This is a genomic window from Stenotrophomonas sp. GW821-FHT02D01 (genome assembly GCF_059421765.1).
Map to the genome: position 1 here is coordinate 245987 of NZ_JBWKVP010000006.1, position 57326 is coordinate 303312.

General features: G+C 67.1%; 48 protein-coding genes and 1 pseudogene (1 of these 49 cut by a window edge). 20 read left to right on the plus strand and 29 right to left on the minus strand.

Annotated elements, in window-relative coordinates; all coding sequences use genetic code 11:
• Positions 1-242: 242 nt before the first annotated feature.
• From AC07UW_RS14325 to pgaD, 5 genes are all read left to right on the plus strand, one after another.
• Positions 243-1448, plus strand: a complete 1206-nt coding sequence (locus AC07UW_RS14325; RefSeq protein ID WP_223495754.1) for a CynX/NimT family MFS transporter — start codon at positions 243-245, stop codon at positions 1446-1448.
• A gap of 373 nt (positions 1449-1821) precedes the next feature.
• Entirely contained in the window at positions 1822-3861 is a 2040-nt protein-coding gene (gene pgaA / locus AC07UW_RS14330) for a poly-beta-1,6 N-acetyl-D-glucosamine export porin PgaA (RefSeq protein ID WP_495212280.1), read from the plus strand.
• A gap of 1 nt (position 3862) precedes the next feature.
• On the plus strand, positions 3863-5770 hold the full coding sequence (gene pgaB, locus AC07UW_RS14335; protein ID WP_428705095.1) for a poly-beta-1,6-N-acetyl-D-glucosamine N-deacetylase PgaB: 1908 nt from the start codon (positions 3863-3865) through the stop codon (positions 5768-5770).
• Positions 5771-5777: 7 nt separating this feature from the next.
• Positions 5778-7025, plus strand: coding sequence for a poly-beta-1,6-N-acetyl-D-glucosamine synthase (pgaC, locus tag AC07UW_RS14340; RefSeq protein WP_189914630.1), 1248 nt, complete (start codon positions 5778-5780; stop codon positions 7023-7025).
• A complete protein-coding gene (gene pgaD, locus AC07UW_RS14345; RefSeq protein ID WP_223495760.1) occupies positions 7022-7513 on the plus strand; it encodes a poly-beta-1,6-N-acetyl-D-glucosamine biosynthesis protein PgaD in 492 nt (163 codons plus the stop codon). The genes pgaC and pgaD overlap by 4 nt, the downstream gene beginning before the upstream one ends.
• A 647-nt stretch (positions 7514-8160) precedes the next feature.
• On the opposite strand, the pseudogene AC07UW_RS14350 reads toward pgaD, so the two are convergent.
• The 11 genes and pseudogenes from AC07UW_RS14350 to AC07UW_RS14400 all read right to left on the minus strand — a co-directional run.
• A pseudogene (locus tag AC07UW_RS14350) lies at positions 8161-9426 on the minus strand (glutamate-5-semialdehyde dehydrogenase); the annotation flags it as partial.
• Positions 9423-10580 (minus strand): glutamate 5-kinase, encoded by a 1158-nt coding sequence (proB, locus tag AC07UW_RS14355; RefSeq protein WP_363732590.1) that lies wholly within the window; start codon positions 10578-10580, stop codon positions 9423-9425. The pseudogene AC07UW_RS14350 and the gene proB, both read right to left, overlap by 4 nt.
• A 10-nt stretch (positions 10581-10590) precedes the next feature.
• Complete coding sequence (locus tag AC07UW_RS14360; RefSeq protein WP_495212281.1) at positions 10591-10854, minus strand: YciI family protein; 264 nt, start codon at positions 10852-10854, stop codon at positions 10591-10593.
• Positions 10854-12149, minus strand: a complete 1296-nt coding sequence (argH, locus tag AC07UW_RS14365) for an argininosuccinate lyase (RefSeq protein WP_033831569.1) — start codon at positions 12147-12149, stop codon at positions 10854-10856. The genes AC07UW_RS14360 and argH overlap by 1 nt, the downstream gene beginning before the upstream one ends.
• Positions 12150-12168: 19 nt before the next feature.
• Positions 12169-13125 carry an N-acetyl-gamma-glutamyl-phosphate reductase gene (gene argC, locus AC07UW_RS14370; protein WP_033831570.1) on the minus strand — a complete coding sequence of 319 codons (957 nt, stop codon included), beginning with the start codon at positions 13123-13125 and terminating at the stop codon, positions 12169-12171.
• A 10-nt stretch (positions 13126-13135) separates the two neighbouring features.
• On the minus strand, positions 13136-13735 hold the full coding sequence (locus tag AC07UW_RS14375; protein WP_025876429.1) for a GNAT family N-acetyltransferase: 600 nt from the start codon (positions 13733-13735) through the stop codon (positions 13136-13138).
• A 5-nt stretch (positions 13736-13740) separates the two neighbouring features.
• Positions 13741-15069 (minus strand): acetylglutamate kinase, encoded by a 1329-nt coding sequence (locus tag AC07UW_RS14380; RefSeq protein ID WP_025876427.1) that lies wholly within the window; start codon positions 15067-15069, stop codon positions 13741-13743.
• A gap of 74 nt (positions 15070-15143) precedes the next feature.
• Positions 15144-16232, minus strand: a complete 1089-nt coding sequence (locus AC07UW_RS14385; RefSeq protein ID WP_495212282.1) for an acetylornithine deacetylase — start codon at positions 16230-16232, stop codon at positions 15144-15146.
• A gap of 125 nt (positions 16233-16357) precedes the next feature.
• Positions 16358-17551 (minus strand): argininosuccinate synthase, encoded by a 1194-nt coding sequence (locus tag AC07UW_RS14390; RefSeq protein ID WP_093820483.1) that lies wholly within the window; start codon positions 17549-17551, stop codon positions 16358-16360.
• A gap of 71 nt (positions 17552-17622) precedes the next feature.
• A complete protein-coding gene (locus tag AC07UW_RS14395; protein WP_025876421.1) occupies positions 17623-18633 on the minus strand; it encodes an N-acetylornithine carbamoyltransferase in 1011 nt (336 codons plus the stop codon).
• Positions 18634-18962: 329 nt separating this feature from the next.
• Positions 18963-19526, minus strand: coding sequence for a glycine zipper 2TM domain-containing protein (locus AC07UW_RS14400; RefSeq protein WP_223497282.1), 564 nt, complete (start codon positions 19524-19526; stop codon positions 18963-18965).
• A gap of 187 nt (positions 19527-19713) precedes the next feature.
• Between AC07UW_RS14400 and cysS the strand changes: the two genes are divergently transcribed.
• From cysS to AC07UW_RS14415, 3 genes are read left to right on the plus strand one after another with little or no spacing between them, the layout of a single operon-like run.
• Positions 19714-21090, plus strand: a complete 1377-nt coding sequence (cysS, locus tag AC07UW_RS14405) for a cysteine--tRNA ligase (protein ID WP_312107814.1) — start codon at positions 19714-19716, stop codon at positions 21088-21090.
• 55 nt (positions 21091-21145) lie between these two features.
• Positions 21146-21598 carry a SufE family protein gene (locus AC07UW_RS14410; protein WP_312107815.1) on the plus strand — a complete coding sequence of 151 codons (453 nt, stop codon included), beginning with the start codon at positions 21146-21148 and terminating at the stop codon, positions 21596-21598.
• On the plus strand, positions 21595-22842 hold the full coding sequence (locus AC07UW_RS14415; RefSeq protein WP_336030027.1) for an MFS transporter: 1248 nt from the start codon (positions 21595-21597) through the stop codon (positions 22840-22842). Before AC07UW_RS14410 ends, AC07UW_RS14415 begins: the two co-directional genes overlap by 4 nt.
• A gap of 622 nt (positions 22843-23464) precedes the next feature.
• Here AC07UW_RS14415 and dksA read toward each other — a convergent pair.
• Entirely contained in the window at positions 23465-24685 is a 1221-nt protein-coding gene (gene dksA, locus AC07UW_RS14420) for an RNA polymerase-binding protein DksA (protein ID WP_336030031.1), read from the minus strand.
• A 273-nt stretch (positions 24686-24958) separates the two neighbouring features.
• Here dksA and yidD point away from each other — a divergent pair, with 273 nt between their 5' ends.
• Genes yidD through AC07UW_RS14435 form a run of 3 tightly spaced genes read left to right on the plus strand, consistent with a single transcriptional unit; the run spans position 24959 to position 27409 of the window.
• Positions 24959-25213 (plus strand): membrane protein insertion efficiency factor YidD, encoded by a 255-nt coding sequence (gene yidD, locus AC07UW_RS14425; protein ID WP_014037867.1) that lies wholly within the window; start codon positions 24959-24961, stop codon positions 25211-25213.
• Position 25214: 1 nt separating this feature from the next.
• On the plus strand, positions 25215-26561 hold the full coding sequence (locus AC07UW_RS14430) for a dihydroorotase (protein WP_223495790.1): 1347 nt from the start codon (positions 25215-25217) through the stop codon (positions 26559-26561).
• Complete coding sequence (locus AC07UW_RS14435) at positions 26561-27409, plus strand: M23 family metallopeptidase (protein WP_223495793.1); 849 nt, start codon at positions 26561-26563, stop codon at positions 27407-27409. The genes AC07UW_RS14430 and AC07UW_RS14435 overlap by 1 nt, the downstream gene beginning before the upstream one ends.
• Positions 27410-27498: 89 nt before the next feature.
• On the opposite strand, the gene AC07UW_RS14440 is transcribed toward AC07UW_RS14435, so the two are convergent.
• The 5 genes from AC07UW_RS14440 to efp all read right to left on the minus strand — a co-directional run bounded on the left by AC07UW_RS14440 (position 27499) and on the right by efp (position 31778).
• Positions 27499-28203, minus strand: coding sequence for an isoprenoid biosynthesis enzyme family protein (locus tag AC07UW_RS14440; RefSeq protein ID WP_033831576.1), 705 nt, complete (start codon positions 28201-28203; stop codon positions 27499-27501).
• An 11-nt stretch (positions 28204-28214) separates the two neighbouring features.
• Positions 28215-28910: a phosphoglycolate phosphatase gene (locus AC07UW_RS14445; protein ID WP_312110349.1), complete on the minus strand. Its 696-nt coding sequence runs from the start codon at positions 28908-28910 to the stop codon at positions 28215-28217.
• Positions 28907-29623 (minus strand): bifunctional 2-polyprenyl-6-hydroxyphenol methylase/3-demethylubiquinol 3-O-methyltransferase UbiG, encoded by a 717-nt coding sequence (gene ubiG / locus AC07UW_RS14450; protein ID WP_032978702.1) that lies wholly within the window; start codon positions 29621-29623, stop codon positions 28907-28909. Before ubiG ends, AC07UW_RS14445 begins: the two co-directional genes overlap by 4 nt.
• Before the next feature lie 26 nt (positions 29624-29649).
• Positions 29650-30993, minus strand: a complete 1344-nt coding sequence (locus tag AC07UW_RS14455; protein ID WP_336030052.1) for a TRZ/ATZ family hydrolase — start codon at positions 30991-30993, stop codon at positions 29650-29652.
• Positions 30994-31211: 218 nt separating this feature from the next.
• Positions 31212-31778 (minus strand): elongation factor P, encoded by a 567-nt coding sequence (efp, locus tag AC07UW_RS14460; protein ID WP_222388728.1) that lies wholly within the window; start codon positions 31776-31778, stop codon positions 31212-31214.
• A gap of 97 nt (positions 31779-31875) precedes the next feature.
• Here efp and epmB point away from each other — a divergent pair, with 97 nt between their 5' ends.
• On the plus strand, positions 31876-32916 hold the full coding sequence (gene epmB, locus AC07UW_RS14465; RefSeq protein WP_495212283.1) for an EF-P beta-lysylation protein EpmB: 1041 nt from the start codon (positions 31876-31878) through the stop codon (positions 32914-32916).
• Positions 32917-32920: 4 nt separating this feature from the next.
• On the opposite strand, the gene AC07UW_RS14470 is transcribed toward epmB, so the two are convergent.
• The 3 genes from AC07UW_RS14470 to AC07UW_RS14480 form a co-directional block, all read right to left on the minus strand.
• A complete protein-coding gene (locus AC07UW_RS14470) occupies positions 32921-35047 on the minus strand; it encodes a putative bifunctional diguanylate cyclase/phosphodiesterase (protein WP_336030064.1) in 2127 nt (708 codons plus the stop codon).
• Positions 35044-35277, minus strand: coding sequence for a hypothetical protein (locus AC07UW_RS14475; RefSeq protein ID WP_313249739.1), 234 nt, complete (start codon positions 35275-35277; stop codon positions 35044-35046). The genes AC07UW_RS14470 and AC07UW_RS14475 overlap by 4 nt, the downstream gene beginning before the upstream one ends.
• Positions 35278-35459: 182 nt before the next feature.
• Complete coding sequence (locus AC07UW_RS14480; protein ID WP_312109123.1) at positions 35460-36230, minus strand: RNA methyltransferase; 771 nt, start codon at positions 36228-36230, stop codon at positions 35460-35462.
• A gap of 120 nt (positions 36231-36350) precedes the next feature.
• Between AC07UW_RS14480 and AC07UW_RS14485 the strand changes: the two genes are divergently transcribed.
• On the plus strand, positions 36351-37178 hold the full coding sequence (locus AC07UW_RS14485) for an inositol monophosphatase family protein (protein WP_025876387.1): 828 nt from the start codon (positions 36351-36353) through the stop codon (positions 37176-37178).
• Between the two features lie 698 nt (positions 37179-37876).
• Here AC07UW_RS14485 and htpX read toward each other — a convergent pair.
• A complete protein-coding gene (htpX, locus tag AC07UW_RS14490; protein ID WP_134832844.1) occupies positions 37877-38743 on the minus strand; it encodes a protease HtpX in 867 nt (288 codons plus the stop codon).
• Positions 38744-38835: 92 nt separating this feature from the next.
• Between htpX and gluQRS the strand changes: the two genes are divergently transcribed.
• From gluQRS to phaR, 3 genes are all read left to right on the plus strand, one after another.
• Positions 38836-39756, plus strand: a complete 921-nt coding sequence (gene gluQRS, locus AC07UW_RS14495; protein WP_495212284.1) for a tRNA glutamyl-Q(34) synthetase GluQRS — start codon at positions 38836-38838, stop codon at positions 39754-39756.
• 17 nt (positions 39757-39773) lie between these two features.
• The gene (phbB, locus tag AC07UW_RS14500; RefSeq protein WP_223495807.1) at positions 39774-40514 is read left to right on the plus strand and encodes an acetoacetyl-CoA reductase; all 741 of its coding nucleotides are present in this window, start codon (positions 39774-39776) and stop codon (positions 40512-40514) included.
• 178 nt (positions 40515-40692) lie between these two features.
• Entirely contained in the window at positions 40693-41238 is a 546-nt protein-coding gene (phaR, locus tag AC07UW_RS14505; RefSeq protein WP_223497283.1) for a polyhydroxyalkanoate synthesis repressor PhaR, read from the plus strand.
• An 81-nt stretch (positions 41239-41319) separates the two neighbouring features.
• On the opposite strand, the gene AC07UW_RS14510 is transcribed toward phaR, so the two are convergent.
• From AC07UW_RS14510 to AC07UW_RS14535, 6 genes are all read right to left on the minus strand, one after another.
• Complete coding sequence (locus AC07UW_RS14510; RefSeq protein ID WP_495212285.1) at positions 41320-42267, minus strand: TraB/GumN family protein; 948 nt, start codon at positions 42265-42267, stop codon at positions 41320-41322.
• A 2-nt stretch (positions 42268-42269) separates the two neighbouring features.
• Positions 42270-43199 carry a DUF1684 domain-containing protein gene (locus AC07UW_RS14515; RefSeq protein ID WP_442244055.1) on the minus strand — a complete coding sequence of 310 codons (930 nt, stop codon included), beginning with the start codon at positions 43197-43199 and terminating at the stop codon, positions 42270-42272.
• 11 nt (positions 43200-43210) lie between these two features.
• Entirely contained in the window at positions 43211-45112 is a 1902-nt protein-coding gene (gene mutL / locus AC07UW_RS14520) for a DNA mismatch repair endonuclease MutL (RefSeq protein ID WP_495212286.1), read from the minus strand.
• 128 nt (positions 45113-45240) lie between these two features.
• Positions 45241-46818, minus strand: coding sequence for an N-acetylmuramoyl-L-alanine amidase (locus tag AC07UW_RS14525; RefSeq protein WP_248149232.1), 1578 nt, complete (start codon positions 46816-46818; stop codon positions 45241-45243).
• Positions 46819-46900: 82 nt separating this feature from the next.
• Positions 46901-47383 carry a tRNA (adenosine(37)-N6)-threonylcarbamoyltransferase complex ATPase subunit type 1 TsaE gene (tsaE, locus tag AC07UW_RS14530; RefSeq protein ID WP_495212287.1) on the minus strand — a complete coding sequence of 161 codons (483 nt, stop codon included), beginning with the start codon at positions 47381-47383 and terminating at the stop codon, positions 46901-46903.
• The gene (locus AC07UW_RS14535; RefSeq protein WP_495212288.1) at positions 47380-48864 is read right to left on the minus strand and encodes an NAD(P)H-hydrate dehydratase; all 1485 of its coding nucleotides are present in this window, start codon (positions 48862-48864) and stop codon (positions 47380-47382) included. Before AC07UW_RS14535 ends, tsaE begins: the two co-directional genes overlap by 4 nt.
• Before the next feature lie 23 nt (positions 48865-48887).
• On the opposite strand from AC07UW_RS14535, the gene queG reads away from it, so the two are divergent.
• Together queG and xseA are read left to right on the plus strand one after the other, a co-directional pair.
• Entirely contained in the window at positions 48888-49958 is a 1071-nt protein-coding gene (gene queG, locus AC07UW_RS14540; RefSeq protein ID WP_495212289.1) for a tRNA epoxyqueuosine(34) reductase QueG, read from the plus strand.
• Between the two features lie 45 nt (positions 49959-50003).
• The gene (xseA, locus tag AC07UW_RS14545; protein WP_495212290.1) at positions 50004-51344 is read left to right on the plus strand and encodes an exodeoxyribonuclease VII large subunit; all 1341 of its coding nucleotides are present in this window, start codon (positions 50004-50006) and stop codon (positions 51342-51344) included.
• Between the two features lie 572 nt (positions 51345-51916).
• Here xseA and AC07UW_RS14550 read toward each other — a convergent pair.
• The gene (locus AC07UW_RS14550) at positions 51917-52807 is read right to left on the minus strand and encodes a M48 family metallopeptidase (RefSeq protein WP_025876363.1); all 891 of its coding nucleotides are present in this window, start codon (positions 52805-52807) and stop codon (positions 51917-51919) included.
• A 102-nt stretch (positions 52808-52909) separates the two neighbouring features.
• Positions 52910-54793, minus strand: coding sequence for a formylglycine-generating enzyme family protein (locus tag AC07UW_RS14555; protein ID WP_495212291.1), 1884 nt, complete (start codon positions 54791-54793; stop codon positions 52910-52912).
• A gap of 84 nt (positions 54794-54877) precedes the next feature.
• Here AC07UW_RS14555 and rnd point away from each other — a divergent pair, with 84 nt between their 5' ends.
• Positions 54878-55957, plus strand: a complete 1080-nt coding sequence (rnd, locus tag AC07UW_RS14560; protein ID WP_495212292.1) for a ribonuclease D — start codon at positions 54878-54880, stop codon at positions 55955-55957.
• 351 nt (positions 55958-56308) lie between these two features.
• On the plus strand, positions 56309-57326 hold the 5' portion of the coding sequence (locus tag AC07UW_RS14565; protein WP_495212293.1) for a serine hydrolase domain-containing protein. 158 nt of this gene lie beyond the right edge of the window; 1018 of the gene's 1176 nt are visible here — the first part of the coding sequence; it begins with the start codon at positions 56309-56311; its stop codon lies beyond the right edge, outside the window.

Below are 57326 nucleotides of genomic sequence, written 5' to 3' on the forward strand. Positions count from 1 at the left end.
ACCACTTCGGTGGTCACCAAGAAGCCTGGAAGACATCAGTGTCCTCCGGGTTTTTTTGTATCCGGAATCCGGGACAGCCGGCTGCGCTGCCATCAGCCACGTACGCACCGGAGCGGGGTCGAGGACCCGACGCGGCCGTCCACGTACAATGGCCACCACTCCCCCACCTGCCACACCGGCCCCGTCCGGTGCGGGCGCTGCACGCCACCTGCGCGGCGTGCGCCACCTGCAAGGAACACCGCATGACGTCCCCCACCTCCCCTTCGCCATCGTTGTTGCACGGTCGCCTGCTGGCGTTCGCCGCAATCCTGCTGGCAGCGGTCAACCTGCGTACTGCCGTCACTTCGATCACCCCGCTGCTGGACGTGCTGGGCCAGCAGTTCGGCTTCGGCACCACCATGACCGGCGTGCTGGGCATGCTGCCGACCGCTTCGTTCGCACTGTTCGGCGTCGCCACCCCGGCGCTGGCAAGACGTCTCGGCCTTGAGCGCACCACCCTGCTGGCCATGCTGATGGCCGCCACCGGTTTGCTGCTGCGCTCCAGCGCCGGCAATGTCGGCACCCTGCTGCTGGGCTCGGTGATCGCACTGGCGGGCATGGGTATCGGCAACGTGGTGGTGCCGCCGCTGGTGAAGCGCTACTTCGCCAACAAGGTCGGCACCATGAGCACGTTGTACATCAGCGTGCTGCAGCTGGGCACGATGATGCCGGCGCTGCTGGCGGTGCCGGTGGCCAACGCCGCAGGCTGGCGGGTGTCGCTGGGCATGTGGGCGCTGCTGGCGCTGGCCGCCACCCTGCCATGGCTGTTGCTGGCGCGCCGCGCACCGAAACCGGTGCTGGACAGCAACGATCCCACCGCGCAGCCGCACGGCAGGGTCTGGCGTACGTCGTTGGGCTGGAGCATGACGCTGATGTTCGGCATGACCTCGCTGATGACCTATTCGATGTTCACCTGGCTGCCGCGCATCGTGGTCGAAGCCGGCGCCACGCCTGCCTTCGGCGGGGTGATGGTCGCGGTGTTTTCGGCACTGGGCCTGCTGCCATCGCTGGTGATCCCATCGCTGGCGGTGCGCCTGCAGAATCCCTTCCCACTGGTGCTGATCGGCTTCTCGGCCTTCGTCATCGCTTTCGCCGGCCTGCTGTTCGCCCCGATGAAGGCGCCGTTGCTGTGGGCCTGCCTGCTGGGCGTCGGGCCGTCCACGTTCCCGCTGGCGCTGACCCTGATCAATCTGCGCACGCGCACCCCCACCGGTTCGGCGGCCCTGTCCGGCTTCATGCAGGGCGTGGGCTACAGCTTCAGCTGCCTGGGCCCGTTCCTGGTCGGCTGGCTGCATACCGTCAGCGAGGGCTGGACCCTGCCCTTCGCCTTCCTGTTCGGCTGCGCGCTGCTGATGCTGTGCGCCTCGTGGGTGGCCTGCAAGCCGCGCAAGCTGGAAGACCTGTGGTGACCGGACCGGCGGGCTGACGCCCGCCGCCGTGAAGCTGGACCCACACACCCCACTACCGCGATCTACACACCGCCACCGCAGCGGGTGACGTAGCGTGTCCAAAGCTGACCCGTTTCGTGTCCAGAACCGGCCCTGCCAGCGTGGTACGCCCCCACAGCGCGGCCCCAGCTGCCCCGTGCCGTTCCAGTGGACAGCAGAAAAGTGTATGCGCAACAACGCGTTGCGACAGGGCTGGCCGGTCATCCAAGGACTCTCCGTCAACAAGGTACGGATAGGAAGTAGGCGCTTTGGCAGAGCGTCAGCTATAGTTGGCATGTGATGTGCGTCACACTTTTCAGCGCATCGTTCAGCAATGGATGCTTAGGGGGGTCTCATGGTTGTTCACCGTCCACTGGCGCTGTGCGTCGGTCTGGCCTGCGCCACTCTGGCGTACTGGGCCGATGCGGCCCCGCCGCCCACCGTGATAACGCGCGCCGACCGGCTCGCCGAGATCGGGCACTACCGTGACCAGGCACGCTGGGTCGATGCGCTGGCGGCGATCGAGCGGGCGCAGCTGCGCGAGCCCAACGACGACCTGCTGTATAAGCTGCAGGTACTGACCCTGGGCGACATCGGCAACGCCCATCGTGCCTGGAGGCTTTACCAGGCCCGGCCCAACCTGTTCGACCAGGACCAGAAAGCGCGGCTGGAGGCCAACTACGTGGCCAAACTGGTCAACTGGAGCCTGGCCTACGGGGAAAGCGAAGACACCCGGCTGGACGAGGCCGAGGCTTCGCTGGCGGAAATGGAGCAATACGTCGAGCGCGATGGCACAACACAGGCGCAGGCGCCGCTGCGTATCCGCATGGACCGGCTGATCCTGCTCAACCGCCTGGCCCGCCACGCGCAGGTGCGCGACGAGGCGCGGGCGCTGCAGCGCGAAGGCCATCCCCTGCCCGATTACGTGCTGCCAGCCGTAGGCGACTCGCTGATGGCCACCCAGAACCCGGAGGAGGCCATTCCCTTGCTGGAGGCCGCCGCAAAGAACGATCCCTCACGCTTCGAGTCACGCTCGGAGCTGGCCTATGCCTATCTGGAAACCGAGCAGGCGGAGAAGGCGGTGGGCTACCTGCAGGCCTGGCAGAAGGACGAACCGGCCTGGCGCTGGGGCGGCGGCAAGACCCCCTTCCAGAACTGGGCGCGTTACGAGGCCGACCTGAACCTGGGGATGGTGCGGGCCTACAGCGGCGACCTGCCCACGGCCCAGCGCGAACTGGAAGCCCTGGTCGAGGTCGGCCCGGGCAATGGCAGCCTGCAGACTTCACTGGGCAGCGTCTACCAGATGCGCGGCTGGCCACGGCGGGCACTTGAGCGCCACCAGATGGCCTATACCCTGGACCCGCGTGACATCGCGCCGCGCCTGGGCATGTACGAATCCTACGTGCAGCTGCAACGCGACGACCTGGCGCGGCCGCTGCATGACGACCTGCTGGCTCGCTATCCAAGCCAGCCGGCGGTGCAACGCATGGACCGCGACTGGCGCGCCCATCGCGGCTGGCAGCTGCTGGCCAAGGTCGAGGGTGGCCGCAGTTCCGGCGGTGGCGGCACCTCGCCGCTGGGCAACGACGACCTGCACTACGGCGTGGAAGTGGCCTCGCCGGTTCTCAACGACCGCTGGCGCCTGTTTGCCTTCGCCGACCGCCGTTCGGTCAGCTTCCAGGACCAGGACATCGATCCGCTGTGGATCGGTGCCGGCGTGCGCTACCGCTTCGACCGCCTCGATGCCGAGGCGGCGGTGATGCGCCCCAACGACAGCATCGGCGACACCGGCCTGCGCGGCGGCTTCGGCTGGCAGTTCAATGATCGCTGGCACGCCGGCGTGACCGCTGCCCGCAATGATCCGGAAGCCTCGATGCAGGCACGCGTGGCCGGCATCACCGCCGACAGCGTTGCGGTTGCAGTGGACTACACGCGCAACGAGCGCACCCACTGGAGCTTCGGTGGCAGCCAGTTCCGTTACGACGATGGCAACCGCCGCGATACGCTGAACAGTGCGATCGAACAACGACTGTTGACCCGCCCGCGCCTGTTGATCGATGGCCTGGGCAGCGTCTACACCAGCCGTGGCAGCCGCGACGATGCGCCCTACTTCAACCCCTCGCGGGATCGCTCGGTGGAAGTGGGCCTGCGCATCGACCAACAGCTATGGCGCCATTACGAGCGCCACTTCCGCCATCGCCTGACGGTGTCGGTGGGCAACTACTGGCAGGAAGGTTTTGGCAGTTCAATCATTCCGACCGTGGCCTATCGCCACGAATGGCAGTTCGATCAAGGGCGGATCCTCGAGTACGGCGTGAGTTGGTCGCGGCCGGTCTACGACGGCCAACGTGAACGACATATCGGCTTCGATGCCGCGCTGCGCTGGGGAGAATGAGATGGAACGGATGCTTCGCAACCTGACAACCGTACTGCTGCTGGCGCTGCTGGCCCTCGCCCTGCCCGCCGCAGCCCAGCGCGCCGTCTCAGCCACGGAACTGGACGCGGCCGACAACGGCCTGCTGGTGCTCAGCTACCACGACGTGCGCGATGATGTGCTGGAAAAATCCGACGGCGACGCCTACGCGGTCAGCACGCAGAACTTCGCCGCACACCTGGATTGGCTGTCCGCGCATGGCTATCACCCGGTCTCGCTGTCACAGCTGATCAAGGCCTCGCGCGGCGAAGCAACGCTGCCGCCGCGGCCGGTGCTGCTGACCTTCGACGACGGCCTGCGCAGCGTGTACAGCCGCGTCTATCCCCTGCTGCGCGCGTACAACTATCCGGCGCTGGTGGCGGTGATCACCGACTACGTGGACATGGCACCGGGACGCACCATCGACTACGGCTACCGTCCCTTCGGCCGTGACGACTTCCTGACCTGGGACCAGCTGCGCGAGATGCAGGCCAGCGGCCTGATCGAACTGGCCAGCCATACCGACAACCTGCACCACGGCGTGCAGTCCAACCCGCAGGGCAACCAGACCCCGGCGGTGATCACCCGCATCTACGACCCCAAGGCGCAGCGCTATGAAAGCGCGCAGGAGTACGAGAAGCGCCTGCGCGACGATCTCGGCCGCAGCGTGCAGCGCATCGAGAAGGAACTGGGTGTACGCCCGAAAGCGATCGTCTGGCCGTATGCCGCCTACAACCAGTTGAGCAACGACATCGCCGAGCAGCTGGGCATGCCGGTGTCCTTCGACCTGGAAGGTCGCAGCACGCCGGTGACGGCCGACCTGCATGGCCTGGCACGCCTGCTGGTGACCAGCAATCCGAACATCACCTCGCTGGCCTTCGAGCTGCGTCGCAACGTCAATCTGGACGGTACCCGTGCACTGCAGATCGATATGGACTCGGTCTACGACAGCGACCCTGCACAGCAGGCGCGCAACCTGGATGCGCTGATCGAGCGGGTGAAGCGGATCGGCCCGACCCATGTCTACCTGCAGGCCTTCGCCGATCCGGACGGCAACAACACCGCCGATGCCCTGTACTTCCCGAACCGCCACCTGCCGATGCGCGCGGACCTGTTCAACCGCGTCGCCTGGCAGCTGAAAACCCGTGCCGGGGTGAAGGTGTATGCGTGGTTGCCGGTGCTGGGCTATGAACTGCCCGACGCCGCGCAGCGTGCGGCGCTGGGCATCCAGAGCCCGGAACGCGATGGCATGTACCGCCTGGATTTCACCAAGCCGCAGGCACGACAGATCATCAAGGACATCTACGAAGACCTGGCGATCAATTCGTATTTCGAAGGCCTGCTGTTCCACGATGACGGCTACGTGCGCGATACCGAACTTGCCCAGCTGCCGCAGGAAGGCAGCGACGGCGGTCGCACCCAGGCGCTGATTGATTTCACGCTGGAACTGCGTGACAGCGCACAACGCTGGCGCCCCAAGCTGGGCACCGTGCGCAACCTGTACGCGCAGCCGGTGCTGGAGCCGCAGAGCGCGGCGTGGTTCGCCCAGCGCCTGGACCTGTTCAACAAGGCCTACGACCGCACCGCGCTGATGGCGATGCCATGGATGGAAGGCAGCCGCCGCCCGCAGCGTTGGCTGGACAAGCTGGTGGTGGCCGTGCGTGCGCACGACCCCGAGCTGAAGCACACGATGTTCGAGCTGCAGACCGTGGACTGGCGCACGCAGCGGCCGATCAGCGGCGAACAGCTGCGCGCGCAGATCCGCCGCCTGCAGGCACAGGGCGTGCGCCATTTCGCGTGGTACCCGGACGATTTCATCGCCGACAAGCCGTCGACCCAGGATGCACGCGCGGCGATGTCCGCGCGCAACTTCCCGTATCCGGAGAAGTGACGTGGACATGAATCCGTGGCTCAACGCCATGTTCCAGTTCGCCTTCTTCTACCCCATGGTGATGGCGTTCTTCTGGATGTCCGGGGGCCTGTACTACTTCTTCCGCCGTGAGCGGAAGTCGCGGCCGCGCAACGACCCACCACCGATGGCGGAGTATCCGTTCGCCAGCCTGCTGATCCCGTGCCACAACGAATCGGCGAACCTGGACGACACCCTCGGCGCGGCACTGGCCCAGCGCTACCCGGACTTCGAGGTGATCGCCATCAACGATGGCAGCACCGACGACACCGGCACCCGCCTGGACGCGCTTGCAGCGCTTCATCCGCGCCTGCGCGTGGTCCATCTGGACCGCAACCTGGGCAAGGCCAATGCGTTGCGCATGGGCGCGCTGGCCGCGAGATCGGAGTACCTGGTGTGCATCGATGGCGATGCCATGCTGGAAGAGTTCGCCATGCACTGGATGGTCTGGCACCTGACCAGCGGCCCGCGCGTGGGTGCGGTAACCGGCAACCCGCGGATCCGCAATCGCTCCACCCTGCTCGGCCGTCTGCAGGTGGCGGAGTTCTCCTCGATCATCGGCATGATCAAGCGCGCCCAACGCGTGTACGGCCGCATCTTCACCGTGTCCGGGGTCATTGCCGCGTTCCGTCGCACCGCCCTGCACCGCATCGGCTATTGGGCCGATGACATGGTCACCGAGGACATCGACATCAGCTGGCGGCTGCAGCTGGATCATTGGGACATCCGTTACGAGCCCAATGCGCTGTGCTTCATCCTGATGCCGGAAACGCTGAAAGGCCTGTGGCGGCAGCGACTGCGCTGGGCACAGGGCGGTGTGGAAGTCCTGCTGCGCCACGGCTCATCGTTGTTCAGCTGGCGCAAGCGGCGGATGTGGGGCGTGCTGCTGGAATACATCCTCAGCGTGCTGTGGGCCTACACCATGCTGGTGATCATCCTGTTGTGGGCAGTGGGCAAGTTCATCCCGATGCCGCCGTCGTTGTACATCGACACGTTGCTGCCGCAATGGCATGGCGTGATCCTGGCCCTGGTCTGCCTGCTGCAGTTCGCCAGCAGCCTGATCATCGACAGGCGTTACGAAACGCATATCGGCCGCAACTATTTCTGGGTCATCTGGTACCCGATGGCGTACTGGTTGATCAGCCTGTTCACCACGCTGGTGGCGCTGCCGAAGACCCTTCTCCGGCGGCGTGGCAAGCGTGCCACCTGGGTCAGCCCAGACAGAGGTATACGATGAACGCACATCGCCAGACGACCGCCAGGACGCCGTCCAACCGCTTCGACTCGCGGCTGATCCAGAAGCCGCTCAAGCAGCCCCGCCTGCAGCGCACCGCCTGGGGATTTGTGACCCTGGCGTTCTGGGGGTTTTACTTCTACCTGTGGGCACCGCTGGTCACGCTGGTGTCCTGGTTGCTCGGTGGGCAGCTGGCGTGGCTGCAGCTGTACGAGCGCAAGCAGCATCTGGACCCGTTCGTGATCATCGCCCTGCCGGTGATCCTGGCGTGCTGTGCGCTGCTGCTGATCGCCTGGGCCGAGTACAACCGCTACCGCTTCGCCGGCAAGGAACGGCGCGGCCCGCACGAGGACGCAAGTCGTGCGGAGATCGCCCATTCGCTGGGTGCCAGCGATCAGCTTGCCGAACAGATGTTCGGTGCCAAGGCCATCACCCTGCACATGGATGAGCATGCACGGCCGCTGGGCATGACCGCGCAGCTGTTGAGGTAACGGGGGTTCGGCCGGGCGGCGCCCGGCACCCGCAGAGGCCGAAGCAACAGCAACAGCTGGCAGTCAGTGGGATGGCGGGGCGGTATGGGCAGGCAGGACACGCCGTAGACCCATCCATGGGGGCTCGATGGCGCCATCCATGGCGCCAACGGTCCTGCCTACCCACACCGCCCCACCTCTCACAGATTTCCGCAATCTGGTAGATCCACGCCATGCGTGGATGAATCTCCATCGAAATCGAATAGTCGACAATTCATCAAAAGGCATCCACGCATGGCGTGGATCTACGTGTCGACCAAGGTCGACACCCACCAAGAGCAAGTCATGCCATCCCGACAGATTGCGGAGATCTGTCGAAGGCGGGGTGGGTCCGGTTGCGGGGGCGTGAGCGCCATGGGCCCGAGGCATGCCTCGGGCGGGCTGGGCAGGACGCCCAACCCCGGTCTTGCCGTGTGCGCAGGACAGCGCACACGAGCAAGGCGCGACCGAGCTTACATGGACGTACTTGCAGCGTCCCCCGCAACCGGACCCACCCCGCCATCCCGCAGGAACCCCGCTGTTGCCGTTGCATTTGCGGTTGCTTCGGCGGTTGCTTCGGCTGTTGCCGTGGCCTCTGCGGGTGCCGGGCGCAGCCCGGCTGTGACCCTTCGGACCTGGCCTTCGCCGCGCACCACGAACCGTTCGACTGTCAGCGCTTCCAGCCCCATCGGGCCATAGGCGTGCAGGCGCGTGGTGGAGATGCCGATCTCGCTGCCGAGGCCAAGCTGGCCACCATCGGAAAAACGCGAAGACGCGTTGACCATCACCACCGCCGAGCGCAATGCGCTGACGAAGCGCTCGGCACTGGCTACGTCTTCGGTGGCGATCACTTCGGTGTGGTCGGAGGTATAGGTACGGATGTGCGCGATCGCTGCATCAAGATCGTCGACCACGCGGACCGCCAGAATCAGATCGAGGAATTCGGCGGCATAGTCGTCTTCGCTGGCCGCGGTGCTTCCCGGCAGCAACGGCTGCGCGCGCTCGTCTGCACGCAGCTGCACGCCACGTTCGGCCAGCGCCTGTGCAGCACGCGGCAGGAACGCTGCGGCAATGTCCCGGTGCACCAGCAGGGTTTCCAGTGAATTGCACGCGGACGGGCGACTGCACTTGCCGTCCACCAGCAGATCGAGCGCTTTGGCTGCATCGGCGCTGGCATCGACGAACAGGTGGCAGACACCCTTGTAGTGCTTGATGACCGGCACGCGCGCGTGCTCGGCGACGAAGCGGATCAGGCCTTCGCCACCGCGCGGGATGGCCAGGTCGATCAGTTCGTGCAGTTGCAGCAGTTCCAGCATCGCTTCGCGGCGCAGGTCGGTCAGCACCGTCACAGCGGCAGGGGGAACGCCGTTGGCCTTCAATGCCCCGGCCAACGCCTGGGCGATGGCGGTATTGGAATGGATCGCCTCCGAGCCGCCACGCAGGATCACGCCGTTGCCCGCCTTCAGGCACAGCGCGGCGGCTTCGGCGGTCACGTTCGGGCGTGCTTCGTAGATCATCGCGATCACTCCCAGCGGCACGCGCACCTTCTGCACGCGGATGCCGTTCGGACGCACGTCGTCGCGGGTCACCTGCCCGACCGGGTCCGGCAGCCCGGCCACCTCGCGCACGGCGTCGGCCATCGCCAGCAGGCGCGCCGGGTCCAGTGCCAGACGGTCGAGCATCGCGTTGCCCACACCTTTGTCGCGGGCGGCGGCCAGGTCGCGTGCATTGCCTGCAAGAATCTGTCCGGCATTGACCTCCAGCGCCTGCGCCATCGCCTGCAGCAGTGCCCTGCGCGCATCGCTGTCCAGGCCGGCAACCACCTGCGCCGCCTCGCGGCAGGCACGGGCCTGCGATTCGATCTCACTCATCGGCATATCCTGCAGTGGGTTCATGGCAGCACCAGATCGTCGCGATGGACGACGGTACCGCCGTAGTTGTATCCGAGCACGGTCTGGATGTCGCGGGTGTGGCGGCCGGCAATGCGGCGCACGTCATCGGCGGCGTACTGGCTCACACCACGGGCCACGCACACCCGGCCGGCGTCGGTGTTCCAGCATACCTGCACCATGTCACCGCGCCGGAACGCGCCGTCGGCACCGGTGATGCCACCGGGCAGCAGCGATGCCCCCTTCTCGCGCATTGCCTGGGCGGCGCCGGCATCGATCAGGATCGCGCCTTCAGCAAGTGGTGCATGCCGCAGCCAGTGCTTGCGGGCCGCCTCACGGCTGCGCGCTGCATGGATGCGGGTGCCGTACAGGCGATCCTGCGCCAGCGCGCGTACCACCTCGCCGCTGCGGCCATTGAACAGATAGGTTTCGATGCCGACACGGCCGGCCTTGGCTGCGGCCTCCAGCTTGGTGCGCATGCCGCCGGTGCCGGCGACCGAACCGGCGCCGCCAGCCATCGCCAGCACGGCGTCATTCAACTCGACTACTTCATGCAATGGCCGGGCATTGGCATGCGTGCGTGGGTCGGCGCTGTAGAGACCGTCGATGTCGGTGGCGATGAACAGTGCATCGGCATCGACCAGCGCTGCCACCGTCGCGGCCAGGTTGTCGTTGTCACCGAGCTTGAGCTCATCCACCGAAACGGTGTCGTTCTCGTTGACCACCGGCAGCGCGCCAAGCCGCAGCAGCTCGTTGAGGGTTGCCCGCGCATTGAGATAGCGGCGGCGGTTGCGCAGATCGTCATGGGTCAGCAGCACCTGCGCCACCGGGCGCTCGAAGAAGCGCTGCCACAGACCGATCAGCTGCGCCTGGCCCAGGGCCGCCAACGCCTGCCGCGCCGCCATCGCGGCACCGGGTTCATCGGCCCGGGGCAGGATCGCGCGGCCGGCAGCGACCGCGCCGGAGGAGACGATGACGACCTCGCGCCCGGCCAGCACGTTGGCCGAAACGAACTGGGCCAGGCCCAGCGCGTGGCGCGGCGACAGGCCACCACCGTCGGCGGCCAGCAGGCTGCTGCCGACCTTGAGCACGGCGCGCCGCCACGACGGCAGCGCTTGTTCGGGGAACGGCGATGCAACGTGGGCGGCGTGGACAGTCATCAGGGGCGCCTCAGCGGGTATTCCATTCATGGACGCTCAGCGCCGATGCCTGCATCGTCATCAGCGGATCGGTGGCGACGATGGCCTGCGCCTGCGCGAGGCTATCGAGGTTGCACAGCACATAGGCGCCACCGCTGCCGTCGGCAAAGCCGCCGGTCAGCTGCAGGCGGCCCTCGGCCTGCAACGCATCGAGGAAGTCGCGGTGCGGCTGCACCACGGCGTCGGTGAAGCCCGGCAGGCGCATCGCCAGCACCAGGTAGACGGTGCCGGCCATCAGGACAGCGCCTGCCAGCGCGCGCGCAGTTCATCCAGGCGCAGGTCCGACGCCGAACCCGGCGATACGCGCGCCGCCAGGCTGCCTTCCGGCGTGCGCCCCTGCCCTGCACTGTCGGCACCGGCAGCAGCGGCCTTGTAGGCCTCGCGGAACGGTACGCCCGCTACCGCAGCTTCCACCGCGACATCGGTGGCATACATCCCCGAATCGATCGCTGCGCGCAGCTTGTCATCGCGCCATTCCAGGTTGGCCAGCAGCGCCGGCAGCAGTTCAAGCGCGGCCAGGCCGCGCCCGAAGCCGTGGAAGATGGCGCCCTTGGACGACTGCAGGTCGCGGTGGTAGCCCGACGGCAGCGACAGCAGCTGCTCGATTTCGGTGCGTGCAGCGGCGACGCTGGCATGGGTCGCGCGCATCAGCTCGATCACGTCCGGATTGCGCTTGTTGGGCATGATCGAACTGCCGGTGGTGTACTGCGCCGGCAACGCGACGAAACCGAATTCGGCGCTGGTAAACAGCGACAGGTCCCAGGCAATGCGGCGCAGGTCCAGGGTGGCACCGCCCAGCGCTTCCAGCGCGGCCAGTTCGAACTTTCCACGCGACAGCTGCGCGTAGATCGGCGAAATCTGCATGCGCGCAAAGCCGAGCGCGGCAGTGGTGTGCTCGCGATCCAGCGGCAGGTTCACGCCGTAACCGGCGGCGGTGCCAAGCGGATTGGCATCGACCAGTGCATGGGTATCGCGGGCACGCACGGCGTTGTCGATGAAGGCTTCGGCCCAACCGGCCCACCACATGCCGGCCGAGGACACCACGGCACGCTGGATGTGGGTGTAACCGGGAATCGGCAGATGCTGCTCGGCCTGCGCACGGTCAAGTGCCACCTTTGCCACTTCGGCGCTGACCTGCGCCACGCGCTGCAGCTTTTCCTTCAACCACAACCGGGTGGCGACCAGGATCTGGTCGTTGCGGCTGCGGCCGGTGTGGATCTTGCGGCCGGCATCACCCAGGCGTTCGGTCAACCGTGCCTCGATCGCCGAATGGCCATCCTCATACTGCGTATCCAGCACGAAGCGGCCTTCGCGGAAGTCCTGCGCCAGCACCTCAAGTTCACGCAGCAACCCGGCCAGTTCGTCGGCGCTGAGGATGCCGATGTGCTGCAGGCCCTGCGCATGCGCGGCGCTGGCAGCAATGTCATGCAGGAAGAACTCGCGATCGAGGATCACGTCGTCGCCGGCGAGGAAGGTCTGGATCTGGGCATCGACAGCGACGCCTGGCTTCTGCCAAAGAAGGTCTGCCATGGGGAGCTCCTGTACGGTTTCAGTGCGGGATCGACGTCAGTTCGTCGATGCCCAGCGCAAGATTGAGGTTCTGCATGGCCTGGGTGGCAGCGCCCTTGAGCAGGTTGTCCAGGGTCGCAACCACCACCACCCGCTTTCCGCCCGGGGCGAGCGTGAAGCCGCCGACCTGGGCACCGTGGCGGCCAGCGATGCGGCTCACCCACGGCGCCTCGTCCACGACCTCGATGAGTGCTTCACCGGCGTAGGCGTGCTGGAAGCGCTCGACGATCTGCTCGCGGGTCTGCACGCGGTTCAACCACAGGTTGGCGGTGAGGGTGATGCCACGGAAATGCGGCGCGACGTGCGGCATGAATTCGACCGCCACGCCCAGCTGCACGGAAACCTCGCGCTCATGCACGTGGTTGGTCAGCGCGTACGGCATCAGGTTGTCGGCCAGCAGTTCAACGTTGTTCTTGTCCGACGGCGAGGTGCCCGCACCCGAGTAGCCGGACACGCCGAAGCACTGCGGCGGACCAGCCAGCAGATCCAGCAGCGGATGGATCGCCAGCTGCATCGCGGTGGCATAGCAGCCGGGGTTGCTGATGTGCTTCTGTCCGCGGTAACGGCTGCGGGTAAGCTCGGGCAGGCCGTAGTACCAGGTGTTGTCGAAACGGTAGTCGGCCGACAGGTCGACGATCACCGTGTCCGGCTTCGCCGTTTCCAGCGCCGCCACGAACGGCGCGGCCAGGCCGTTGGGCAGGGCCAGGATCACCGCGTCCACGCCCTTTGCGGCAACGGCGTCGGCGTCGAGATTCTCGAACTGCAGTTCGCCCTGCCATTGCGGGTAGTGGTCGGACACGCGCTGCCCGGCCAGTTCGCGCGAGGACACGAAGCCCAGCTGCAGGTTCGGATGCGCTGCCACCAGGCGGATCAGCTCGGCGCCGGTATGGCCGCGGGCGCCGACGATGCCGACGGTGAACGAGGAGGAAGTGCTCATGCGTGCGTGCTCATGCGTGCGAATCGAGGCGGTGCTGCAGGTGGCGTTTCACGCCCTGCCATTCCGCATCGATGATGGAGAAGATGACGGTGTCGCGCGGCGTGCCGTCGGGATGCCGGCGGTGATTGCGCAGCACGCCATCCTGCTTGGCGCCCAGGCGTGCGATCGCGGTGCGCGAGGTGAAGTTGAACCAGCTGGTTTCAAACACCACGCTCAGGCATTCCAGCCGCTCGAAGGCATGGCTGAGCAGCATCAGCTTGGTTTCGGAGTTGACCCCGGTGCGCTGCACCGATTCGCCATACCAGGTGTAGCCGATGCTCAGCCGCGGTACGTCCGGTTGCAGATCGTAGTAACGGGTGGTGCCGACGATCTGGTCGTTGGCATCGAACACCACGAACGGCAGCACCTTGCCTTCGGCCTGTGCCTGCAGCGCGGCCTGCACATAGCCGGTCATGGCCTTCGCATCGGGCACCTGGGTGTACCAGAGCCTGGACAGCGCGCCTTCGCCCAACGCGCCGCGCAGGCCGTCGATGTGGCTCATCTGCAGCGGTTCCAGCCGCGCATGCGTGCCGGTCAACGTGGGTACCCGGGTCCAGTCTGCGTGGTTCATCGCGCTCAGCCCTCCAGGCTCGGCGCACGCACCGCGCAGTGGTCGACATAGGTCCTGATCCGGTCGATGCCATCGGCACCGTACCAGAACACCTTCCAATGACCCTGCTTGTAGCAGCCATCGGACTCGGCGTAGTAGAAGTGGTTGATCGGGTTGCCGTTGCGCGAGCGCCAGAACAGCTGCGGGGTTTCCTCGCGCATCACGTTCCAGACCGCGCGGCCAAGCCCTTCGCCCTGCGCATCATCGAGCACGGCGAACTTGTCCAGGTACACGCCCTCGGCCTCATCGGTGAGGATCACCGCCGTGCGGTAGTTCTCGCTGACATACGCGCGCAGCAGCGTGGTCCTCTCGAAATAGTCCGGCACCAGGGTGCGGCCGAAACTGGATTCGATCAGGCCCTTCAGGCGCGGCAGGTCCAGCTCGCTCCAGGCGGTTGCACGCAGCACCTTCTCGCCCTTGCGCACCAGCGTTCCCGAGCCCTTGTGGGTGAACAGTTCCTTGGCCAGGTCGGCCGGCCGGGTGATCGACACCGACGATTCCAGCGGCAACCGGTCCAGCAGGGACTTGATCTGTTCGATCTTCACCTTCATGCCACCGTGGATCCACGGTTGTGCGATCAGGTGGTCGTACTCGGTGGACAGGTTGATCGAATCAATCACGCTGCCCTGCTCGTCCAGCAGGCCGCCGGTACCGGTCAGGAAGATGATCTTGTACGGCTGCAGCTCCTGCACCAGTTCGTTGGCGGCGAAGTCGGCATTGACGTTGAGGATCTGCCCACCGGCGGTCTCGCCCAGGCTGGTGATGACCGGGATCGAGCCGGCACGCAGGCTGGCCTCGATCGGCGCCAGGTTGACCTTCTTCACCTCGCCGACCAGGCCGTAGGTGTCCAGGCCCAGGTACTCCGCCTCGAACACGCCGCCGGTGATGGAGGTGGCGCGCGCGCCATTCTGCTGCAGCGCTTCGACCAGGCGCAGGTTGGATTGCTGGAACACCCGGCGCACGATCGCCAGCGCTTCCGGCGAGGTCACCCGCAGGCCGTTGACCGTCTGCTTTTCAATGCCGGCGGCCGACAGTTCCGCATCCAGCTGCGGGCCGGCGCCGTGCAGCACGATCGGGGTCAGGCCGACTTCCTGCAGGAACGACAGCGAGGAGGTCAGCGCGTCGAGATCGTCGCGCAGCACCGCGCCGCCGACCTTGACCACGGCGAAGCGCTTGGCGTCCAGCTGCGAAAAGCGCTTGAGGTACTGGCTGATCTCCTTCGCGCTGGCCATGCTCGAGAGCAGGCGCACGATGGTCTGGCGGGTCTGGCGGTGGGGCTGGAGGGCAGGAGACATTTCGGTTTCGTCACAGGCGGCGGTCGCCGCGTTGCAGTTCCGCCGCGCAGAAGCGCAGCGGCGTTGTGGGTCGATCAGGCGCCGGCGGCGATGATCCGGTGTACGGCGTCGGTGTAGCGCTGCAGCTGGTCAAGCGTCACGAACTCATCGGCGGTATGCGCCTGGGCGATGTCGCCCGGGCCGAACACCATCGTGGTGTAGCCACCGGCCGAGAACAGCGACGCCTCGGTCCAGAAGTCCACCGCGTTGCCGATCGGCAGGTCCAGCGCATCGGCCACGTCGCGCGCCAGCAGGCGGCGGTGCTCGGCTTCAGCGATATCCCCTGCCGGCAGGCTGGGGCCACGGAAGGTTTCGGTGAACAGCGCCGCTTCCGGTTCGGCGAAGCCGGCGAAGGTCGCCAGCAGCGCATCGATATCCATCGATGGCAGCGGCCGGAAACCAAAACGCACTTCCGCCGCCGGTGCGATCATGTTGGCCTTGATGCCGCCTTCCACGCGCCCGATGTTGAAGCGCAGGCCGGTCAATCCACCGAAGCGTGCCGAGGCCAGCGATTGGACATGGTCCAGCGCGCGGTTGCCCCAGCGCATCGCCTGGTGCAGCGCACTGGCGGCTGCATCCTGCTTGCCCGACGCATGGCCGGCACGGCCCGCGAACTGCATCAGTACCGAGCTGATGCCTCGATGGGCGAGCACCGCTTCGCTCATGGTCGGTTCGGCCACCAGCACCGCTTCGTACGCAATGCCCCGGGCAAGGAACGCGGCGATGCAGCGCGGATCGTTGGCTTCTTCATCGCTGGAGAACAGGAAGGCCGCGTCACCATCACTGGCATTGGCGGCCGCCACCAGCGCCGCGGCCGCGCCCTTGATGTCACACACACCGAGGCCGACCACGCGGTCGTCCAGGCGGCGCATCACGTGCGGGTCGGCACTCCAGTGCGGCGAGTCCGGCACGGTGTCCAGATGCACGTTGAACAGGTACTTCGGCGTACCGCGCACCGCATACAGGCTGACCGCACCGGCGCCATGGTCGATCACCTCGACGTTGAACCCGGGCAGGTTCGCACGCAGGTAATCGAAGATGCCACCGGTGGTGATCGCACGCGGCGGGTTGCGGGTGTCGAAGGACACCAGGGCCTGCAGATGCGAGATCGTCTGTTCAAGCATGAATCAAAGATCCTTCAGTACAACGTGTACCGGCTGGAGGAGAGCCCCCTTGATGTTCAAGGGGGCGCGCCAACGGCGCGGGGATTATGTGGAATGCGCGGGAGACGCGCGCGCAATTCAATCGCTCAGCGATTGACTTGCGCGTATAGCGTCGAGCTCATGCCGAACAGCTTGATGAAGCCCTCGGCCTCTTCCACGCCCCAGTCGGCCGACTGCGCATAGGTGGCGCCCTTGGTGTTGAGCAGGTGCGGCGACTTCACCGCAACGGCGTCGACGCGGCCGCCACGGGTTTCCAGCACCACTTCGCCGTTGACCTTGGCCTGCGAGGACTTCAGGAAGGCTTCGATGTCGGTCTTCAGCGGGTCGTGGTAGAAGCCTTCGTACACCAGCTCCACCCATTTGCGCGCCACGTCCGGCTTGAAGCGGTTCTGCTGCTTGGTCAGCACCGCATCTTCCAGCGCGCGGTGTGCGGCCAGCAGCGAGACCAGGCCCGGTGCCTCGAACACGATGCGGCCCTTCAGGCCGATCACGGTGTCGCCGGTGTACACGCCACGGCCGACGCCGTAGGGGGCAAACAGCTTGTTGAGCTGGGCCAGGATCTGCTCACCCGGCAGTGCCTTGCCATTGAGCTCGACGGCTTCGCCTTCGACGAACTTCAGGGTGACGGTCAGCGCCTGTTCCGGCCACTCGGCGCGCGGTGCGCACCAGCCACGGGCGCCCTCGCCCGGTGCTTCCCAACGATCGATCTCGCCGCCGGACATGGTCAGGCCCAGCAGGTTCTCGTTGATGGTGTAGGCCTGCTGCTTGGCGCGCACGCCGAAGCCACGCTCTTCCAGGTACTTCTGCTCGTAGGCGCGGGTCTGGGTGTGTTCCTTCTGGATCTCGCGGATCGGCGCGATGATCTGGTAGTCACCCAGGGCCTTCACTGCCAGGTCGAAGCGCACCTGGTCGTTGCCCATGCCGGTGCAGCCGTGGGCGATGATGTTGGTGCCCAGTTCGGCAGCGCGCTTGAGCGCGGCATCGACGATCAGGTAACGGTCCGACACCAGCAGCGGGTACTGGCCCTGGTAGCCCTCGCCGGCCCACACGAACGGCTTGACGAAGCCGGACCAGATGGCCGGACCGCCATCGACGGTCTGGTGGCTGGTGACACCCAGCTCGGCGGCACGCTTCTCGATGAAATCGCGCTCTTCGTCATCCACGCCGCCGGTATCGGCGAACACGGTATGCACGTTGTAGCCGCGCTCCTGCAGGTACGGCACGCAGAAGCTGGTATCAAGGCCGCCGGAGAAGGCGAGAACGACGTCTTTGTTGCTCATGGGGGGGTATGTCCTGGTAGCGCCGGGCCATGCCCGGCGGATTGTCTGGAATGCTTGAACGACGTACGAAATCAGCGGCCGGCAACAGCAGCCATGATCGCCTTCTGCACATGCAGGCGATTCTCGGCTTCGTTGATGGCGATGCACTGCGGCGAATCCATCACGCCGTCGGTCGCCTTCACGTTGCGGCGCAGCGGCAGGCAGTGGCTGAACACGCCGTTGTTGGTCAGGGCCATCTTCCGCTCGTCGACGATGAAGTGCTTGAACTGGTCGCGGATCGGCTTCTCCGGCTCCCAGTTGCCGAAGAACGGCAGCGCGCCCCAGCTCTTGGCGTAGACCACGTCGGCACCGGCATAGGCACTGTCGATGTCATGGCTGATCTTCAGCGAACCGCCGCTCTCGGCCACGTTCTGCTCGGCCCAGCCCATGTAGCGCTCGTCGAGGATGTAGTCGGCGGTCGGGCACAGCAGCGTCACGTCCATGCCCATGCGGGTGGCGATGGTCAGCGCCGAGTTGGCCACCGCGGTGTTCAGCGGCTTGGGGTGGTAGGTCCAGGTCAGCACGTACTTCTTGCCGCGCAGGTCCTGGGTACCGAAATGCTCCTGCAGTGCCATCACGTGCGCCAGTTCCTGGCACGGATGGGTGATGGTCTCCATGTTGATCACCGGCACCGGCGAGTATCTGGCGAAACTCTCGAGCACGACGTCCTGGCGGTCGTAGGCCCAGTCGACGAACTTCGGGAACGCGCGCACGGCGATGATGTCGCAGTAGCGGCCGAGCACCTTGGCTACTTCAGCGATGTGCTCTTCGGTATCGCCGTCCATCACCGTGCCGAGGTTGAACTCGATCGGCCATGCATCCTTGCCCGGCTGCAGCACCACTGCGTGGGCACCAAGCTGGAACGCGCCCAGCTCGAAACTGGTGCGGGTGCGCATGGACGGATTGAAGAACACCAGCGCGATCGACTTGCCCTTGAGCTGGTCGCCGAGCTTGTTGCGCTTGAACAGCGCAGCCTGGGTCAGCAGCGCGTCAAGTTCGCTGCGGCTCCAGTCCTGGGTGTTCAGGAAGTGCTTGGGGGACATCATCATTCCTTGCATGAGCGGCGCCGAGGGTCGACGCGGTGGAAGGTGGAAGGGAAAACCGGGAACCAGGGTGGTACGAAAAGGTTGCAGATGAAGCTTTCAGAACGCGGAAACGAAAAAACCCAGCCGGCGGGCTGGGTTTTTTTCGGACGAACAGCAGAAAGCTCCGGATTACCCAGCGAGAATGTGGGGTTCCGGTCGACGGGCACGCGACGTCATGCCAGTGGCCTGGCGGGCGGCGCTGCTGTCGTGCTGGAAGTCGGTGAGCTTCATTGGCCGGCAATCTTTACATGCGGCCGGGGCCGGCGCAAGAGGCCGGCGTCGCAGAATCAGGGGGTGCCGGCGGCAGCCTGCTCCGGGCCCACCCAGGGGGTGATCGAAACCCGGATCTTCAACCGGTTGCCTGGGTCTTCCGGCAGCCGTGAACGGTACTTGGTGCCCTTGTAGACATAGTCCACGTCATAGGCGATGGGGCGGCGGAACTCGCGTCCGACGGGCACGATACGACAGTCCCGGGTCAGCATCGGCCCCGTGTTGGCCGGCGCCGGGGCGGGGGCTTCCGCCGGCAGTTCCTCCAGCACCTCCTCGTCGCTGCGCTTGAACATCGAGCGAACCGAATCCCAGAGGCGGCCGATGCGGCCCTTGTCCTCCACCGGCTCCTCGCCGGTGACGTTGACCGGCGCCAGGGTACGGGTCGAGACCGGTTCGCAGTGCTCCTCGGTGCGGGTTGCACGCAGGGTCTGGAACACCGGCTCCACGTTGAGCACCTGGGCGTAGTCGAACTTCACGTTCTCCACGATCACCACCCGGTTGCGGGGCTCGGCCTCCTGGGCCTGGACCACGGCGGGCAGCGCCGACAGGCAGGCCAGGGTCAGCAACGCGGTGGTTTTCATTGGCGAAGGGAGCAGGGACACGGCAATAGTGTAGGCAGTGGTGACCGCAAGGGGCTGAACATTACCCGTCCGCGCCGTTCCTGCCCACCCCATCCCGGCCGCCGGTGACGTCCACCGGTGGCAACGGTCCCCCCAAAGGGCCCCGACACGTTCTAAAATCACAGGCTTGTCCCCCAGTCACAGACCCATGACCCTGCGCCTGCACAACAACCTGACTCGCCAGCTCGAACCGTTCACCCCGCTCGATCCGGCCTGTCCGACCCTGTATGTGTGCGGCCCGACGGTCTACAACTACGTGCACATCGGCAACGCCCGTGGGCCTGTGGTGTTCGGGGTGCTGGCCGACCTGCTGCGGCGGCGCTTCGGTGCCCTGCGCTACGCCCGCAACATCACCGACGTGGACGACAAGATCAACACCGCCGCGCGCGAGCAGGGGGTGCCGATCAGCACCATCACCGACCGTTTCGCTGCTGCCTACCGTGAAGACATGGCCGCGCTGGGCGTGGTGCCGCCGGACATCGAGCCGGAAGTGACCGCGCACATGGCGCAGATCATCACCATGATCGAGCAGCTGGTCAGCAGCGGGCATGCCTACGCCGCCGAGGGCCACGTGCTGTTCGCCGTCGGCAGTTTCGAGGGCTACGGCAAGCTGTCGCGCCGCGACCCGGAAGAGATGCTGGCCGGTGCCCGCGTCGAGGTCGCTCCCTACAAGCGCGCGCCTGGCGACTTCGTGCTGTGGAAGCCGTCCGGCGACGACCTGCCGGGCTGGGAGTCGCCCTGGGGCCGCGGCCGTCCCGGCTGGCATATCGAATGCTCGGCGATGGCCGCCGCGCACCTTGGCGAGACCATCGACATCCATGCCGGCGGCGTCGACCTGCAGTTCCCGCACCACGAAAACGAGATCGCACAGAGCGAGTGCGCGCACGGCGGCAAGGTGTTCGCGCGCTTCTGGCTGCACAACGGCATGCTCAACTTCGGCGGCGCCAAGATGAGCAAGTCGATCGGCAACATCGAGCGCGTCCACGACCTGGTGCGCAGGCATGCCCCCGAGGCGCTGCGCCTGGCGTTGCTGTCGGCCCACTACCGGCAGCCGCTGGACTGGTCCGACGCGCTGATCGAACAGTCCGGCCGCACCCTCGACCGCCTGTACGGCACCCTGCGCGAGCTGGCCGATGTGGCCGCCACCGCGGTGATCCCGGCAGAGATCGAAGCGGCATTGGATGACGATCTCAATACGCCGCAGGCGCTGGCCGAAGTGGCCCGTATTGCCGGTGAAGCGCGCCGCGCCACCGATCCTGCCGAACGCGCACGGTTGAAGAGTGAACTGCTCGGCGCCGGCCTCGCCCTGGGCCTGCTGCAGGCCGATCCGGCGCAGTGGTTCGGCAACGCCGCTGGCGACAGCGACGACGACGCGCGCATCCAGGGCTTGATCGACGAACGTGCGGCGGCCAAGCAGGCGCGCGACTTCGCTCGTTCCGACGCCATCCGCGACCAGCTGGCCGCCGAAGGCATCGTGCTGGAAGACACCCCGCAGGGCGTGCGCTGGTCGCGCAAGCGCGGCTGACCTGCCCTGCCCCGTGGCCGGTCCGCCGGTCACGCTCCCTACTGTAGAGACTGTTGTGATCGACTCCCCGTTCCCGCTTGAACCCACCGCCGCCGAGGCACAGACGGCCATCGCCGAGGAATTCGGTTTCTTCGGCGACTGGTCCGAGCGCTACCAGTACCTGATCGACCTCGGCCGCAAGCTGCCCGCCTTCCCGGAAGAATGGAAGACCGAAGAGCACCGCCTGCTCGGTTGCCAGTCGATGGTCTGGATCGTGCCGGAAGGCAATGCGCAGTCGCTGCGTTTCCACGCCATCAGTGATTCGGCCATCGTTTCCGGCCTGATCTTCCTGGCGCTGCGCGTGTACTCCGGGCGCAGCGCGCAGGAGATCCTGGCCACCGAACCCAGCTATATCCAGGATATCGGCCTGGCCCGCCACCTGTCGCCGACCCGCAGCAACGGCGTGGCGGCGATGCTGGCGTTCATCCGCGAGACCGCGCAGGCCCAGCTGCAGCGCGATCCGTCGTGAGCGAGCCCGCCACGGCCGAAGACACCGCGCTGGGCCTGCTGTCCCGGCCCGGTTTCGCCCGGCTGCTGGCGTATCGCATCTTCGCGATGCTGTCCTACCAGGTGGTCGCGGTCACCGTCGGTTGGCACATCTACGAAGTCACCCGCAATCCGTTCTCGCTGGGCCTGATCGGCCTGGCCGAGGTGCTGCCGTTCTTCTGCGTGGCCCCGTTTGCCGGTTACCTGGTGGATCATCTGCCGCGCCGCAAGTTGGGCATGGTCGCCTGTTCCGGCCTGGTCGCCACCGCGCTGGTGCTGACCAGCGTAGCCAAGGGCTGGCTGCCGGTTGAAGGCGTGTGGCCGATCTATGCAGCCATCGCCCTGACCGGCATGGTCCGCGCCTTCCTGTCGCCGATCTACAACGCCCTGTTCGCCCGCGTGTTGCCACGTGAACATTTCGCCCGTGGCGCCGGCCTCGGCGCCGTGGTGTTCCAGACCGGCATGATCGCCGGCCCGGCACTGGGTGGCGTGCTGGTCGGCTTCGGTGGCAAGGGCCTGTCCTATGCGGTGGCCACGGCCTTCGCGCTGGTGGCGATGGGCTGCCTGGCCACGCTGAAGGTGGAAGAGCCGGTGCATGCCGGTCCAGCCGCCCCGATCTTCAAGAGCATTGCCGAAGGCGCGCGCTTCGTGGTCGGCAACCGGATCATGGTCGGCGCCATGGCGCTGGACATGTTCTCGGTACTGCTGGGCGGCGTGGTGGCGATGCTGCCGGCGTTCCTGCACGAGATCCTGCATCACGGCCCGGAGGGCCTGGGCATCCTGCGCGCGGCGCCGGCACTGGGTTCGGTGTGCGTGGGCCTGTGGCTGGCGCGCCACCCCCTGCACCGCAATGCCGGTCGGGTGCTGCTGTTCGCGGTCGCCGGCTTCGGATTGTGCGTGATCGGCTTCGGCCTGTCCCAGCACTTCTGGCTGTCGGCGTTGATCCTGCTGTTCTACGGCGCCTTCGACGGCGTGTCGGTGGTGATCCGCTCCACCATCCTGCAGTTGGCCACGCCGGAAGAGATGCGCGGCCGGGTATCGTCGATCAATGGCATCTTCATCAGTTCGTCCAACGAACTGGGCGCGTTCTATGCCGGCACGATGGCCAGGGTGCTGGGGCTGGTGCCGGCGGTGGTGCTGGGCGGGTTCGCGGTGCTGAGCGTGGCCGGGGTCACCGCATGGAAGAACCCGACGCTGCGGAAATTGAATCTGCGCGATCTGCAGTGATCCCGCGGAGAGCGGGTTCGGCGGCGCCGGGCATTGGACTGGCCTCGTCACGCTCCCTCGATGAATAGGTTTGTCACTTTCTTTGCGCGCGCAAAGAAAGTAACCAAAGAAACGCGCCGCCATCCGCGAGCCGGTGCTGCGCACCGGTGCCCTGCGCTCCTCGGTGAATCAGGGGACGGCGCCGAACTCGCTGCGCTCAAACAGCGGCGCCTCTTCGCCCCTGATTCCCCTGCGGTACTCGGCTCGCTACAAGGCGGACCCAACAGCCGCGAGCGCACGCATGGCCGCTCCTGGTAGAGCCAAGCCATGCTTGGCTGCTTTTGCTTTTGCTTTTGCTCTTCCTTGCCCTCCGCCTTCGGCCCGAGCCAAGCATGGGCTCGGCTTTATAGCAACCGCGCACGCAGGAAACCGTCGAGAGCCTGCGGGTGGGTCCGGGCAGGACCGTCCGCGGCATGGATGCCGCGGCCGAGCTTACAGGGATGTACTTGCAGCGTGTCCTGCCTGGCCCCACCCGCAGGCTCACCCCGATACCCGCAAGGCGCCGCTCTACACAGCCAACTCGAACCCAACAAAAAACCCGGCCGAAGCCGGGCTTTTTGCATGACATCACAACGAACCGGAATCAGTCGCCCTGCTGCTTCTGCAGGTGCTCCCAACGCTCCTGGGCGTCGATGGTGCGCTCGGCGGTCAAGCGCGCTTCAAGGCGCTCCAGGCCGATCTCTTCACCAGTGTCCACGCAGTACCCGTAATCGCCTGCTTCCAGGCGCTTGAGGGTGCTGTCGATCTTGCCGATCAGCTTGCGGTAACGGTCACGGGTGCGCAGCTCCAGCGAGTTCTCGGTTTCGCGGGTCGCGCGCTCGGCTTCATCGCCGATGTCACGCACTTCCTCACGCAGGTTCTCGATGGTCTGCTTGGACTCTTCCACCAGGTCGGCGCGCCAGTTCTGCAGGCGCTGGCGGAAGTACTCCTGCTGCAGCGGGCTCATGTACTCCTCGTCCGAGGCCGGCTTGTAGCCTGCGGGCAGGATCGGGCGGCCGGTGGCCTCGTCGGTCTTGTATTCGACGACCTTGTACTTGCTACGCGGCGCAGGCGCTGCCGAACGGGCAGCGACGGCCACGGCAACCTTGCCCACGGGGCGGGTCACGGTCTTCGGAGCGGAATCGGATTTCACGGCGGTTTTGGCAGGCGATTTCGAAACGGGCACGGGATTCTTGGATTGCGGGGCGGTCGATGCTGCAGAAGCGGCGGCCGTGGCCGGCTTGGGGGCCGGTTTGGCTGCTGCCACTGCCGCGGTCTTGGCCGGGACAGACTTGGCCGGGGCCGGCTTCGCAGCTGGCTTCGGTGCGGACTTCACTACAGGGGCCGGCGTCGGCTTGGCGGCCGGCGGGGCGACATTCTTGGCAACCTTCTTGGCCGGTGCCGGCTTGGCAGGCGCCACCTTCTTTGCTGCCGGCTTGGCAGCAGGCGCGGCGGCAACCTTCTTCACCACCGCCTTCGGCGCCGGCTTGGCTGCTGCCTTCTTCGGTGCCGGCTTGGCAGCGGCCTTCTTCACCGGCGCAGCCTTGCTGGCAACCTTCTTCACCGCCGGCGCCTTCTTGCTGGCAGCGACAGGTTTGGCCTTGACCGGCGCAGCGGGTTTCTTCGCCACTGCCGGCTTGCCGGACTTGGCCGGCGTTTTCTTTGCGGTGGCCTTCCTGGCCGCCGGTTGTGAGGATGCCGCCTTGGTCACCGGCTTGCTGGCCGGCTTCTTGGCAACGGGCTTGGCCGCCAACTTCTTCACAACAGGCTTGGCGGTTTTCTTGGCGGCCTTGACGGCCTTCTTTGCAGTTTTTTTAGCAGCCACGAAACGCTCTTCCTTGGATTCCCCGGGGCCCGGGAAAGCGGGCCTTTATAGCCTACCCGACCCGCAGCAGCAACCTTGGGGGCCCGCTCCATTCAGTCCAGGAGTCAACGGGTCCAAGGTGCGGTCCGACGAACACGGACCGCCTTGCGCGGTACGGAACCTGTCCGGCACCTGGAGGGGTGCCGCTAGCGGTCGCAGGCCATCTACGACATGCGACCAACGGCCCATCCTGCACAAATGCGGCCTTCATGCCAACTGGCTTAAGATGACTGCGTGATCTCGCGCCTGCTCATCGCCCTGCTGCGCTTCTACAAGCGCTTCATCAGCCCCCTGCTGGGGCCTCGCTGCCGTTTCGTGCCGAGCTGCTCTGAATACGCCATGGATGCCATCTCCCGGCACGGCCCGCTGCGCGGCAGCTGGCTGGCGGCGCGACGGCTGGGCCGCTGCCATCCGTTCCATCCCGGCGGCTTCGATCCAGTGCCCGAATCTCCCAACGCCCCTTCTTGCCGTTGCACAGGAAAACACTGACATGTCCTCCACGCTCATCACCAACGCCCGCCTGGTCAATGAAGGCCGCACCTTCGAAGGCGACCTGCGCATCGAGAACGACCGCATCGCGCAGATCGGCAAGGGTTTGACCCCGCGTGATGGCGAACAGGTGGTGGATGCGGCCGGGCGCTGGCTGCTGCCCGGGATGATCGACGACCAGGTGCATTTCCGCGAACCCGGCCTGACCCACAAGGGTGACATCGCCAGCGAATCGGCTGCAGCCGTGGCCGGTGGCCTGACCAGCTTCATGGACATGCCCAACACCAACCCGCCGACCCTGGATTCGACCATCCTGGAAGCCAAGTACGAGCTGGCGCGCGGCCGTGCCTGGGCCAACTACGGTTTCTACCACGGTGCCAGCAACGACAACCTGGACGCCATCCGCGCGCTCGATCCGAAGAAGGCGCCGGGCGTGAAGGTATTCATGGGGGCGTCCACCGGCAACATGCTGGTCGACAACCCGGAAACCCTGGACGCGATTTTCCGCGAGTGCCCGACCCCGATCATCACGCACTGCGAAGACACGCCGATGATCGATGCCAACCTGAAAGCGTTCCAGGAAAAGTACGGCGACGCACTGACCCCGGAGATGCACCCGGACATCCGTTCGCGCGAAGCCTGCATCAAATCAACGCGGCTGGCCATGTCGCTGGCGCGCAAGCACGGCACCCGCCTGCACGTGCTGCACATCTCCACCGCCGACGAACTGGCGCTGTTCGAGAAGGGCCCGCTGATCCGCGCTGACGGCAGCCGCAAGCAGATCACCGCCGAAACCTGCGTGCACTTCCTGCACTTCGCCCGCCCGGATTACGCGACCAAGGGCAACCTGATCAAGTGCAATCCGGCGATCAAGGACGTGGCCGATCGCGAGGCGATCACGGCCGCGTTGGCTGACGACGTGCTGGACGTGCTGGCCACCGACCACGCCCCGCATACCTGGGAAGAGAAGCAGAAGCCCTATGCGCAGGCGCCGTCCGGCCTGCCGCTGGTGCAGTACGCGCTGGTCGCCGCACTGGAACGCGTGCACGAAGGCAAGCTGACCCGCGAGCAGGTCGTGCAGAAATTCGCCCATGCCCCGGCCCAGTTGTTCGATGTGGAAGAGCGAGGCTTCCTGCGCGAAGGTTACTTTGCCGATCTGGTGCTGGTGGAGGATGTGCCGTTCACGGTCAAGCGCGAGGACGTGCTGTCCAAGTGCGGCTGGTCGCCGTTCGAAGGCACCACGTTCCGTTCGCGCATCGCCTCCACCTGGGTCAACGGCCAGCTGGTCTGGGACGGCAGCACGCTGGTGGGCAAGCCCGCCGGCCAGCGCATGACCTACGACCGCTGATGCGTCCGGCACTCATGTTCGCGGCGCTGCTGCTGGCAGCGCCCCTGCTCTCCGCACCCGCAGCCCAGGCACAGGACGGCATCGGCGACCTGATCGACAGCCGCGTGGTGTTCCCGGCCAGCGCGTCGCAGGGCGCGCTGGTGATCGGCAAGGTTCCCGCCGGCAGCAGCGTGCGCTATGCAGGTCGCGACCTGCGCGTGAGCAGCTACGGCAGCGTGGTGTTCGGCATCGGTCGCGATGAGAAGGGCCCGCTGCAGGTGCAGATCCGCCGACCGGATGGCAGCAGCGAGACGGCCGCCATCACCGTGACCCCACGCGACTGGCCGACCGAGCGGGTGAACGGCGTACCGCCGAAGACGGTCAATCCGCCGCCAGCCATCGCCGAGCGGATCAAGCGCGAACAGGCGCAGGTCACCGCTGCGCGTGCGCGCGACGACAACCGCACCGATTTCACCCAGACCTTCATCTGGCCGGTGCAGGGCCGCATCAGCGGCCGCTTCGGCAACGCCCGCGTGTACAACGGCCAGCCCGGCGCCGGCCACTCCGGCATGGACATCGCAGTGCCGACCGGCACCCCGGTGAAGGCACCGGCGGCTGGTGTGGTGACGTTCGCCGGGCCGGATCTGTACCTGACCGGTGGCACCCTGCTGCTCGACCACGGCTTCGGCGTCAGTTCGAACTTCCTGCACCTGTCGCGCATCGACGTGAAGGTCGGTGATCGCGTCGAACAGGGTCAGGTGATCGCCGCCGTCGGCGCCACCGGCCGTGCCACCGGGCCGCACCTGCACTGGGGCATGAACTGGTTCGACACCCGCATCGATCCGCTGCTGGTGCTGGAGCGCAAGTAACGGTAGTGCCGGCCGCTGGCCGGCAACCTCATGGTGTTCACCAACCTACCCGGATTGCCGGCCAGCGGCCGGCACTACCATGTGATGGCTCAGCCGCGCGCGGCCCACCACACGCGCAGCAACGTGCGCACGGGCGTGGCTTCAATCGGTTTGCCGGCGGCCTGCGCCGCCAGACGTGCACGCGCCAGGCTCGACCACACCCGGCGTGCACGTGGACCGGGCACGCGGGTGCCCCACCCTTTCAGCAACTGCTGCGCCCAACGCTGTGCAGCGTTGCCAGCATCTTCGTCCAGCAGGCTGCGCGGAACCCCGGCCACGCCAGCGTCCTGCAGGCGCTGGGCCAGGGTCTGCAGCAGCACGGCATGGCCAGCACCCTTGCGCGGCTTGTCGGCAAACACCACGGCCTCGACCGCAGCCACCGCGTCGGCATAGTTGCCCAGTGCGCGTTCGGCACCGGCAGCGTCCAGCGCTACGGTGCGCGCCTCGACCAGATCCGGCAGCGCCTCGGCCAGCTGCACCCACGGTGCCCGCACCGGCTCCAGCACGCGGCCCAGCGGATGCCGCGAACGCTGCGCGGCCCAGCTCCGCAGTTCCTCGCCCCACCACGCCAGCTTGGCGTCCGCCGGCAGCGGGTCGCCAGCGGTGTTGAGCATGTCGTCGAATTCCTGCAGCAGCGCGAACCACGCCAGCGCCACATGGCGCTGCGGTTCGGCCACGAACGGCTCGGCCACCGACCATTCCGGCCAACGGCTGCGCCACTTGTCGAGGAAACTATCCAGCGCGGTACTGCTCACTACGTTGTTCCTTACGGCTGGGCCGGGGTCGCCGGCCGGTTCGGCCAGAGACTGGCCAGTTGCAGAAGTCCGGCGTTCTCGACCAGCACATCGGCCTGCCAGGCCAACGGGTCATCGCTGTGCAGGCGGTAGCCCCACAGCGCCGCCACCGACGGCATGGCGGCAGCACGCGCGGCGATGATGTCGCGCTCATCGTCGCCGACGTACACGCAGTCTTCCGCTGCGATGCCGATCAGCTGCGCGGCGTGCAGCAGCGGCAACGGATGCGGCTTGCGCTCGGCCAGGGTGTCACCACCGACCAGCACGGCGCAGCGCTGCTGCCAGCCGTACTGGGGCACGATCAGCCGCGCCAGGTATTCGGGCTTGTTGGTGACGATGCCCCACACCGTACCAGCAGCGTCCAGCGCATCGAGCATGCCGGCGACGCCGTCGAACAGCACGGCGTGCTGGCCGATCGAGGCTTCGTAGCGCTGCAGGAACTCGGGAATCAGTGCGTCGCGCTCGGCCGCTTCCAGCTCTGGAAACGCGGCCGACACCATCGCCCGTGAGCCCTTGGACACCACCGGCCGCAACTGCGCCGGATCGATCGGTGCGCGGCCGCGCTCGGCCAGCATCGCATCAAGGGTGGCGACGAAATCCGGGGCGCTGTCCAGCAGCGTACCGTCCAGGTCGAACAGCACCGCACGCGGGAACACGGCCGCGGTCACGGCGCCTTGACCGCGTGGGCCAGGTAGTTGATGTCGGTGCGGCCGCTCAGGCGGGCGCGGTTGCGCCACGGCTCATAGGCCATGCCGCTGACATCGGCCAGCTGCAGGTCGGCCTCGCGCAGCCAACGCGCCAGCTCGGCCGGCTTGATGAATTCCTGGTAGTGGTGGGTGCCCTTGGGCAGCAGCCGTGCCACGTACTCGGCACCGACGATGGCCACGGCGAATGCGGCTGCGGTGCGGTTGATGGTGGAAAGGAACAGATGGCCACCCGGCTTCAGCAGACGCTTGCAGGCCTCGATGATCGCGCCCGGATCGGGCACGTGCTCGAGCATTTCCATGCAGGTCACCACATCGAAGCTGCCCGGTTGTTCGGCGGCCAGGTCCTCGGCGGCCTGCACCCGGTAGTCGACGCTGACGCCGCTTTCCAGGGCATGCAGACGCGCAACCTTGACCAGCTCCGGCGCCAGATCGATGGCGGTCACTTCGGCACCGGCCTGGGCCAGCGCTTCACTCAGCAGCCCGCCACCGCAACCGATGTCGAGCACACGCGCACCTCGCAGCGGCGCGCGGTCGGCAACGTACTGCAGGCGCACCGGATTCAGTGCGTGCAGCGGCTTCTGCGGGCCGTCGGCGTCCCACCAGCGGTTGGCCAGCGCAGCGAACTTGTCCAGCTCGGCCTGATCGAAATTGGAAGAAGCGTGGGGGGCAGTCATGACGGTTGTCCTTGCGGCGCCTGCACTCAGGCGCGGATATGACGGATGCGCTCGCGCCACTGGCGCGCGTTGGCGATGATGCCCGGCAGGTCCATGCCGATCAGCTCGCGCTGCACCAGCTTGGGCTTGCCGGCGATCCAGACGTCGCTGACCTGCTGCCGGCCGGTGGCGTACACCAGCTGCGACAGCACGTTGTGCAGCGGCTGGGTCTCCAGCGCGGACAGATCAACGCAGACCAGGTCGGCCTGCTTGCCGACCTCGATCGAGCCGATGCGCTCGCCGAAGCCCAATGCGCGGGCGCCACCCAGCGTGGACGCGCGCAACGTGGTCGCCGCGTCCAGCGCGGTGGCATCGTCGGCCACAGCCTTGGCAAGGATCGCCGCGGTGCGGTTCTCGCTGAACATGTCCAGGTCGTTGTTGCTGGCGCAGCCGTCGGTGCCGATGGCCAGGTTCACACCGGCGCGCTGCAGGGCGCAGGCCGGGCAGAAACCAGAGGCCAGTTTCAGGTTCGATTCCGGGCAATGCACCACGCTGACGCCACGCTCGGCGCACAGGTGGATCTCGGCTTCGGTCAGCTGGGTCATATGCACCGCGATCAGGCGGTCGTTGACCAGGCCGAGGCGATCCAGCCGCGCCAGCGGACGCTGGCCGTGCAGCTTGATCGAATCGGTGATTTCCTGCGCGGTTTCATGGGTATGCAGATGCACCTGCATGTCCAGCTGGTCGGACAGCATCCGCACCCGCTCGAAATTGGCATCGTTGACCGTGTAGGGCGCATGCGGCGCGAATGCGGTGCCGATCAGCGGGTCGGTGCGCCACTGGTCATGCAGTTCACCGGCCTTGGCGAAGTACTCGTCGTCGGTCTTGGCCCAGGCGGTGGGGAAGTCGATGATGACCGCGCCGACCAGCGCGCGGAAACCGTGCTTCTTGTAGACGGCGGCCTGCACGTCACCGAAGAAATAGTTCTCGTTGGCGCAGGTGGTGCCGCCACGCAGCATCTCGGCGATGGCAAGGGTGGTGCCGTCGGCCACGAATTCGGGCCCGATCACCGCCGCTTCCACCGGCCAGATGTGCTGCTGCAGCCAGGTCATCAGCGGCAGGTCGTCAGCGACGCCGCGCAGCAGGGTCATCGGGTTGTGCGTATGTGCGTTGACCAGGCCCGGCATCAGCGCCGCCTCTGGGCGGCTGACGACCTGGGTGGCGCGGAACCGCGCACGCGCTTCGGCCCGCGGCAGGATGGCCACGATCTCGCTGCCACGGATGGCCACGGCATGGTCTTCCAGCACCACCGCATGCGGCTCGATCGGAACGACATAACCGGCTTCGATGAGCAGGTCGCAGGCTTCGGGGAGGTGCGGGCTATCGCTCATGCGGGCTCACTGGCTGGGGGAAGGACCGTACGTAGCCTTGGCTCCGACCTGGCGACTGATCACCGGTCAAACGGCTACCGCTGGGCTTCTGGAAGGCAAGCCCCTGAGTCAGGGGCGGCCGCGAAGCGGCGGGGTGTGGATGCTGGTGAGTGGGGGCCCACGATCCGCCATGGCGGATCGTGGGAGCGCCAGCGCGAATGCGCCGGCGCCTACCCGGATTACTTGACGCGCGAGGAGTACTCGCCCGAACGGGTGTCGACCTTGATGATTTCATCCTGGTTGACGAACAGCGGCACGCGGACCACAGCGCCGGTTTCCAGGGTGGCCGGCTTGCCGCCGCCGCCCGAGGTGTCACCGCGGACGCCCGGATCGGTCTCGGTGATCTTCAGTTCGACGAAGTTCGGCGGCTGCACGAAGATCGGCGCACCATTGAACAGGGTCACGATGCAGGACTCCTCGCCCTTCAGCCACTTCTCGGCGCCGCCCATGCCGGCCTTGTCGGCCTGCACCTGCTCGAAGGTTTCCGGGTCCATGAAATGCCAGTACTCGCCGTCGCTGTACATGTAGTCCATGTTGGTATCGACCACATCGGCCACTTCCACGTCGTCGGTCGCCTTCATGGTCATTTCGACCGTGCGGCCCGACTTGATGAAGCGATAGCGCACGCGGGTGAAGGCCTGGCCCTTGCCCGGCTTGATGAACTCGGTCTCGGAGATGACGGCCGGTTCATTGTTGACCAGGATCTTCATCCCGTTCTTGACATCGTTCATGCCCGCAGTGGCCATGCTCAAGCTCCTCAAATGGCGAAACCGCCGCGCGTGCGGCGAGCCGGATAGAATGGAAAGCCCACCGGAACCCCGGCGGGCAACTGTTTATGTGTCCATGATAACCGCAGGCCCCCTCTCCATGCAGCTTTCCGCCTTCCCCCGGACCCAGTCGCCAAGCGCGCCCGCGCGCTGGCAGCAGCTGTGGCGGCAGGCCCTGCGCGACCCGCAGACGCTGCTGGCCCGGCTGGATCTGGATGCCGCGGCGCTGGGCGTATCGGAGGCGGCCATCGCCCAGTTCGCGCTGCGCGTGCCGCAGGGTTTCGTCGCCCGCATGCGCCGTGGCGACGCCCACGATCCGCTGCTGCGGCAGGTGTTGCCGATCGACGCCGAGATGCGCCCGGCGCCCGGGTTCAGCTTTGACGCAGTGGGCGACGGCGCAGCAAAGAAGGCCACCGGGGTCATCCAGAAGTACCGTGGCCGCGCCCTGCTGGTGGCCACCGGCAGCTGTGCCATCAACTGCCGCTACTGCTTCCGCCGGCATTTCGACTATGGTGCCGAAAACGCCGCCAAGGGGGGCTGGCACGAGGCAGTGGAGGCCATCGCCGCAGACCCGGACATCGATGAGGTGATCCTGTCCGGCGGCGACCCGTTGTCGCTGGCCACCCACAAGCTGGCCGAGCTGACCGATGCGCTGCGCCAGATCCCGCACATCCGCCGGTTGCGCATCCACACGCGCCTGCCGATCGTGCTGCCCGAGCGCGTGGACGACGAACTGCTGGCCTGGCTGGGCAGCCTGCCGTGGCCACTGGCGATCGTGGTCCACGCCAACCACGCCAATGAATTCGATGCCAGCGTCGATGCGGCGATGGCCCGCCTGCGCGGCATCGGCGCCCAGCTGCTGAACCAGGCAGTGCTGCTGCGCGGGGTCAACGACAGCGTGCAGGCCCTGCAGGACCTGAGCGAACGCAGCTTCGCCGCCGGCGTGCTGCCCTATTACCTGCATCAGTTGGATCGGGTTGAGGGCGTGGCCCATTTCGAAGTGGACGACGTCCAGGCCAAGGCCCTGATTGCCGGCCTCACTGCCCGGCTGTCCGGCTACCTGGTGCCCAAGCTGGTCCGCGAGCTGCCCGGCGACCCGAGCAAGCGCCCGCTGTAGCGCCTCACACGCCCGACTCGATCATCCGCACCACCTCGGTGGCGGTGACCGGGTGGCTCAACCGGTAGCCCTGGCCGAGGTCGCAGCCACGCTGGGCCAGCAGCTCGAACTGTGCCTCCTGTTCGATACCCTCGGCCACCACCGTGATGCCCAGTGCGTGGGCCATGGCGATGATCGCCGTGGTCAAGGCCAGATCGTCCGGGTCGCGCTGCATGTCGGCGACGAAACTCTTGTCGATCTTGACGCCGTCCACCGGCACCTGCCGCAGGTGGCTGAGACCGGAGAAGCCGGTACCGAAGTCGTCCAGCCATACCTTCACCCCTGCCCGGTGCAGGCGGTCCAGCAGCTGCGCGGCCAGCATTTCATCACCGATCACTGCGGTCTCGGTCAACTCCAGGTGCAGGCGCGAGGCCGGCAGGCCCGACTCCTGCAGGCACTGCGCAACCAACGCCGGCAGCTCACCGCCACGCAGCTGCCGTGGCGACACATTGACCGAGACGAACAGCTCGTCACCGGCCACGCCCCGCGGCCACTGCACCGCCTCCATGCAGGCGGCACGCAGCACCTTCGGGCCGATGATCTCGATCAGGCCACTCTGCTCGGCCACCTCGATGAACACCGATGGCGGGATCGTGCCCAGCGTCGGGTGCTGCCAGCGCAGCAGCACCTCCACACCGACCATGCGACGGTCGCGCATGCGGAAGATTGGCTGGTAGGCCAGCCGCAGCTCGCCGCGCTCCCAGGCACCGCGCAGCTCCTGCTCCATGTGCACGCGGCGCTCGACCGCGTGATCCATGGCCCGGCTGTAGTAGCGATAGCAGTTCTTGCCGGCCATCTTTGCCTGGTACATCGCGATGTCGCCGTTCTTCAGCAGCGTCGTCGCATCCGCGGCATCGTCGGGGAACAGGGTCACGCCGATCGAGGTGCCCAGGAACAGTTCCCTGCCCTGCACCACCAGCGGCTTGCCCAGCTCGCGCACCAGCACTTCGGCCAGCAACCGCGCATTGGCCGCAACATCGCCATCACCGACCAGGATCACGAATTCGTCGCCGCCGAACCGCGCCAGCAGCGCATCGTCGCCGCCGGCCTCGGTCACGGCACGGCCGATGCGCTGGGCGAACTGCAGCAACGCCTCGTCGCCAGCCTCATGGCCCAGCGTGTCATTGACCCGCTTGAAATCATCGATATCGGCAAACAGCAGACCCAACCGGTGATTGGACGCACGTGCGGCCATCAACCGATGGTCCAGCGCCTCGCGGAACGCCAGGCGGTTGGTGAGCCCGGTCAAGGCGTCGGTGTAGGCCATGCGCCGCACTTCGCGGTCGTGGCGGGCGATCGCATCACGCATGCGGGCAAAGCCGCGCACGAGCTCCCCCACCTCATCGTCGCGGGTGTTTTCCCGCAGCGGCGCCTGGTAGTCGCCTGCTTCAATGCGCCGGGCGGCTGCGGCCAACTCGCGGATCGGTGCCACCAGCGTGCGCTGCACGTACAGGATCACCACCACGCCGATCACCACCAGCAGGCCAAGCATCAGCAGCAGCCAGCCCAGATGCCGGCTTCCCATCTGCTGCAGCCGCTCACCGAGGGTCGCGTTGGCCGCCTGCTCACGCTGCAGCACTTCATCCAGCGCCATGCCGACGCGGACACCACCGATGCGCTGTTTGCCCATCCTGATCGGCATCGCGTTGTCGAGCACCGTGGGCGACTGCTGCACCACCAGCGACTGCGCGGCAACCGCCCCGGCCGCCAGCGGATCGGTCATCGGCCGCCCGGAGCCGGGCACCCCGGCCGAGCCGTCGTGGACCAGCCGCCCGCGGTCGTCGAACACCAGTACGTAGCGCACCACCGGCTGCCGCGAAATGCTGCGCACAAGCGCCCCGACCTGGTCCAGGTCGTTGTTGTGGAGCGGACCGGCAAGCGCATCGGACAGCTCGCGCACCATGGCCTCGCCACGGCTGCGCACGCTGCGGTCGAACAGTTCGTGGATGACGCCGTTGCTGAGCGACCTCACCTCGCCCTGCATCGCCGCCTGCCGCCCCAGCAGCACGGCCAGGATCGCCACCACCACCAGCATCGCCCCGCCCATCGCAAGCAGGAACCGGGCCTGCATCCCCGAGCCGAGCAACTTCATTCCACTTCCATCCGCACGCGCGTCGACCCTTGTTTCAAATCATCCAGCCACGGTTGCGCATGCGCATCGACGCGGCGGAAACCGGAAGCCCCCAACACCTTCTGCAACGCACGCTGCACCCGCCGAAGACAGACAACACGCGGCAGCACGCCGGACGCGCGGCCGGACACCTTCGGCGCCGGTCCAGCACCCTCCCGGTGCTCACTGCCAAGCGCATGATCCTGCGTCATTGCGAGTCGCCCCTCTTCGCTGCCCAACGGCCCCATCGCGGAACCGGCTCAGCACGCGCCGTCCCGGCCAGCAGGGCCAAGGCCAGGCTCAGCAGTTCCCCCTGCATTGCCCTACGCAGACCCGACACAAGCATCATCCCCCAGGGTATCCGGACAGACTACCCGAAAAAATGAGACCGTCGTCAGCTGTCCTTGCCGATCTTCTGCGCCAGCCGCGCCATGCGCTGGGTATCGGCCAGGATGCCGCGCAGCAGACGCACTTCCTGCTCGCTTGGCTCACTGCGCAGGAACAGACGGCGCAGCTTGCGCATCGCCGACTCGGGCGCGCGCCCCTTGTGGAAATCGATCTCGTCCAGAGTCTCGCCAAGTTGGGCGAAGAAGCTCTCCATCTGATCGTGGCTGGCAGCCTGCTCGCGGTTGTCCGGCTCGGTCGCGGCCACCGGCTGTGCGCCCAGCAGCTGCATGCGCACTTCATAGGCCAGCACCTGCACTGCGGCGGCCAGGTTGAGCGAGCTGAACTCCGGGTCGGACGGAATGTGCACGGCGGCATGGCACAGCTGCAGCTCCTCGTTGGTCAGGCCGGTACGCTCGCGACCGAACACCAGCGCCACCTCGGCACCCTCGCTGGCCTTGGCCACTGCGCGGGCGGCGGCATCTGCCGGCAGGAACTCCTCCAGCTGGACCCGGCGCGCACGTGCGGTGCACCCCAGCACGAAGCGGCAGTCAGCCACGGCTTCGGCCAGCGTGGCCACCACCGGTGCGTCGCCGAGCACGTCCTCGGCACCGGCCGAGCGCCGGAAGGCCTCTTCATCAAGCGGCTTCTCCGGCGCCACCAGGACCAGGCGGGCCAGGCCCATGGTCTTCAGGGCACGGGCGGCGGCCCCCATGTTGCCGGGGTGTTGGGTCCCGACAAGGACGAATCGGAGGCGGGTGGCGACAGGAAACTGGGACATGAACAGGGAAAATGTCGAGCTGGACGAAGACCAATGGTAAACTGTGCGGCCGGCCACTGCGCCGGACCCGCTCTTTCCCCCCGCCAGCCCTTCTCTTCTGCCCTTCCGGGAGCCCATGCCATGCAGAAACCCGCCGTAACCGTCATGGTCAAGGCCGCCCGCCTCGCCGGCAACGTCCTCTTGCGCAACATCAACAAGCTCGAGGCACTGAATGTAGTCCAGAAGGGCCGCATGGACTACGCCAGCGAAGTCGACGCGGACGCGGAAAAGGTGATCGTCAAGGAACTCAAGCGCGCTTACCCCGAGTACGGCATCTTCGGTGAAGAAGGTGGCGTGCAGAGCGAGCGTCGCCACATGTGGGTCATCGACCCGCTGGACGGCACCAGCAACTACCTGCGCGGCGTGCCGCACTACTGCGTGTCGATCGCGCTGGTCGAGAACGGCGAGCCGACCGACGCGGTGATCTTCGACCCGCTGCGCAATGAACTGTTCACCGCCAGCCGTGGTGCTGGCGCCGTGCTCAACGACCGCCGCATCCGCGTGGCCGACCGCAAGGATCTGGAAGGCACCATGATCCACACCGGTTTTGCCCCGCGCGAGCGTGCCCGCGCCAGTGCGCAGCTGAAGTCGCTGGACGCCCTGCTGGTGCACGCCGAGGACATCCGCCGCTCGGGTTCGGCCGCGCTGGACCTGGCCTACGTGGCCTGTGGCCGCGCCGACGCCTACTTCGAGGCCGGCGTGAAGGCCTGGGACATCGCTGCCGGCGTGCTGCTGGTGCGCGAAGCCGGTGGCAAGGTCTGCGACTTCAAGGGCGCGACCCCGGCCCGCATGGACAACCGTGGCCCGGACACCCAGCAGATCGTGGCCGGCAACCTGAAGGTAGCCGAGTCGCTGCAGAAGGTGCTGGTCAACACCGGCTATGCTGCCGAGTTCGACGCGAAGTTCTGAGTTTCCGCGTAAAGCGGTTCATGGTGACGGCACCTGCGAAGGTGCCGTTTTCGTTTGTGCGCCCATGCGTCGGTAGCGCCGGGCCATGCCCGGCGGATCATTTCCGCGACCGCGGAGGGGTGTTACTTTCTTTGCTCGTGCAAAGAAAGTAACCAAAGAAACACGCCGCCGGCCGCGAGCCGACGTGCTGCGCACGCCGGTGCCCTGCGCTCCTCGGTCCGCCGAGGGACGGTGCGGGAACTCGCTGCGCTCAGACACCCGCACCTCTTCGCCCTCGCCGGACCTGCGGTGCTCGGCTCGCTATAAGGCGGGCCGGAAGATCAAGATCAACGGCAAGAGCATCCACGCATGGCGTGGTACTGGGTGCAGCTGTGGCGTTTGATCTCGGGTCCGCCTTGCAGCGAGCCGAGCATCGCAGGGGAATCAGGGGCGCAGAGGCGCCGATGTCTGAGCGCAGCGAGTTCGGCGCCGTCCCCTGATTCGCCGAGAAGCGCAGGGCACCGGTGCGCAGCACCGGCTCGCATACTGGCGGCGTGTTTCTTTGGTTACTTTCTTTGCACGAGCAAAGAAAGTGACACCTCCCCGCAGGCGCGGAAACGATCCGCCGGGCATGGCCCGGCGCTACCGACGCGTGGGCGCGCAAACAAAAACGCCCGGCGCGAGGCCAGGCGTTCCTGCACTGCCCTACAAGCGGAGGACTACGCCACCGTCGACGCCCGCAGCGCGGCGATGCGCTCTTCCAGCGGCGGGTGGCTCATGAACAGCTTCTTCGCCGTCGAACCGGCAATACCGAACGCGGCGATCTGCGTCGGCAAGGTGCTCTGGCCGTGGTTGAGCTGCAGCCGCTCCAGCGCCGAGATCATCTTCTGACGACCGGCCAGCGATGCACCGCCGGCATCGGCACGGAATTCGCGGTGGCGCGAGAACCACATGGAGATCATCGTGGCGAACAGGCCGAACACCATCTCCAGCACGAACACGATGATGTAATACGCAAAGCCACGGCCACCACCTTCGCGGTTGCCCGACAACGCACTGTCGATGATGCCGCCGACCACGCGGGCCAGCACGATCACGAAGGTGTTCAGCACGCCCTGCAGCAGTGCCATGGTGATCATGTCACCGTTGGCGACGTGGGCGATCTCGTGGCCGAGCACGGCTTCGGCTTCGTCCTCGCTCATGTTGTGCAGCAGGCCCGTGGACACCGCCACCAGCGCGTTGTTGCGGTTGGCACCGGTGGCGAACGCGTTGATCTCCGGGCCGTCATACACCGCGACTTCGGGCATGCCGATACCGGCCGCCTTGGCCTGGCGCTCGACGGTGGCCAGCAGCCAACGCTCGGTCTGGTTGCGCGGCTCGGTGATCACCACTGCACCGGTGGAGCGCTTGGCCATCCACTTGGACAGCAGCAACGAGATGAGCGAGCCACCAAAGCCGAAGATGGCTGCCATGACCAGCAGACCGCTCATCGAACGGGAGTCCACGCCCAGGATTGACATCACGATGCTCGCGAGGATCAGCACCGCGAGGTTGGTCGCTAGAAAGAGGGCAATACGGGTGAACATGGGAAATTCCGGCTCGGAAGGGGGCGATATCCGTCAATCTGCGGTGCAGTCAGCTTGAATTCAAGCGCCAACCTGACCGACGATTCAGCTGCATGACCTCCTCCCTCTCCTGCGGCCGCTTCGCGCCCTCGCCCACCGGCCTGCTGCATCCCGGCTCGCTGCTTGCCGCCTTCGGCAGCTGGCTGCTCGCGCGCCACCATGGCGGCCTGTGGCGGTTGCGCATCGAGGACGTCGACCCACCCCGCACGGTTGCTGGTGCGGCACAGGCGCAGCTGCAGTCCCTGGCCGCGTTCGGACTGGTCCATGACGGGCCGGTGATCTGGCAAAGCGCGCGCGGCGACGCCTATCAGACTGCGCTGGACCGCCTGCTGGCCGATGGCCACGCGTTTGTCTGCCACTGCAGCCGCAGCGATCTTGCCGCCAACGGTGGCCTGCACCATCACTGCGTCGCGCGGCAGGCACGACCGGACCCGGCCGTCCGCTTCCGCGTGCCGCCCGGCAGCATCGTGCGCTTCGAGGATGGCCTGCGCGGCCCGCAGCTACAGGATGTCCATGCCGAGGTCGGTGATTTCGTACTGCGCCGCGCCGACGGCTGCTGGGCCTACCAGTTGGCGGTGGTGGTCGATGACGCCGCGCAGGGGGTCACCGAAGTGGTACGCGGCGCCGACCTGCTCGATTCCACCGCCCGGCAGATCCTGCTGCAGCAGGCGCTGGACCTGCCGACGCCGCGCTACTGGCACCTGCCGCTGCTGCTGGATGCACCGGGCCACAAACTGTCCAAATCACTGGCGGCGATGCCGGTTGATGCCGGCGAGCCGGTACCGGTGCTGCGCCGATTATGGGAACTGCTGGGCCAGCCGACCAGCGCTCTGGAAGGCATCGACGACCGCGACGCGCTGTTGGCCGCCACCCGGCGCAGCTTCAACCCCAGCCTGTTGCCGCGCGCGGACATCCTGCTGCCGGCGGGCGCACTTTCCGCGCCGATGTTGCAGAATCCCCCTTCCCCCACCTGATATCCGGACAGCTTTCCATGACATCTCGCGTCGCACTGGTCACCGGCGGAACCGGCGGCATCGGTACCGCCATCTGCCAACGCCTGGCCGACCAGGGCCACCGCGTCGCCACCAACTACCGCGATGAGGCCAAGGCCCGCGCCTGGCAGCAGACCATGAGCGAACGCGGCTACCACGTGGCGATCTTCCCGGGCGATGTCTCCGACTCTGCCAGCGCCGAAGGCCTGATCCGCGCGGTCGAGGCCGAACTGGGCCCGGTCGAGATCCTGGTCAACAACGCCGGCATCACCCGCGACACCACCTTCCACCGCATGCGCGCGGAACAGTGGCACGATGTGATCAACACCAACCTCAATTCGGTGTTCAACGTCACCCGCCCGGTCATCGAAGGCATGCGTCGACGCGGCTGGGGCCGGGTCATCCAGATCAGTTCGATCAACGGCCTGAAGGGCCAATACGGACAGGCCAACTACGCCGCCGCCAAGGCCGGCATGCATGGCTTCACCATCTCGCTGGCCCGCGAGAATGCAGGCTTCGGCATCACCGTGAACACGATCTCGCCCGGCTATGTGGCCACCGACATGGTGATGGCAGTGCCCGAGGAAGTGCGCGCCAAGATCATCGCCGACATCCCGACCGGGCGCCTGGGCAAGCCGGAAGAAATCGCCTATGGCGTGTCCTTCCTGGTAGCCGAAGAGGCCGCGTGGATCACCGGCAGCAACCTGGACATCAACGGCGGCCACCATATGGGGTGGTAAACGGCGCCAGGGCCTGAAAGCCCGTGCTGCACCCTGCCGTTGGTCATGCTGCGCAGCACGCAAAGCCTTGCTGCGCAACATTCCGGCGACGGAAAGCCAAGCCTGGCGGGGGCTGGGGCGGTTGCAACCGCTGCTGCACTGCGCCATGCTGCGCGTCTACTGTGACGAGTACCGCTTCATGGCTGCGACCCGCATCATCAAGAAGTATCCGAACCGCCGTCTGTACGACACCGAGATCTCCAGCTACATCACCATCGAGGACGTGCGTCAGCTGATCCTCGACGGCGAAGACTTCGAAGTCCGCGACGCCAAGAGCGGCGACGACCTGACCCGATCGGTCCTGCTGCAGATCATCGCCGACCAGGAGCAGGACGGTGAACCGATGCTCTCCACCCAGCTGCTGAGCCAGCTGATCCGCTTCTACGGCGATTCCCTGCAGGGCTTCATGGGCAACTACCTGGAGCGCAGCATGCAGGTCTTCCTCGACCAGCAGCAGCAGTTCCGCCAGCAGATGGGCAACCTGCTGGGGCAGACGCCGTGGGCGATGATGAACCAGCTGACCGAGCGCAACCTGGAGTTGTGGCAGGAGTTCCAGCGCAACATGGGCAGCGGTTTCGGTGGCCCGCGTCCGGGTGGCACCGGAACGGGCACCGGCACCGGCGCGGCCGGCAAGCCGAGCGACCCCACCAGTGGCGCGGGGACCGGCGGCAAGACCCGCCGCTGAGGCGATCGGCCCGGCTGATACAAAAACGGCGCGCCATGGGCGCGCCGTTTTGTTTTCAACGCCGCCATGCGTGGCGTGGATCTACGGACGTTTCGTCTTGCATGCCGAGCACACCCGCTCGACCTTGTACCCCTTCGCCCGCAGCTTCTCGACCACGCCGTCGTTGCCCAGCAGGTGCAGGCCGCCCACCACCACCAGCGTGCCGCCCTGCCCGGCCTGCAGGTACGGCAGCAGCTTGGGCACCCACGCTTCGTTGCGGTCGGTATTGATGCGCTGGTACAGCTGCGGATACTTCTGGCGCATCTCCACGCCCATCCGGTTCCACAGCAGGCGATCGTCGCCGCGGCGCCAGGCCTCATGCAGCATCTGCGCCTGGCCATCGCCCTTGCCCGCTTCGTCCAGCGCCTCGGACAGCATCTGCCGCTGCTCCTGCACGCTCATGCCATCCAGCAGGTTGATCTGACTGGATATGTCTTCCAGGCCTGCGGTCTTCTTGCCCGCCTTCTGCGCCCGCTGCATGAAATGCCGGTCCAGCCCCAGCTCAGGATCCAGGCCCAGCTTCTGCATCTGCGCCACGGTGATGGTCAAACCGACAAACCACGCTTTCATGCCCTGCAACTGGGCCAACGGCAGTTTGTTCTGCGTCGCATAGGCCTGCAGCTTCTGCCAGGTCGGCGCATCCAGGTCACGCTTCAGCTCGCTGCCATCCTTGCGGATAGCGACCTGCATCATCTGGCTGGCCATCTGCGGCGATTGCAGTTCCTCTGGCGTCACCTCGAAGAGCACGCGCTGCGAGGCTTCAAAGGCCTGCTCGACATCGGTCGACAGCGGATAGTCCTGCGGCTTCAACAGATGGAAGGAGCCCAGCAGGTACAGGCGCGCATCTCCCTGCCCGGTGACCTTCCACAGCAGCGGCACCGGCGGCTTGCCGGCCGTGGCTTCGGCCGGCGCATCACGCGCGACGGCCAACGGACCGGCGGCGCAGGCAGCGAGAAAAACGGCACTGCGCAACAACAGTTTCATCAACATGTTCAGCCCTCTCCTTCGGGCAGGTGATACGCCTTCTCACCCGCTTCCACGCGCAGATCCAGGCGGTTCTCCGGCGGTGCCAACGGGCAGGTCGCATAAGCGGTGAACGCGCACGGTGGGTTGTGGGCGTGGTTGAAGTCGATCGCCACGTGGCCGTCGGCGGTGGGCGCATCGGTATCCAGATAGCGGCCGGCAGGATAGCTGCCGTGGCCACTGGTACGGTCGGCAAAGATCAGGAACAGCGGCTGCCCAGGCTCGCCGATCGCTTCCAGCCGCCAGCTGCGGCCGTCACGATCGAATTCCACGGCACCGGCGTTGGGCATCTCGGTGGTCAGGCCGGTGATGTCCACGATCGGCAGGGTCTTGCCTGGTGGATGGGCGATGAAGCGCGCCTGCACCTGCCATTGCGGGCCACCAGGCCAGTACTGCAGGCCGGCGAAATCGCGGCGCGCGGGTGCATCGGCATGCTTGACCCGCAGCGCATCGCGCGGGCCGCGACGGATCAGGCTGAGCTGGCCTTTGCCACCATCGAAGGCCAGCAGGGTCGGCTGCGGATCCTTGTCGGTATCCATGCGGACACGCCCGCGCACAGGCTGTCCGTCGAGGGTGACATCCGTGCCGGACTCCGGCGTGAACCACCACTGGTCACCTTCACGGCGCAGCAGCCCCAGCCTGGCCGGCCCCACCGCCAGGCGGATGCCGCTGGTGGCGCCACTGCCGACAAAGTGCGATCGGTTCTGCAACCAGTGCAGGCCGACCAATGCGGTCCACCCATCGGCCCGGGTCAGGTCCTGGTAACGCAGTACCCGCCATTGCTGTTGCTGCGCGGCGAATGCCGGATCCTCAACGACGGCTGGCGCCGGCGTCGATGCCGGGCTGCAGGCCGCCAGCAACAGGGCCGCCATCAGGCCGCCCATTCCCCAAAATCGCATCGGTGCTCCCCTCAACGTCCGCGCAGGAACCAGCGGTCGATTTCCGCCAGCGAAAAACGGGCCCAGGTCGGTCGGCCATGGTTGCACTGGCCGGACCTTTCAGTGATTTCCATGTCGCGCAGCAGCGCGTTCATTTCCGGCACGGTCAGGCGCCGGTTGGCACGCACTGCACCATGGCAGGCCATGGTCGACAGCAGCTCATCGCGCGCAGTAGCGATGCGACGGCTCTGGCCGTGCTCGCGCAGGTCGGTCAACACATCGCGCAGCAGGCCTTCGGGTTCGGCATGGGCCAGCAGCGCCGGGATGCTGCGCACGTGCAGCGCGCCCGGTCCGGCGCGGGTGATCTCGAACCCGAGGGCGGCCAGCGTATCGGCCTCCGCTTCAGCGGTGTCGGCTTCGCGCTCGCCCACCGCCAGGGTGATCGGCACCAGCAACGGCTGCGACTGCAGGCCGATGCCATCGTGCGCATTCTTCAACCGCTCGTAGCCGATGCGTTCGTGCGCCGCATGCATGTCGACCACGATCAGGCCTTCAGCGTTCTCGGCCAGGATGTAGATGCCATGCAGCTGGGCAACGGCGTAGCCCAGCGGCGGCACCCCGGCGTCGGCACTGGTGACCGGCAGTCCGTTCTCCATCGGCATCGGCGGTAGTGCCGCACCGCGCTCGGCACCCGCAGGCGAGGCATACAGTGCAGCGTAGGCTGCAGGTGCATCGGCCACCTGCAGGCCCAGCGGCTGCTGGGATCGCCAACCGGAAAAACCACCACTTCCGCCCTGCCCCGCGCCGGGTGCCGGACCGCGCACGTAGCCGAAGCTGGAGGCCGTGGCCCCCGGCATCGCAGATGCGCTGCCGCCTTCGGCCGGAGGCGCCGCGCCGGCACCGATCTCCTGCGCGGTCATGCCGGCACGGGTGTCTGCCAGTGCATCCTTCAGGGTGCGGTAGACGAAGTCATGCACCAGCCGCGAATCGCGGAAGCGCACCTCATGCTTGGCCGGATGCACGTTCACATCGACGCGCGTCGGGTCCAGCTCCAGGAACAGCACATACGCTGGCTGGCGGCCGTGATACAGCACGTCGCCGTAGGCCATCTTCACTGCATGGGCGACACTGCGGTCACGTACCGAACGTCCGTTGACGTACAGGTACTGCTGATCGGTGCTGGCGCGCGAATAATGCGGCTGCGCGATCCAGCCATGCAGGCGCAGGCCGGCACTGCTGTGGTCCACGCGCACGGCCTGGTTGGCGAAGTCCTCGCCCAGGGTCTCGGCCAGGCGCACGTCCGAATACAGGTCGCCCGGCTTGTAGCGACGCGAGGCCTTGCCGTTGTGCGAGACACGCAGCTCGACATCGGGACGGGCCAGCGCCAACGAACGCAGCCACTCTTCGATATGCCCCAGCTCGGTGCGCTCGGCGCGCAGGAATTTGCGCCGCGCCGGCACGTTGTAGAACAACTCGCGCACTTCCACCGTGGTGCCCGGCGCATGCGCGCGCGGGGTCACCTCGCCGATCTTCCCACCTTCGATCTGCAGTGCCGAACCGTGCTCATCATGGGCACGGCGCGAGGACAGGGTGAAACGGCTGACCGAAGCGATCGACGGCAGCGCTTCGCCACGGAAACCCAGCGTGGCCACCGCTTCCAGTTCGTCCAGGTTGGCGATCTTGCTGGTGGCGTGCCGCGAAACCGCCAGCGGCAACTGCTCTGCGGCAATGCCGCTGCCGTTGTCGCGGATGCGGATCAGGCGCACACCGCCTTCTTCCAGCTCGATATCGACGCGGCTGGCGCCGGCATCGATCGCGTTCTCAACCAGTTCCTTGACCACCGATGCGGGTCGTTCGACCACTTCACCGGCGGCGATCTGGTTGATCAGGATTTCCGGCAACGGCCGGATCGGACGCGGATCGGGCGCGTTCATGGGCAGGCAAGGCAGGCAGACGTCATGCCACGATGATAGCGGAGCGGCGCCAGGTAGAGTCGAGATCCACCGTACGCGGCGCCAGCCAGGCGTGGCCTGGCTCTAGCGGACGCGGGCGATCCAGCGAGTTACTTGCTGCCGCCCGCCACGGTGCTTGCAGCGTCGATCTCGGCCTGCGCGCGCGCGGCGTACAACGTGCCCGGCGGCGGTTGGCGGCTGAAGAACGTGTGCACGCCGTCCAGCACCGCGCCGGCGACCTTGCGCTGGTAGGCCGGGTCGATCAGGCGGCGCTCTTCATCCGGGTTGGAGATGAACGCGGTTTCCACCAGCATCGCCGGCATGTCCGAAGTGCGCAGCACGGCGAAGTTGGCGCGCTCGATGTTCGGCTTGTGGTTGTTGCCGATACGCTTCAGGCCGCCCAGCACGTGCCCAGCTGCGTCCTCGGAGGATTTCATGTAGCCGCTCTGGGCCAGGTCCAGCAGGACGTTGGCCAGCGTGCCTTCGGTCTGCTGCAGGCGCACGCCACCGACCAGATCGGCCGCGTTTTCCTTATCCGCCAGCCAGCGTGCACGCTGCGAAGACGCGCCCTTGGTCGACAGCACATACACCGACGAACCGGTGGCCGAGCGGTTTTCGGCGGCGTCGGCATGGATCGAAATGAAGATGTCGGCCTTGTTCGCACGCGCCTTCTGCGCACGCATCGGCAGCGGGATGAACACATCGCTGTCGCGGGTGAGGAAGGCTTTCAGGCCAGGCGTAGCGTTGACCTGGCGAGCCAATTCACGCGCCACCGCCAGGGTGACATCCTTCTCGCGCTTGCCGGTCGGGCCGATGGCGCCCGGATCCTGACCGCCGTGGCCCGGATCGATCGCCACCACCAGGTGACGCATGCCCGGCTGCATGCGGATGCGCGAGGCATCGCTGGGCATGGTCGGACGCGGCGACTCGGTCGGCGCAACAGGTGTCGGCACCGGCTTCGGCTGGGTGGCCACAACTGCAGTGGTGGCCTGACCAGCCAGGATCGCTGCCGGCGACGACGTCGGGGTGCTGCTGGCGGTGGTGCCCGCTGCCGCCATCTGCACCGGGGTGGTGCTCGGCGCCGGGGTCGGCGCGGCGGGTGCCGCAGCGCTGGCACTGGCCTGCTGCTGGACCTGCGCGGTCAACAGCGCAGTGGCTCGCGCGGCATCACCACGGGACTGTGCGGTTTGTGCCGGGGTCGGGCCCGGGACCGCAGCCGGACTCACCGAAGATGCCGCTGGCGGCTGCGTCGGCGCAGGCGTCGGCGCGGGGCGACTGGCGGCCACGGCCGGGCCATCGCCCGGCCACTCGATCACCAGCTTGGATTCATTGCCTTCGCGCTGCATCTGCGGGCGGAAGGGGGCGACCGTCTCGGCCAGGTCGAATACGACACGGAAAGTGCCCGGCACCGGCTGCCCGGTCCGCACCGCAGTCACCACGCCCTGCGGCGACGGCATCTTCAGGTTGCGCACCGCGCTGGAATCGGGGAAATCGACCACCAGCCGGTTCGGGCCGGCCAGCGACAGGGTCTTGTAGCCACCACTACCGACCAGCGCGATTTCCGCGCGGGTTCCGGTCGCACCGGTATTGAGCAGCACCTGGCGGACCTCACCGGCCCACGCACTGACGCTCGCCAGACCAAGTCCGACGGCGGCACAGATGGCAATGAGTCGATTCCCCGGGCGCATGACTCAGGATTCAATCACCGCACTGAACGGAATGCAACACCTTTTTCCTTAATAATCCGTAACCTGCCGGTGTTTGTTCTCGTCAGCCGACAGAAAGGGCCTGCAAGTCGCCACCTTCGGGAAGCCGCTGCAGCCATTCACGCCCCGTGTCGCTGATGCCAGTGAGACGCACGCGACGCCCGTGGCCTTCAATCTCCAGTGCTACCACCAGATCGGTTGGCGGCAGCGCACCGGCACCGCGCTCTGGCCATTCGACCAGCCACAGCACGGCACTGCCCTCGTCCAGCCCGAGGAAATCCAGCTCGCCAGCCTGGCCGATGCGATACAGGTCCATGTGCCAGGCCTCGCCGCCACTGGACAACGGATAGCGCTCGACCAGGGTATAGGTGGGGCTGCGGATCGCCCCCTGCACGCCCAGCGCCCGCAACAGCGCGCGCGCCGTGGTCGATTTGCCGGCGCCAAGATCACCGCGCAGCTCGACCAGCGCCTGCGGCGGACGGGTGGCTGCCAGCCATTGCCCCAGCAGTTCGGTGGCGTTGCTGTCAGCAAGGAAGAATTCGGTCATCGGGAACGTTCCGGGTTGGCCAGCCGCCGCAGGGGCGCCAGCAGATCAGTGGGAAGCAGGCCGCGGGCACCGTCGGCGGCGGCGACATCGCCGGCCAGGGCATGCAGCAGCGCACCGCCTGCCGCCGCATCGAACGCAGGCAGGCCCTGCGCGCGCAGGCTGGCGATGATGCCGGTCAACAGGTCACCCATGCCACCCACCGCCATTCCAGGGTTGCCCGCCGCAATCAGTCGCGGTGCGTGGCCGGGCGCGGCGACGATGCTGCCCGCCCCCTTCAGCACCACCACTGCGTGATAGCGCTCGGCCAGCGTCTGCGCGCTGGCATAGCGATCGGCCTGGACTGCCGCCGTGGTGGTTTCCAGCAGGCGCGCGGCTTCGCCGGGGTGCGGGGTCAGGATCGCATCGGGCAGCGCATGTGCATCCTGCGCCAGCAGGTTCAACGCATCGGCGTCGATCACCAGCGGCAGGCCTGACTGCAGCACACGCGCATACAGCGCGCGCGCCCATTCGTCCTGGCCCAGGCCCGGGCCGATCGCCACCACCCTGGCTTTTGCCAGCAACGCCGGCAGCGCCGCGCCATCTTCCAGCGCGTGCGTCATCGCTTCAGGCAACCTCGCCAGCAGCGGGCCGACATGGTCCCGGCGGGTGCCGATGCTCAGCAGGCCCGCGCCAGCGCGCAGCGCAGCTTCGGCGGCCATCGCGATGGCACCGCCGCTGCCATGGTTGCCGCCCACGCACAGCACATGGCCGGATTCACCCTTGTGGCTGTTGGCACGGCGCGGCGGCAGCAGATCGGGCAGGCGCGACTGCGTCCAGCACTCTGCAGCAGCGACGACACCCTGCCACGCAGCATCGGCCAGCGTCAGTGGTGCCAGGTGCCTGCGCCCGGTGTATTCCAGTGCGTCGCCGGTGTACAGGCCGCAGTGGGCGACGATGAACTGCACTGTCAGGGCCGCGCGTACGGCTGCGCCCGGCACGCAGCCATGGTCGGCGTCGACACCGCTGGGTACGTCCAACGCCAACACCGGCGCCTGCTGCGCGTTCAGCGCCTCGATCAAGGCCAGTGCCGCGCCCTCTGGTGCCCGGGAGAAGCCAAGGCCGAACAGGGCATCGACCCATATATCGGCCTGGGCCAGTTCGCCGTTGAAATCAGTGACGGTGCCGCCCACGGACCTGAAATCCGCTGCGGCACGCTGCGCCAACGCCGTGGAAGGTGGGCTGCCCGGCAGCGCGATCAGCTGCACCTGCCGCCCGGCCTGCAGCGCATGACAGGCCAGCACATAGCCATCGCCGCCATTGTTGCCGCTGCCAACCACCACGCCGATCCGCCGCGCCTGCGGCCAGTGCTGCAGCAGGCTCTGCCAGGCCGCCTGGCCCGCCTGGGCCATCAGGCCCCAGCCACCATCGCCTGCCAGCGCGGAGGCCTGGGCATCGAGTGTGCGTGCGGCACGGGAATCGAACAGATCGGCGAGGTTGGCCATGCGGGGATTTTATACTGGTGCACATGTCCCCCGTCCCTGCCCCCCTCGATCCGGCCCTGGCCGTACAGCGCATCCGCGATCTGGCGCGCGCGCATGGCTTCCAGCGCTGCGGTATCGCCGGCATCGAACTGGGCGAGGACGAGGCGCACCTGGCCGACTGGCTGGCCCAGGGCCTGTACGGCACGATGGACTGGATGGCACGCCACGGCACCCTGCGCGCGCGCCCGGCAGAACTGCTTCCCGGCACCGTGCGGGTGATCTCGGTAGGCATGGACTACAGCCACAGGGACGACACCGAAGCGTGGGCGACCCTGGCCGATCCGGGGCGCGCCTACGTCGCCCGCTACGCGCTCGGCCGCGATTACCACAAGCTGATGCGCAACCGCCTGCAGAAGCTGGCCACGCAGATCAACGATGAGGTGGCGCCGCTGGGCTACCGCGTCTTCGTCGATTCGGCGCCAGTGCTGGAACGCGCGCTGGCACGCAACGCGGGGCTGGGCTGGATCGGCAAGCACACCTGCCTGATCGACCGCCACGGCGGCTCGTGGTTCTTCATCGGCGAGATCTACATCGACCTGCCGCTGCCGATCGACACGCCGGCCAGCGCGCACTGCGGCACCTGTACCCGCTGCATCGACGTCTGCCCGACCCAGGCCATCACCGCCCCGCAGCGGCTGGATGCGCGCCGCTGCATCTCCTACCTGACCATCGAGCATGACGGTGCGATTCCAGTGGAGATGCGACCGCTGATCGGCAACCGCATCTATGGCTGCGACGACTGCCAGCTGGTCTGCCCCTGGAACAAGTTCGCCAAGCGCACCGACGAGGCTGACTTCCGCGCCCGCAACAACCTGGACACCGCACGCCTGGACCAGTTGTTCGCATGGGACGAAGCTGAATTCCTGCGCCGTACCGAAGGCAGCCCGATCCGCCGCAGTGGCCATGAGCGCTGGCTGCGCAACATCGCCGTGGCGCTGGGCAATGCGCCAACCACGGCAGAGACGCTGTCGGCGCTGCAGACGCACGCCGAGGATGCTTCGCCCGTAGTCCGCGAACACGTGCAATGGGCACTGGCCCAGCACGGCCAGCGCTGACGTGCGATCCTGAACCCCCTGCTCCATCTGCCCCACGCCGTAACCATGCAGCCACGCAACAACGACGTCCTCACCCCCAGCCAGCTCAACACCCTGGCGCGCGACCTGCTGGAAGGCAGCTTCCCGGCGATCTGGGTGGAAGCCGAACTGGGCAGCGTGGCGCGGCCGGCGTCCGGCCATCTGTATTTCACCCTGAAGGACGCGCGTGCGCAGTTGCGCGCTGCGATGTTCAGGATGAAGGCGCAATACCTGAAGTTCGTGCCGCGCGAGGGCATGCGCGTGCTGGTGCGCGGCAAGGTGACCCTGTACGACGCCCGTGGCGAGTACCAGATGGTGCTGGACCACATGGAGGAAGCCGGCGAAGGCGCACTGCGTCGCGCGTTCGAAGAACTGAAGGCGCGACTGGAAGCCGAGGGACTGTTCGACCCGGCCCGCAAGCGGTCGATGCCGGCCCACGTGCAGCGCCTGGCGGTGATCACCTCGCCCACCGGTGCCGCCGTGCGCGATGTGCTGAGCGTGCTCGGCCGCCGCTTCCCGTTGCTGGAAGTGGATCTGCTGCCGACGCTGGTACAGGGCGCAACCGCTGCCGCGCAGATCACCCGCCTGCTGCAGGCCGCCGATGCCAGCGGCCGCTACGACGTGATCCTGCTGACCCGTGGTGGTGGCTCGCTGGAAGACCTGTGGGCGTTCAACGATGAAGCGCTGGCCCGCGCAATCGCCGCCAGCGGCACGCCGGTGGTCTCGGCGGTGGGTCACGAAACCGACTTCAGTCTCAGCGATTTCGCTGCTGACCTGCGCGCGCCTACGCCATCGGTGGCCGCGGAACTGCTGGTACCCGATCAGCGCGACCTGGCCCTGCGCCTGCGCCGCAACGCGGCTCGCATGGTGCAGTTGCAACGCCACGCCATGCAGCAGGCCATGCAGCGCGCTGATCGCGCACTGCTGCGCTTGAACGCACAGAGTCCGCAGGCACGACTGGATCTGCTGCGCCGTCGTCAGCTGGACCTCGGACGTCGCTTGCATGCGGCGCACAACCAGCAGCAGGAGCGTCGCGCAGCCCGTTTGCGCCACGCCGCTGCAGTGTTGCGGGGCCATCATCCGCAGCGGCAGATGGAGGCGCTGCGACGTCGCCTTGCCGCGTTGGGCGGTCGCCCGCAAGCGGCGCTGCAGCGCCTGATGCAGCGTGATGCGCTGCGCCTGCGTGGCCTTGCACGTTCGCTGGAAGCGGTCAGTCCGCTGGCGACCGTCGCGCGTGGCTACAGCATCGTGACCCGTGCAGACGATGGCGCGCTGGTGCGCCGGATCGAGCAGGTGCAACCAGGTGACGCACTGCAGGCCCGCGTCGGCGACGGCGTGATCGACGTGCAGGTGACTGCGGTCAAGTAAGGGGTGTTCGGCAGGGCTGCGCCCTGCACCCGCAGAAGCAACGGCAACAGCCGAAGCAACGGCAGAAGCTGGCTATCCGTGGGATGGCGGGGTGGGCCCGGTTGCGGGGGACGCTGCAAGTACGTCCATGTAAGCTCGGTCGCGCCATCCATGGCGCTCACGCCCCCGCAACCGGACCCACCCCGCCTTCGAGAGTTTCCCGGTGGCGGTTGGTACATCCATGCCATGCGTGGATGAATCTCCATCGGGATCGAATATTTCGACAATTGATCGAAATGCATCCACGCATGGCGTGGATCTACCGTGTCGACCAAGGTCGACACCCACCTAGGGCAGGCCATGCCGTTCCGACAGATCGCGAAAATCTGTCGAAGGCGGGGTGGGTCCGGTTGCGGGGGTGTCAGCCGCATGGATGCGGCTGCCAAGCCCCCATGGACGGGTTCACGGCGTCCCCTGCAACCGGACCCACCCCGCCATCCCACAGGAAGCCAGCTTTTGCTGTTGAGGTTGCCGGCCAGCGGCCGGCACTACCGCTTCGGCAGGTGCAGGGCGCAGCCCTGCCAAACCACCCTTTACCTGGCCTGCTCGCAGAACTTCTGCCGATACTCCAGTGCCTTCGGCATCAACGCCTGCAGGTTCTGGATACGGGTACCCGGATTGGGGTGGGTCGAGGCGAACTCCGGCGGCGACTGGCCACCACCGGCCTGGCCCATGCGCTGCCACAGCGGCACCGCCTCGCGCGGGTCGAAGCACGCCGCGGCCGCCAGCATCAGGCCCACTTCATCGGCCTGCGTCTCGTGGCTGCGCGCGTACGGCAACAGGTACCCGTAGCCCATCGCCGACATCATCATCTGTTGCTGCTGCGCATCCATGCCACTGGCGGCGCCGGCTACCTGGCCGATCTGGGTCAGCTTCTGCTGGGCCATGCGCTGTGCACCATGGCGCAGCAATGCGTGGGCGATCTCATGGCCCATCACCACCGCCATCGCATCGCGGGTGCGCGCCACCGGAATCAGCCCCGTGTAGACCGCCATCTTGCCACCGGGCAGGCAGAAAGCATTGGCCTGCTCGGACGGAATCACGTTCACTTCCCACTCGAAATCGCGTGCGAAGTGTGCCGGCTGCAGCCCGTGTTCCTGCGCCAGCGCGGTTTCGACCACGTCCACCTTGGCGATCAGTCGCTCAGCAATCGCCCGGACATCCCGCGAGACCTGTTCATTCGGGCCCAAAGGGCGCTCCTGCGACAGGATCTGCTGGTAGGCCTGCAGGCCCAGCGCCTTCTCCTGGCTGGCGTCCAGGCTGCTGTCGATCAGCACCTTCTCGCCGGTATACGGGTCGACCGCACGGTTGGAGAACCAGTAGAACGCCGCGTAGCCGGCGGCCAGCAGCAGCACCCACCAGCGGATGTTGCCGAACAGGCCACGCCGCTGCTGCGGCGAGCGGGAAAAAGGATCGTTGCGCATCGGCTGGTCTTCCGGCTGACCCCGCCGGCCGGCGGGTACGGCGCAATCTTAGTGCGGCGCTGCCTGCGGCGGGTGAAACCGGCGCCGATCCAGTCGTGCCCGTCAGATCCCTCGCACCAGTCGGAAGCCGATGCGCGCGTTGGTGGTATCCGAATCCTGCGATTGCCGCCACGCCGCCCGGGTCTGCTCCGGCGCGTTGGCCCAGTTGCCACCCCGGATCACCCGTGAACGGCAACCCGGGTTGAACCACGCCACACCATCAGCCGGCGCGCGCCGATAGCTGGCATGCCAGCAATCGGCCACCCACTCGCTCAGATTGCCGCCCATGTCATGCAGCCCGAAGGCGTTGGCCTGGAAACTGGCGACCGGGGCCGGTCCCCACCAACCATCGCCATAGCCGACGAAGGCGTTCTGCCAATGCCTGCCCGAAGGCGAAACATCCTTGCTGCCGGTGTAATTGCCACTGCCTTCCGGTGGCAGCCCGGCATCGCCCCACGGGTAGCGGCCACTGCTGCCGGCACGCATCGCGTACTCGAACTCGGCCTCGCTGGGCAGGCGGTAGCTGCGGCCGGTCTGTTCGGACAGCCAGTTCGCGTAGTTCTCGGCATCACGAACGCTCACGTGCATCACCGGCGAATTGCCCAGTGCCCGCCCGCCGTCATAGTCGGACCGCCAGTCCACGCCGCTGCGACGGATGAAATTGCCGCTGCGCTCGTCATAGACCACCGAATGTCCACGCCGGGTCGCACGTGGGCGGGCATTGGTCGCCTTCACATAGCGCTCGAAGTCACCCACGGTGATCTCGGTGATCGCCATCGCGTACCCACGCTCGAAACGCACATAGTGCGATGGCCGCTCTGCGTCGGTTGCGCCCGGTTCGGTATCACTGGCGCCCATCTGGAATCCGCCATGCGGCACCACGATCATCTGCGGTCCACGGCCGCCATCACGCAGCGCATCGCTGAACACCTGCCCCGGCCGGAAGCTGCCGTAATGGGTGGCCAGTTCGATGCGTTCGCGCAGCTGCGCCACCACCGCGTCCCCCGGCAAGGCAATGCGCAGCGCTTCGGCCAGCTTCTCGCGCGCGGGCTTCAGCCCCTGCGGGGTAGTCAGATCATGCAGGCCGCCATCGCGCAGCTGGACCAGTGCCGCTGCACGGATCTGCTCGATGCGCTCGAACGCATCGGCAATGGTTGGTGACGAGTCCCGCACCTTGCTGGCTTCTGCCAACCACGCGCCGGCACTGGCGAAATCGCGGATACGCGCGGCATCCTCGGCACGCCGGATCAGCCCACTTTCAGCAGCTGCCAGGCCCTGCCGCGCGCGACGATTCGCCGGGTCCAGCGCAAGTGCCTCACGGAAGTTGCCAATCGCACCATCCCCCGCTTCGCCGATACGGTCGGCACGCAGATCGTCTTCGCCCGCGCGGTTGTAGGCGACCACACGCTGCGCGGTCTCGACCCGCCCCTGCAGCGCGCGCGCCTTCTCGTCCTTCGGCGCCAGGGTCAGCAGCACCAGCGCCTGGCGCCCGGCTTCGGCCAGCGCCTCACGCTGCTGCAATGGCCGCTGCAGCAACGCATCGGCCTGCTGCTGCAGCTTCTGTTTCGCGCGTTGCAGGCCCAGGCGCGCCTGCCGATCGTCGGGTTCCTCCTCCTGCACTGCCAGCCACAGGGGCACGGCCGCATCGCCATCTTCATACAGATGCCCCCGCGCGAATGCCTGGTCGGCAGCCCGGCGCAGCTGTGTCAGCGTACGTCCCTCGCGATCGACCCGCGGCGGCGTCCACTGCTGGATGTCCTCGGCCGCGTCGTCACCGGCAATGGTCACCGTGCCCCGCCCGGTACCACGCGCCGGACCGGCCTCTGGTGCGGGATCGGCCGGCTGGGCTGCGGTGGCACCGGCGGTCTGCGCAGGGGGCGACGGCGTGCAACCGGCCAGGCTCACGGCCAAGGCGGTAAACAGCGCGGGCGACAGCAGAAAACGCAAGCAGGGCCTCCTTCGGCACGGATGCGGACCGACGTTAGGCTATTCTCCCCTGCCTGAGCAAACCCGAGTAGTAGGCCCTGACACGTGGCAACCTGGATCACCACCCCCGCCGAGCTGGACACATACCGCCAGCAGCGGCCGACCCGCATCGGCCTGGATACCGAATTCATCCGTGAACGCACCTTCTGGCCACAGCTGGCGCTGGTGCAGATGGCCGTCGGCGAGGACATCCTGCTGATCGACCCGTTGATTCCCGGCATGCCCGAGGCCTTGGCGCCGTGGCTGGCCGATGAATCCATCACCAAGGTCATGCACAGTGCCAGCGAAGACCTGGTGGCGTTCAAGTGGACCTGTGGCGTGCTGCCGCGTCCGTTGTTCGACACCCAGATCGGCGCCGCGCTGGCTGGCATCGGTGCTGGCATGGGCTACCAGAAGCTGGTGCAGGAGATCACCGGCGTGGCACTGGAAAAGGGCGAAACCCGCTCTGACTGGATGCGCAGGCCGCTGTCCGACTCACAACTGAAGTACGCCGCCGACGACGTCGAGCATCTGTTCGCGATGCATGACGCGATTTCCGCCAAGCTGGAATCGCTGGGGCGCCAGCAGTGGCTGCACGACGATGGCGAGCGGCTGCTGGCCAGCGTGGCAAATGACGAAGACCGCTGGCCCCACCTGGGCATGCGCTCGGCGCAGTTCCTGGACGCGCCCGCGCAGCGCCGCCTGCTGCGCCTGCTGCGTTGGCGCGACGTGCAGGCGCGCGCCAGCGACCGCCCGCGCAGCTGGATCCTGGACAACGAACTGGCCGCCACCCTGGCACGCACCCCGCCAGCCGATGCCGCTGCAGTGAGCAAGCTGTTCGAACAGTTCCCGAAGGCGCCGCGCAAGCTGGCCGCTGCGGTATGGCAGGCGCTGGACACGCCGCTGGCCGACGAAGCCGATGCGCCGTTGGCGATGCAGGCCAGCGATGCCAGCAAGCAGCTGCTGAAGAAGCTGCAGGATGCGGTGGCCGAACGCAGCCGCGAACTCGGGCTGGCCGACGGCGTGCTGGCCTCACGCAAGCATCTGGAAAGCTATCTGGAGCATCAGCAGTGGCCGGCTGCACTGGCCGGCTGGCGCCAGCAGGAACTGGAGCCGGTGCTGGCACCGCTGTTGCCCGCTGCTTGAGCCCCCCTGCCGTCGTCGCGCATGCAGCGCGGCGACGGCCGACACCGGTATCGCATTAAGATCTGGTGCGTGCCTGCAACGCGCGACACTTCGCGCTGCTTCCCCTCGAATCCCATCCGGCGCCTATCGCCGCATGGGGCAGTGCCCGCCGCGATCCTGTACGCACGCCAACGTGATCGCGCCGCGCCGCTTACCTGCATGACTGCAGACACATACGCCCGCATCGGCAGCATGCAAGAGTGAATCGCACGTCACCTCGTTCGCCTGCTCAGGGCACTGGTGGACGACGCATCCCGCAGGGCCGATGCCGTCGGCGCAGGTCCTGCCCACGCTGCTGCGCAAAGGACTCCCATGCACACGATCATCTCCGAACGGACCGCAGCTCCCTCCTCCCGGGCCATGCGCCACCTGCGCCGATGGCTGGGCGCTTCATTGCTGTGCATCGCCACCAGTGCCAGCGCCGCCGATGACCTGCAGGCACGCATCGCACAGGCATTGCAGGGCACTGCGACGCCAGCGATGGGAGTGCTGGTGATACGCGACGGCAGGATCGCCGAACAGGCTGTCAGCGGCGTACGCCGCAATGATGAAAAAGTGGCCGCCAACAACGGCGATGCCTGGATGATCGGCTCGACCGGTAAACCGATCACCGTGGCGATGATCGCGCGTCTGGTCGAACAGGGCGTGCTGAAGTGGGATGCGCCACTGTCGACGATGCTGCCCGACCTGGCGGCACAGATGCAGCCGGCCTACCGCAACGTCACGCTGGTGCAGCTGCTGTCGCACCGCGCCGGCCTGCCGGAGAACCTCACCGATGGTGCCGCGCTGGATGCGTTCTTCACTGACACGCATGCCCTGCCCGTACAGCGCGAGGCGTACATCAAGGCTGCGTTGTCAGAGGCGCCGGTGCACCCGCCGGGAACCGAATTCGCTTACAGCAACAGCGGCTTCCTGATCGCAGCGGTGATCGCCGAGCGCGCCACCGGCAAGGACGTGGAAACGCTGATCCAGCGTGAGGTGTTCCAACCGCTGCAGATGACCGGCGCCGGCTTCGGGCCGACCACTGCCGGGCAGCCGCTGGGCCACCGCGGCGGAAAACCCGTGACCAGGGCGCCGCAGAAAGCCGATGACGGGGTACCGCCGATCTACACCGCCGCCGGCAACCTGCACATGCGCCTGCAGGACCTGGCACTGTTCGCCATCGACCAGCTCGCCGGCAGTCACGGCAAGGGCACGCTGTTGACGCCGGCGCCCTACACGATGATGCAGAGCGCGCAACCGGGCAGCCCATCGGGTCTGGACTGGGGCGTGCAGCCGGCGATCGCCGGCCGTCAGGGCCCGGTGCTGGTACACGGCGGCTCTGATGGCA

Excerpts from the sequence above, each read along its gene's own strand:
- AC07UW_RS14325 (WP_223495754.1), top strand. The coding sequence starts at position 243 with ATGACGTCCCCCACCTCCCCTTCGCCATCGTTGTTGCACGGTCGCCTG.
- pgaA (WP_495212280.1), top strand. The coding sequence starts at position 1,822 with ATGGTTGTTCACCGTCCACTGGCGCTGTGCGTCGGTCTGGCCTGCGCC.
- pgaB (WP_428705095.1), top strand. The coding sequence starts at position 3,863 with ATGGAACGGATGCTTCGCAACCTGACAACCGTACTGCTGCTGGCGCTG.
- pgaC (WP_189914630.1), top strand. The coding sequence starts at position 5,778 with ATGAATCCGTGGCTCAACGCCATGTTCCAGTTCGCCTTCTTCTACCCC.
- pgaD (WP_223495760.1), top strand. The coding sequence starts at position 7,022 with ATGAACGCACATCGCCAGACGACCGCCAGGACGCCGTCCAACCGCTTC.
- proB (WP_363732590.1), bottom strand. The coding sequence starts at position 10,580 with ATGACTGTCCACGCCGCCCACGTTGCATCGCCGTTCCCCGAACAAGCG.
- AC07UW_RS14360 (WP_495212281.1), bottom strand. The coding sequence starts at position 10,854 with ATGGCCGGCACCGTCTACCTGGTGCTGGCGATGCGCCTGCCGGGCTTC.
- argH (WP_033831569.1), bottom strand. The coding sequence starts at position 12,149 with ATGGCAGACCTTCTTTGGCAGAAGCCAGGCGTCGCTGTCGATGCCCAG.
- argC (WP_033831570.1), bottom strand. The coding sequence starts at position 13,125 with ATGAGCACTTCCTCCTCGTTCACCGTCGGCATCGTCGGCGCCCGCGGC.
- AC07UW_RS14375 (WP_025876429.1), bottom strand. The coding sequence starts at position 13,735 with ATGAACCACGCAGACTGGACCCGGGTACCCACGTTGACCGGCACGCAT.
- AC07UW_RS14380 (WP_025876427.1), bottom strand. The coding sequence starts at position 15,069 with ATGTCTCCTGCCCTCCAGCCCCACCGCCAGACCCGCCAGACCATCGTG.
- AC07UW_RS14385 (WP_495212282.1), bottom strand. The coding sequence starts at position 16,232 with ATGCTTGAACAGACGATCTCGCATCTGCAGGCCCTGGTGTCCTTCGAC.
- AC07UW_RS14390 (WP_093820483.1), bottom strand. The coding sequence starts at position 17,551 with ATGAGCAACAAAGACGTCGTTCTCGCCTTCTCCGGCGGCCTTGATACC.
- AC07UW_RS14395 (WP_025876421.1), bottom strand. The coding sequence starts at position 18,633 with ATGTCCCCCAAGCACTTCCTGAACACCCAGGACTGGAGCCGCAGCGAA.
- AC07UW_RS14400 (WP_223497282.1), bottom strand. The coding sequence starts at position 19,526 with ATGAAAACCACCGCGTTGCTGACCCTGGCCTGCCTGTCGGCGCTGCCC.
- cysS (WP_312107814.1), top strand. The coding sequence starts at position 19,714 with ATGACCCTGCGCCTGCACAACAACCTGACTCGCCAGCTCGAACCGTTC.
- AC07UW_RS14430 (WP_223495790.1), top strand. The coding sequence starts at position 25,215 with ATGTCCTCCACGCTCATCACCAACGCCCGCCTGGTCAATGAAGGCCGC.
- AC07UW_RS14435 (WP_223495793.1), top strand. The coding sequence starts at position 26,561 with ATGCGTCCGGCACTCATGTTCGCGGCGCTGCTGCTGGCAGCGCCCCTG.
- ubiG (WP_032978702.1), bottom strand. The coding sequence starts at position 29,623 with ATGACTGCCCCCCACGCTTCTTCCAATTTCGATCAGGCCGAGCTGGAC.
- AC07UW_RS14455 (WP_336030052.1), bottom strand. The coding sequence starts at position 30,993 with ATGAGCGATAGCCCGCACCTCCCCGAAGCCTGCGACCTGCTCATCGAA.
- efp (WP_222388728.1), bottom strand. The coding sequence starts at position 31,778 with ATGGCCACTGCGGGCATGAACGATGTCAAGAACGGGATGAAGATCCTG.
- epmB (WP_495212283.1), top strand. The coding sequence starts at position 31,876 with ATGATAACCGCAGGCCCCCTCTCCATGCAGCTTTCCGCCTTCCCCCGG.
- AC07UW_RS14470 (WP_336030064.1), bottom strand. The coding sequence starts at position 35,047 with ATGAAGTTGCTCGGCTCGGGGATGCAGGCCCGGTTCCTGCTTGCGATG.
- AC07UW_RS14475 (WP_313249739.1), bottom strand. The coding sequence starts at position 35,277 with ATGACGCAGGATCATGCGCTTGGCAGTGAGCACCGGGAGGGTGCTGGA.
- AC07UW_RS14480 (WP_312109123.1), bottom strand. The coding sequence starts at position 36,230 with ATGTCCCAGTTTCCTGTCGCCACCCGCCTCCGATTCGTCCTTGTCGGG.
- AC07UW_RS14485 (WP_025876387.1), top strand. The coding sequence starts at position 36,351 with ATGCAGAAACCCGCCGTAACCGTCATGGTCAAGGCCGCCCGCCTCGCC.
- htpX (WP_134832844.1), bottom strand. The coding sequence starts at position 38,743 with ATGTTCACCCGTATTGCCCTCTTTCTAGCGACCAACCTCGCGGTGCTG.
- gluQRS (WP_495212284.1), top strand. The coding sequence starts at position 38,836 with ATGACCTCCTCCCTCTCCTGCGGCCGCTTCGCGCCCTCGCCCACCGGC.
- phbB (WP_223495807.1), top strand. The coding sequence starts at position 39,774 with ATGACATCTCGCGTCGCACTGGTCACCGGCGGAACCGGCGGCATCGGT.
- phaR (WP_223497283.1), top strand. The coding sequence starts at position 40,693 with ATGGCTGCGACCCGCATCATCAAGAAGTATCCGAACCGCCGTCTGTAC.
- AC07UW_RS14510 (WP_495212285.1), bottom strand. The coding sequence starts at position 42,267 with ATGTTGATGAAACTGTTGTTGCGCAGTGCCGTTTTTCTCGCTGCCTGC.
- AC07UW_RS14515 (WP_442244055.1), bottom strand. The coding sequence starts at position 43,199 with ATGCGATTTTGGGGAATGGGCGGCCTGATGGCGGCCCTGTTGCTGGCG.
- mutL (WP_495212286.1), bottom strand. The coding sequence starts at position 45,112 with ATGAACGCGCCCGATCCGCGTCCGATCCGGCCGTTGCCGGAAATCCTG.
- AC07UW_RS14525 (WP_248149232.1), bottom strand. The coding sequence starts at position 46,818 with ATGCGCCCGGGGAATCGACTCATTGCCATCTGTGCCGCCGTCGGACTT.
- tsaE (WP_495212287.1), bottom strand. The coding sequence starts at position 47,383 with ATGACCGAATTCTTCCTTGCTGACAGCAACGCCACCGAACTGCTGGGG.
- AC07UW_RS14535 (WP_495212288.1), bottom strand. The coding sequence starts at position 48,864 with ATGGCCAACCTCGCCGATCTGTTCGATTCCCGTGCCGCACGCACACTC.
- queG (WP_495212289.1), top strand. The coding sequence starts at position 48,888 with ATGTCCCCCGTCCCTGCCCCCCTCGATCCGGCCCTGGCCGTACAGCGC.
- xseA (WP_495212290.1), top strand. The coding sequence starts at position 50,004 with ATGCAGCCACGCAACAACGACGTCCTCACCCCCAGCCAGCTCAACACC.
- AC07UW_RS14550 (WP_025876363.1), bottom strand. The coding sequence starts at position 52,807 with ATGCGCAACGATCCTTTTTCCCGCTCGCCGCAGCAGCGGCGTGGCCTG.